This window comes from Bacillus sp. MYb209 (genome assembly GCF_002975175.1).
Classification (GTDB): domain Bacteria; phylum Bacillota; class Bacilli; order Bacillales; family Bacillaceae_G; genus Bacillus_A.
Window position 1 is genome coordinate 57,672 of record NZ_PCNZ01000019.1, and the last position, 43,896, is coordinate 101,567.

Sequence of the window (43,896 nt, forward strand, 5' to 3'; positions counted from 1 at the left end):
TTATTAAGCTCTTCAATTTTATTTTTTGAGCGTCCACACCCTGCTATGTTCCATCCCAATTCATGAAACCTATCAACCATTGTACGTCCTAACCCTTGCGTTACTCCAGTAATAATTACAAGTTTCCCAATGTCGTTTCGCTCCAACTTCATCTCCTCCTTTCCATTAATATTACTCTTTTTATTCTTATTCAACTTCTCACTTAAGTATCAATTCATTTCATACTTTAGAAGTATTTTTGATATTACATATTACAAACAAAAAGAGTAACTATCATAGTTACTCTTTTTGTTTGTATCGTTATTATTTTTAAATTGTATCTTCTCTTCCCTACATTTCTCACATCGATAAATATAGATTACACCTTAATGAAAGTATATTTATGTTTATGGTTCGATTTATCCAAATACTTTTCAATCCACTTTTGCAACTTAACAGAGCCCACCTCTATCAAAGAATTTCCACCTAGTCTTATAGTATACTTTTATTTAGAATCTCAATCTCATTTTGCAACTTTTTAAATTGCTCAAAATGCATCGTTATAGATTGAATACTATTCCTTTCAACATTTTGCTTTACTAATAAAACGCCTGTATCGTGAAAAATCGCTTCAAGTTCTTTCCTTATAGATACTTTCGTAATATATGCTGTTTTAATTGCCGATAAAATTGCTATTTCATTAAACTTTAATTTTATTTCATTAGGACAAAATGCTTTTTCGATCAATGTAACATCATTACTATAAATAAAAGCAACAAGTTTACTTGATTCTGCATCTGTTAAATCCACTGTTTTTATAACATTATCCATTACATTTTGCCTCATTTAATTCCGTATATATTAATTATTCAAATTTGTTCTTTTTAAAATTCAACTCTTCGTTAATTTTAACATACTTTTTGCTCGATTGATTAAACAAAGCTTCAAACATTTTTCTATTCCGGAATATTTGTCAAATGAACCAATTAGACTGTACCTTCATATAGTAATGCAAACAATTACTTATAAAGCAGGTGAAAATTATGCCCTCAGTTGTTGGGAATTTAGTTGTACAAAATAGTAACGGATCTTTTAACTTAGGTGATTTCTACAACGTTTCTCCAAAAGAGAATACGAAAGCTTATAACGGCTCTGGCGCATCTAACGTTGGTTTCGTAGTGAACACTTTTAGTGGGGTTAGCGCGACTAATACATTTGATTCTGATCTAGCAGATCAAAACCAAGTTGGTACGGCCTAACCAGATCTGTAATCCTTTTTGTATAACATTTTAAAATTTGTCTATACTATACTCAGGCTGATACACAGCTATCGTCGATTTTTTGAGTGCCAATCTTTTTCTCCCTTTCCCTGGGACTAAGCAGCTAGCTTGCATCTAGCTGCTTTTTCATTTAGTTCTTCACCTCTTCAAAAAAATTAGGCTTTTACAGGTAGCCTGACTCACAGCCGAATTTTGAGGTGTAAATCTAATTGCCCGCAAATAGCTGGATAAATTAAAGAAGCTAAACTTCAAAATTCAGCTTCTTTTAAGTTACATCAATTATGTCCCTTGTAGAAAATATATATGTTTTATAAAATGCATCTGTACATTTTACAATTTGTTGAATTGGATTTATATGAACCACTGTCATATAACTCGTAAGTATGTATCCTTCTTCAAAATATGTCACTAACATCTCTTCTTCAGACAATAATGAAGTTAATAATTTGTCTGAAATACTTTCTTTCGCTTCATTCGTTATTAGTGGTCTTTGGACTTTTAATTTCTCTCCAATAATTTTTCTCATACTTAATAATTGTTCCGACATTACTGTAAACGGAACCCACTCTCTTCCTTTTTCCTGTATCTTTACATAATTCATTTTCTTTACTCCTCAATTTTCTACATCTATCTATTCATAAAAACAGAAACTTTACTTCTAAATACACTTTATCCATCTCTTATTTATATGTAGCGTAGCTTTCTAATTCAAAACTATTTATGCATTTGTAGAAATCTCCACCCTAAAAGAACATTTGTTCTAATTATACACAAACGAACGTTCTTTCGAAAGTGCAACATGTAAATTTTTCAAACAAAATGCAACTTTAATCTATGAAATTTATTCATACTCATTGATTACTTCCTTTTATTAATCAAATTTCTTTGCACTTCCTATCACATCATAGAATACGTGCAGCAACAATAAAAGCGACTCCACCTAATGTGAAGTCGCTTTTATTGAACTAATTATATTTCTAATTTTACTTTTCTATCCTAACTAACGTTCTTTCTGGAATACAAATTTCAGCTACATCTCATTAACCATCCTTCAACAAAAGCATATACTTTTATTATGAACGAACTCACAAAGCTTTAGAAACTTATGATGTAAAACAATTCATTCCTCATAAGTTTCATACATATCGACAATTACTACCATTCTTTAAATTATGTCCTCTATTCAATTTCTAAGAAAATATATTTAGTTTATATTTAACAAAATTAATTAACTAAAACATTATCATTTCAATATTTTGCGAAGTAATTGCTTATTCCTTTTTATTTACACCAAAATTTTCTATTGTAATTCTTAATATTTAAATGTAATATTGTATTGTCTTACTATCTATTTATAACTCACACACTAACGAGAAAAGGGAACTCTATATGAGTTCCCTTTTCTATTGAAAATTAAAAAACAGAAATATAGCACTATGCTAAATCTCTGTTTTTCTTCTAAACCTTACTTCTCATCTAAGAATTTAAATGTATCTTTAAATTCATTATCTGTTACTTTAATATCCGCTTCTTTCAATAGATCATTGATTACTTGTTGTTTCCATTTACCTGTCGTATCTTGTAGTCTTTGTTGTTCTAAATCTTTTCGAATCGTATCTTTCACTTCATCAAATGGTTTCAATTCTTTTTTACCCGTCACTTTTATTATATGATAACCATATGATGTTTTTATTGGCTCACTTACTTGTCCTGCATCTAATTTATATGCAGCTTCCTCAAATTCTTTCACAGTTTGACCAGGGGCAAAACCAGCTATTTCTCCGCCCTGTTCCTTTGAACCACTATCTTCCGAATATTGTTTCGCTAAAGCAGTAAAATCTTCACCATTATTTATTTTCTCTTTTACTTCTTTCGCAGTTTTTTCATCTTTCACTAAAATGTGACTTACCTTCATTTCTGGTTTATGGTTATCTTTCACATCTTTATCTGTGACAGTCGCTCTAATCGCTTTCCCAAGTGCAATTTCTGGCTTCATTCTCTCTTTTAATTCATCTTCATTTTTTAATCCTACTTGCTCTAAAGCCACTTTAAACTTGTCACCCATTTGTTCCTTCGCTGCTTCTACTTGTTTTTTAGCTTCTTCATCTGAAACTTCATATTTATCTAGCAATGCCTTATTTAACATCATTTGAGATAAAGTACTTTTTCCATATGTTTGCCTTAATTCTTTACTTAACTCTTTCTCTGTCACGTTTCCTACTTTTGATGTTGCAACATTTTCTGAGGAACCACACGCAGACAATGTTAGTGCCACACATGTAATAATAGTTCCCATAAATAGCTTTTTCTTTTTCAATTCAAATACCTCACTTTGATAAATGTATATTAGGAACTATACAGCGCTATTGTGAAATTAATGTGTTTTCCGCAAGTATTTCTCTTCATGCCAGAGACAAGCTTTATTAAATACAAAAGCCGGCATAAAGCCGACTTTTTAACATCATTTAATCTGCACATGTTCTTCTTTGATCCATTTGTTCCCACCTATATCTATATATCCATCTTGACGATTCCAAATACGATAAGGGACCTTCCCATCGACCGCACCTGTATCATTCCCGTTTGGTCCATCGTACGTTCTAATTTCATATCCAGGTGTGTATTTTGAATATGTATAAAACCATTGTACATTAAAATGTTCTAACTTAGCCCACTGCTGTTCACCACCTAAACAAATCATATCTTTTTCGCCACCTCCCCAATAACCTTTAAAGATTAAATATGGGATTTTTTTCGTAAGTCTTCCTGTAAACTGTGGATTCGCAGGATTTTCATATAAATTAATGCCGTATCCATCATCATATTTTGAAACTGCAATACCAATTCCATTTGGTTGCTTACTATCTCCAATACTAGATTGATTTGTTTGATTTGAACCTATAAACCAAGAAAGATTTTTATTCCCAATTAATTGATTTAAATCACATTTTCCAATACCAGGAACATTTCCTGAATCAGTATATTGCCAAATATCACAAGGATATGCTGGTTTATTCCCTCCATAACGAGGAATCCAAATAAAATCAGCATCAATATTGCGAGCTCCAAATGATACATACGTGTGATGTCCTACATATAAACCAATTTTTTTTGCACCTAATCGGCGTAATTCATCAATAAATGCTTGAGTCCCACCTTGCATATCTACCATTGTTTGAACTTCTACATCTGCCACCCAAAATTTGGCGCTTTTATCGCCACGATTCCAAAAATCTTGCGCTTCTTTTTTTGCATCTGAAATAGATATAAAACGGCAAAATGCATAATTCCCAAATGGAATACTACGTTTCTTCATTTCTTTCACATAACCTTGATACATAAAATCGACCGTATTCGAACCATCTTGAACTCTAGCAATAACTAAATCTATCTGAGACGCTGCAATATCCCAATTAATATTTCCATTCCATTTCGAAATATCTACAATATAACCCATTACTAATCAACTCCTTTTTATTATCTTATTCAAAGCTTGTATTATTGCTAGACCCATATGCCTAATAGCAAGCTTCTATAAGACAAATAAATATATTTTCATCATTTTTTAAAACTAAATAATTTCTTTTTATCCATAATAATCGAGTTCTTCTTTTTTGCATTTGTAAACGATAGACTTACGTTTATTTCATACTAAATATTGGGATAAAACTATAAATAATGTGCATACTATATATAAGCAACTTTTGCTTATACTCATGAATGACCTCCAAGATTTTTCAATCTCCCTGTAAAAAGGCAGCAAAAAAAGCTGCCTTTTTACAATTTGTTATATAGAGACAAGTTAATTACTGCTTATTCCCTCGTACTAGTATTTTTTCAAGCTTATTTTTAACATGATATATATTTTTTCACAGCACTATTTTGATACGTATTAGAAAAGACTTTTCCGATTTAGGAAAATGACCTTTCCTTTTCACCGTTTAATAAAACAATTTAGAAACAGTATGCTAAATTTCCCCACCGTACTTTCAAATGATATGGTGAAATAAAACTCCGTATATATAATAATCAAATACAATAAAATTACATATTATATTAATATGTCTTCCTAATTAAAAAGAAATAAACATATAACCCCTATTATATAAGGAGTTGATTTAATGCAAAAAGTCCCTATTGTATTCAAAGTTCCCCCGAATTCAAAGCTAACAGTTACATTCTACGGCCCTTGTAACGAAGTAATTACAAATGTATCTTTAATTAATCAACTACTCATCCCTACCTGCCAAACTGCATCTCAATATCCAGACTTTAAGAAATATATAACTGAAGTCCGATCATTATCAAATTGTTAAACGTATAATTTTATGATTTATCATTTCGAACAGTACGATAACGAAGTAATAAAAAGAGCCGCATCTTTCAAAAGAAACGGCTCTTTTTTCATTTCACAAAAACATGACTTCATTAAAAAACTAAAATAACTCATTAATTGATATTCTATTGATATTTTGTTGATATTTTACACATATTAATGAAATGAGCATATATTATCGTATGGAGATTCTCCACTCATAAAACCTATCTTTTTTTGAGCATACTTTATTTGTATGCTCCTTTTTTATTCTTTACTTAACGGGTTATCCTGTTAGCATTTCCAAATATCCACCTAGACAAACATTGAATATTTCAAAAAAATTTTTCTTATTATGCACTATGAATATAAGTTTAATAATTTATCTGTAGCTACATTTTCAGTATCACTTAAATCGACAAAATAATGAAGTTGCCACAGTTGACTCTTCTTAGCTTGATTACTAACAGGCTTATCCCAAATAGGGTAAACCCTCATAGCCATTTTCCCTTTTTGGTTTTGAGTTTTTAATATTTTTTCTTTTAGAAGAATCTCTTTTGGAAAAATAAATTGTCCTAGTTTATTATCCGCTATACAAGTGATAACTAAAAGGTTAGGAGCCGAATCATAAGAAAATGCCTGATTGCTCATGGAGGCATTCTTCTCCCAAAAAGAAACAAATTGTCCAATCTTATTAGGCGTAATTTTTGATACCCTAAATCGTATGCTTCTATTATTTAGCTGAAATACCCATCCTGCATATTCTGAATTTTGCTTTTCTTCTTTTCGTTTAGTAATTAATAAATTATTAGGTTTGTAAATCATTGCATCTAGTTTTTCAATTATATTACTAAAATTTGTCATGTAAACGCACCTTTTTTATTTTTCAGTATACCAAGAACATTTGTTCTTGTATATCAAACTTAAACAAATGATGGCTTTGAATAGTCTTTCAAAGATTATTTGATCTACTCCATCCATAACTTCAAATTTACTTTTATAGTATTTATTACATTGCTCTTCCAATTTCTTGTATTTTTCATTATTATATTAATATATCAACAAAAAACGAGGTACATATTACATGAATCCATCCAAAATTGACTTCGGCTCCATAGAGCAACCTTTCTTCCTATTAGTTTTATATCTTATCGCAATTCTTTTAACACTCGGCATTACATTTAGTATATGTCATTCCCTTTTACTAAATTTAAATGCACCGAGATGGGTAGCAAAACTGTTAGCTATCGTATTAACTCTAGGTGTTGCTTATCAAGTATTTATAAACTTATTCTAGTATATTACCTTCTAAACAATTTTAACTAAAAGGCCCTACCATAAGGTAGAGCCTTACAAAAAAAGATAGTCCATAAATAGTTATGACATGTCTTTTATTTTATTAGAGATGGGAATCTTGCAGCTTCAAAATGAGAACCATCTTCTGTACTACTAATAACCCCATCTATACTACTTTGTGCAAAAATCTCGACAATATCACCTGCATGTAATTGAAGTATTGTCGAAACACTTACGACATTACCGAAATTTATTGGACCAAAAAAGTCGTTATCTATAGCAATTGCCGCATTTCCATTCACTCGAACTTCTACACGCGCTCTATAATTTAAATTTGTATCGTTCGGAAAGAAACCAATCGTCCCAATTACGGAATAAACTCCTCTAGTCTTCGGAGTAAAATCTGATGTTGCTGGGTTATATTCGTTCGCTAAATCAAATTGTTCATTTTGAAATAATACTTTAACAAAAGTATTAGCTGGAAGGTTTTGATTAACTGTATTTACAGCTCTAAAAGCAGATGCTCTTACAAGGTTGTTCTCCTTATGATCGCAAGAACAGTCATCACATCTTTTACCGCACTTATTATAATAATCACTTCTTTTTTTACAGCAATCATGATTTTTCTTTTGGTAACTCTCACAATTCTTACAGTAGTAATAACAAGACATATATAGTGCTCCTTTCTACTCCATTACTGCATACTATGTATGCTAAACTTGAAAAGTTTGGACAAGTTGTTGCTATTACAAAAAATAAAAATGCCCCACCATAAGGCAAAGCGAAGAGAAAGTATAACTTTTAAAAACAAAGCACTCATGTAATATTTCGGTTATATTAGTAATACAAATTATCTAGTTTCATCAACTCGGATTTTCAGAAAAAATTCCTACATGCGATTTTATTATTATTAAATAGATTATATCGTTCAGTGAGATATGTAATATTTCATATTTCATTATTTCAATATCCCTTTATTACCGGTAAGTTGCTACCAATCTCTTAAATCCCCTTTAAAATCAACAATATCCTCTATACCAAATATTTTTCTCCCTCTAGAATTATTCTTAAACATTATATTCCAATATTATTATTGTAAATTTTTTACCTATACAAACGTAAGATTTTTGTGTATTCTATGGACAAGGAGTAAGGTAAGAGTTACTCTTTGCCATTTTAGGAAAGGCCCTGTTGGAGACAACAGGGCCTTTTTTCATAAACTAAATCGGTAAGATCCCCTTACCAGTAAGCTTTTTTTACCTGAACATCATGACACCGCTACTCTTCTTCGACTGTTTCGTTTACAAACATCAGACACTATTTAACAGTACATCGTTCATTTATCCAGTGCTTTCAAAACAGCTTGTACACCGTTAAAATACTTCATGCACTACAAATAAATTATCCGTTCTTGTACAGGGCAAGTATAAATTTTGGAATTTCCTGATATTAAATTACTTACAAGGTTTTATACCACTTATACTTTTGGAGACGGGAATCTTGCAGCTTCAAAATGCGTACTATCTTCTACATTACTAATAACTCCAGCTACGCTACTTTGTGCAAAAATTTCGACTAAATCCCCTGCACTCAATTGAATTATGGATGAAACAGCTACAACATTAGCAAAGTTTATTGGACCAAAAAAATCATTATCTATTGCAATTGCTGGATTTCCATTAACACGAATTTCTACCCGCGCTCTATAATTTACGTTTAAGTTATCAGGAATGAAAGCAATTGTTCCAATGACAGAATAAACGCCTCTTGTCTTTGGAATAAAAATTGATGTAAAAGGTAATTTACAGCTTTTTTTAAAGAACCTAAAAGCCGTCCAAAATAACAGAGGACGGCTTTTAATCATTTTTCAAACTCTCTTCTACCCTTGTACTTCGTTCACCAAACACAATCATTTGTCTTTCCTTAGGGCTACGATGGTAGGATAGTGTTTTTAAGAGACGGACCTTATCCTCTTAATCGTTTCCTCTCGCATATCATCAAAGAATTTCATGAACCTGAGATTACTCTTCAAGAACATCTTCAGAAAATATATGACGAAAAAGGACGGTATGGCGATGGGTATAATAATTATGATTGGGTCTGCCCAACATATAACGGTAACCCCTGCAATTTCAGAAGTTTGACACAGCTCTGGAAAAAGCTTATAAAGAAAAGTGAGGTTCCTGATATTCGGTTCCATGATCTGAGGCATACTCATGCAACATTAATGTTGAAAACAAGGTATTCACCCGAAGATTGTCAGTGAACGATTAGGACATAAAAGAGTAGGTATCACACTGGACACCTACTCACATCGCTTACCAGGACTTCAGAAAACTGCGGTGGATCAATTTGCAAACGAATTATTCGGAATGAAAAACTTTTGTTAGAAGTTTTCGTTTCTGGGCAAAAACACCGCCTAAATAACCCAAAATATTATAAGTGAAAAAGGAGCAACAAAACATGAGAGAAATCAAGTCTGACAAGGAATTCAAAGACATCATCGCAAGCGAGGAGCCAGTAGTTGTTAAGTTCTTTACTACATGGTGCCCAGATTGTGTACGTATGGACAACTTTATCGGAGATGTAATGGAAGAGTTCAATAAGTTTGAATGGTATTCTATTAATAAAGATGAGTTCCCAAGTATTGCTGAAGAGTATCAAGTAATGGGTATTCCAAGCCTACTTGTATATCAAAATGGCGAAAAACTAGGTCACTTACATAGTGCAAATGCAAAAACGGAAGAGCAAGTTACTGAGTTTTTAGAAGCATACTAAGAAACGAAAAACCTCTGAAAAATCATCAGAGGTTTTTTCGTTTTCAAATTGTTCTTTGCCTTTGTCTCTTTCTGGAAGGTGAACATTTTTATTCTTTTCTCCTCTTCTTATTCAAGAATTTCTTTATCATTTCTTATATATTACTCACACGAGGAATTACAAAGAGTCATTTTGTGAAAAATATATATGGAAGAAATTATGAGAATCATTATTCTCGCCCTCTTTCCTTTTGCCATAATCATCATTAATTATTTAATAAATTTCCACTTTGTACTTTTCAACATATTTTTCCTTAACGAAACTTTGTTATCCCCTTCTTAAAAAGCTATAAAACGTCAACAATGTTTGTATAGACTCACACGAGTTTCGTTTGATACTCTATGTATAGAAAGAAATTCCTTGTAGAAAGGCGAGTGATTAAAATGGATTCTCTTTCTCATAAAGAAGCTGATAAAGGTGCTATTGTCAGCATTATAGCCTACATATTTTTATCCTCTTTGAAAATCATCATCAGTTATATTACCCTCTCTAGCGCATTACGTGCTGACGGTTTGAATAACTTAACGGATATTGGTGCTTCTTTAGCAATATTAATTGGCCTGAAAATTTCTCGTAAGCCTCGTGACCCAGATCATCCATATGGGCATTCGCGTGCAGAACAAATCGCATCACTTGTTGCTTCCTTTATTATGGCAACGGTCGGATTAGAAGTTGTGATTAGTGCAATTCAATCGTTTTTAAATCCGAAACAAGCAGCGCCTAATGTACTCGCTGCGTGGGTTGCTTTATTTTCTGCCATCGTAATGTATTTCGTATATAAATATACGAAAAAGATTGCGATTCAAACAAAGAGTAAGTCGTTAGAAGCCGCTGCAAAAGATAATTTATCAGATGCTCTCGTAAGTATTGGTACAGTAATAGGTATTGTCGGATCACAGTTCAAAATGCCTATTTTAGACCCTATTGCTGCTTTAATTGTTGGTCTTATTATTTGTAAGACTGCATGGGAAATTTTTGTAGAAGCTTCTCATATGTTAACGGATGGAATTGATCCTGAGAAAATGGATGAATACGCTGATGCTATAGGGCATATTTCAGGTGTAGAACATATTGTAGATATTCGTGCTCGTATGTATGGGAATCAAACGTATGTAGATATTACAATTGAAGTAGATGCTCGAATGGATGTTAGCGAAAGCCATTGTATTACTGACAATATTGAAGATATGCTTCGAAAAAAATTCGGAATTTACCATGCTCATATTCATGTGGAGCCCATGCAAAAAGAACCTATTATGACATAGGTTCTTTTTTAATGAACGCCTTATGAAATATAACACATAAAACGAGCCAGCTACCGCCCGCTGCCCATCCGGCTAATATGTCAGATGGATAGTGCACGCCAAGATAAATTCGGCTAACTGAAATAGATAATACAACGAAGCTTGCTATAAAAATAATCAGCAACTTTTTATGCAATGAAATACGATCTTCTGTAATTGTGACGTATGCAATAAATCCTAAAAAAGCAGTAGCATTCATCGTATGACCGCTCGGAAAGCTATATCCAGTTGCTGTAACAAGCTGCGTCACATCAGGTCGTGCTCGTTCATACCATAGTTTGAGCATACTGTTCAAATAACGTGATCCGTAATAATTAATTGTTAGAAGTAATGCACTTAATATTTTTTTTCTAAGAAGAAAATACATTACAAGTATAATGAGTAACGGGAAATATATTCTTTTTGAACCGATAAAGGACACCCAAGTAAAATAGGTTGTCAAATAATCGTTTCGGAAACTTTGAATAAAGTGTGCGACTACATTATCAAATTTTTCAATACAAGCGGTATGATACGAAAGTGATAGTGCGACAAAACAAATGAGTAGTGTACAACTTAACAAGTATAAATGTCGGTATCGTTTCACATACATAACCTCACTATGCAAAAAAATGGAGCGGTTGTTTTAGTTTTCCTCTCCATTTCTTTTTTATGCATAGTTTATTAAAAAATATTATTGTTAATTTTTTGCTGCATCGTTGGAATATCTTCGCTTGTTACTGTAAAGCGAATAACCTTCTCATCAAGATCTAGCGCTTCCGCGAACAAACCAGCTAATCCACGTGATTTTCTATCTACTTCCATAATAATTTCTAATCGATCGTGGGCACTTGACAAAATTAATAATTCTAATTCATCTAATTTCCCATAATACTCTCCGGAAACTGGAATAAACTCAAATTCTTGCGCGAATGGAACTTGCTTACGTAATCGATACGGTAATTCTTCGCATTCTATATGACGCACTTTAAAACCTAATTGATTTACACTATTTAATACACTGTTCAATAGCGCATTCGGCAACACTTGAATATAATCACGGTCACTTGGATCAATACTACGTTTAATATCAAGGCCTGTATGAACCCAAACCGTTTTCATTCCAAGTGTTAGTGGTACTTCAATTGGCATTAAAAACGAAAATGGAATTTCCACTTTTTCATTTGGCTCTACAGAAAATGGATCTGTTAAACGAACTCGCTCCAAATCATACGTTGCCGTTACTTTTTTATCATCCACTTCTCTTACATATGACGTCGACAACGTTAAGTAAATGCTTTCAATTTCTTGGCTAACTGAACCTCCAGTTATATGAACCTTCCCTACTATCTCTTCTCCAACTATATACTCATCTTTTTCAAGAACAGTATCTACTTTTGCAGTACCAATACCAACGCTTGCTAAAAACTTTTGAAACATGGAGTCTCCATCCTTTCTAAAGCGTAAGCTACATCTTTTTTCAAATCTTGTACATTTTCATAGTATGGCGCTTTCATTTGTAACATTCGCAGTAGAATGTCGCGATTATATTCTTCCAGCACTAACTCTTCATACCAAGGTTTTTCCTTTTTTTCAGTCGATTCATAACTAGCATACAATAAAAATAATGCGAAATGACCGAGCGCATAAAAATCGCTACGAAAGTGAATTTCTCGCATCAAAGCTTGTTCACCTTCATAAGTTGTAGCTCGCTCATCACCCTCACCTTTCAATTTAGCCAATCCAAAATCAATAATACTAATCTGATTTTCTTTCATTAATATGTTTGGAATACGTAAATCTCGGTGAATGATACCTTTACTATGAAAATACGAAACAATTCCTAGTACTTCATATAAAATTTCAAAAACTTCACGTTCATCATATACTTGCCCATCTAAGAAAATATAATCTTCGAAATTTTCTCCCGGCATATACTCCATCACAAAAAAGTTCTTTTTCTCCCATATGAAATGATCATGTAGATTAGGAATTGACGCATGATTTAATGTTTGTAAAATCACTTTCTCTTTCTCAAATGATTTTCTACCAGACTCATATCTTTGTTTACTTTGCCTTAATTGTTTTAAGACTTTATATTTATTTATTTGTAAATCATTAACGACATATGTAATCCCATAACTGCCCATTCCAATTACTGATTCAATCTTATAACGCTCTGCAACAATTGTATTTTTTCGCAGTGGTCTATCAAATAAGGCTAGTATACGACGCCATTTCATCAGCTACTTGAAAAGAAGCTACGGCTTTTACGTTTTCTTTTATAATGCTGATGCCCATAACCAGATGAACGTCGTTTATTATCGCTACTTGAATACGAGCGCCCTCTATGACGATAATCACTACTTGAATACGAACGATGTTTTTTCTTTCCTAATAAAGAATCAATAATTTTTTTGAACATCCCTTCACCTCTTGTATAAAATTTCCTTTTAATTATACCAACAATTCTTGTCTATATTTGTGACAAGTTTGTAAAGAGTAAAAAACGACGAGTTAAGCCCGCCGTTACTTTCAATCTTCCTCTTCATCAAAAACTTCATCAATCATGCATTTCTCTAATAAATACTCAAATGTAATATCTGCCAGGTCCTCAATTTCTTCTCTTTTTGGAACGTACCCTCTTTCAATTAGTCGCTCATAAAAAAACTCCGCAATCTCTTCCGTGTCAATTACGACTTCAATTTCCTTCATGAGCATCACTCCTTTATTTCTGTTTTATGAAAAAATCTCAAAATTATGTATATGAGATTAGAAAAATAGTTTTTCTTTTTTTATAAGTCATATCATGTAGGTAAAGGGCATACGATGTTAGTACAAGCTATCCAAAGGGGGAAATAATAATGGAATACCAATACGAAGTAGAGCAAACAAAAGAAGAGTTCATGCATGAAGATCAATGGGCAGACTCTCTTATTAAATGGCTTTTTATTTTTTTAATAATTGTAGGCATACCTTATACTGTATATATTGTTGTTCAATTTATTCTCTCTTTCTAGTTAACTATTTTTTCTCTGTCAATTTAACTAAATAATTTTGAACAACATCCATAACAATTTTATATTCTTCATCTTTAAATGTATCGAATAATAAATGATAATCATTATAAATATCTAATAACCCATCAATAATTTCTTGGCGATTCGTCTTTACACTTACTTTTTTCGAATTGTTAATCGACTTCAATTTTCCTAAATCCAATTTATTCATGCCAGCCTTATCTTGTTTCATTTTCTTCAAAATTGCATTTGCCGTTTGTGCATTGGCAAGTAATGTTAAATCCGATTCATCAGCTTCTAGCCATTCACCATCAGTAATTCGTGACAATTCATATATAGTATCTTCCCATGCATCATTTTTATATCTCCATACTTCTGTACGAAAACCAACAATACGAAAAACATCTTTATCATATCCAGTTACTTGCACGAGATCACCAAACGTAAAGTTATAATTTAATTCAATCCACTCTGTGTCGCCCTTTTTCATTTCTTGCTCTGTAACATGCTGTAAAGTTTGTTCTACATAAAATCCATCGTGATTATTTACTTCGTATACGTAAACTCCATCTAAAATCTTCATATTTGTAATTTTTCCAACGGTTCCATATAGCGTAATCACGACTATGTCCCCTACGTTATATTTAGGTTGTTTTTTCTTTGCCATCTATATCTCTCCTTTTTTAAACGTCGTGATTTTGATAACAGTATATGCAACCTACATAAAAACGCTTATCACAGAAGCTTATATTCATAAATTTTTTCAATAAAAAAGTAGAATTTGTATATAACTCAAAAAAGCTAGTATTTAAACTAGCTTTCACTTTTCATTTATGTTCTAACAGCAAGACGTATTGTAAATAAAAAACATAATGAATACTTCACTTCTTTCAAAGTAATATATTCATTATGCTTTCATTTTCCTAAAACTTCATATCGTTATCTCTCTTGTATATATAAATCCCATGCTTCATCAAATATAGACATACTTTCTAGCATTCCACTTAACTCTAAGTATGAACTAATTACATCATAGTCTTCAGATTGCTTCGGAAAACTTAAATCATCATACATCGCCTCTGCTAAATCTGATATTTCATTTTTAAATAAAGCTGCACGGTGCTTCATCATATAATGGTAAAATGTCTTTTTCAAAAATATTCCCTACCTTTCTAACTTGGGTACATTATACAAGGCGAAAAAGAAAAAAACCAGCATAAAAGCTGGTTAAAAGTCGAAATAATTCCTTTTTAATAAACGTGGTCTTCCCATCAACTCTTCGTATGTTAGTTGTTTTGGCAAATCTTTCGTATAAATTAAAAACAACTGATCTTCAATTTCTTTTACAGTATGGTCTGATTGATAGTCCATTCCACATGAGGAACAAGTAATACATGGTGTCTTTTGGATTTCAATGGCTTTCGTACCATCTGGTAACTCCCAATATACAGTATTCAAGCTTTCTTTCGCTTCTGTACTGTCACACCACATACAATTCATACTGCGTCACCCTCATTTTTTTTGTCATCATCTAACTTTGCCATTTGCGCTTGATATTTTTTATCTTTCAATTGATCACGCTTATCACGTTTATCTTTTAAAGAAGCATGCGTTTCATTGACTTCATAATCTTTGCGGCGATTCATACGTTGTAAATCATCTGGAACAAGATTAAATTTCTTATCACTCATCAATCCTGCAACACCGATATCAGAACGTTTCTCTTCATAAGTCGGATAAATTTCTTTAAAGTAGCCTTCTGCTCTTCCTGGGATATAGTTTTCTGGTTCTGGATACGTTGTAATAACCCCTTCAAAGTTACGAAGAACAACTTTATCCGCACTTTGTGAAATTAAATAGTTTGGCTGAAGCGCAATTTTTCCGCCTCCGCCCGGTGCATCGACAACGAAAGTTGGTACTGCATAACCAGACGTATGTCCACGTAAGCCTTCAATAATTTCTAATCCTTTAGAAACTGGCGCACGGAAATGACCGATACCTTCTGATAAATCACATTGGTAAATATAATATGGACGAACACGAATTTTCACTAAATCATGCATAAGTTTTTTCATAATTGGAACGCTGTCATTAATTCCAGCTAAAATTACAGCTTGGTTTCCAATTGGAACACCTGCATTTGCAAGCATTTCACATGCTAATTTCGATTCTTCTGTAATCTCAATAGAAGTATTAAAATGCGTATTTAACCATACTGGATGGTATTTTTTAATTATGTTACACAGGTTTTCTGTAATACGCTGTGGGAATACAACTGGTGCTCTCGTTCCGATACGAATAATCTCAACATGCGGGATTTCTCGTAAATTCTTTAATACATATTCTAAAATTTTATCATTAATTAGAAGTCCATCACCGCCAGAAATTAAAACGTCACGTACTTGTGGTGTTTCACTAATATAAGCAATCGCATCATCTAATTGCTTTTTCGGTACGCCCATTCCAATTTGTCCACTAAAACGACGACGTGTACAGTAACGACAATACATAGAACATTGATTCGTTACTAAAAATAGTACGCGGTCTGGATAACGATGCGTTAATCCTGGAACTGGTGAATCTTCATCTTCATGAAGAGGATCTTCTAAATCATATTTTGTTTTATATAACTCTTCCGAAATCGGTACTGATTGCATCCGAATCGGACAGCGTGGGTCATCAGGATTCATTAGCCAAGCATAGTACGGTGTAATGTTTAACGGAATCGTTTTCGTTGAAATTTTAACGCCTTCTTCTTCCTCAGGTGTTAAGTTAATTATTTTCTTTAAATCATCTAAAGTTTTGATCGTATTCGTTAATTGCCAAACCCAATCATTCCATTGTTCTTCTGTAACATCTTTCCATAATTCAATATCCTTCCAGTGACGATTTGGTTTGTATACATCATGTAACATTGCTATTCCCCCTTTTTATACGCTCATCCTTTATATAAGCAATAATTATGCCAACTTCATATTCTTGATAAGTAAATGCGAGAAATACCCTATTATATAAGAGAATAAATATTTTTAAGTGCTGTACTAAAACGATATTTACTATCATATTCATTACTTGTTATATATGTAAACGCTCTTTTATTGGTGCAAACAAACAAAAACCGCCGATTATTCGGCGGTTTTGTCGTACTTGCTCAGTTTATATTGAAGCGTTTGACGCGGAATTCCTAACATTTTTGCTGCTTGCAAAATATTCCCTTCCGTTTCAATTAACGCTTGATCTATTAATTCCTTTTCTGTTTGATGAAGAGCTTCCCTAAGCGGTAATATACTTTTCTTCTTAGGAATTTTCTCTTTCCGAAATGTACGCGGTAAACAATTAGCTGTTAATGAATTTCCTTCCGCAATAATGACAGCATGTTCTATCGTATGTTTTAATTCACGAACATTTCCGGGCCATTGATAAGATTGTAATCTTTCCTTTGCCTCTTTATCAATTTCAAGTACTCCTTTTTTATAACTTTTATTATATTCTTTCAAAAAATAAGACGCTAATAACAATACATCTTCAGTTCTTTCGCGAAGCGGCGGAATATATAACGAAAACACATTTAATCGATAGTATAAATCAGTGCGAATTTTATTTTCTCTTAAACATACTTCTGGTGGCTGATTCATCGCCGTAATAACGCGAACATCTACTTTTCTCGTCTTATTATCACCAATGCGGCGAATAACGCCATCTTCTAATACACGTAGCATTTTCGCTTGTAAATCGAGTGGCATTGAATTAAGTTCATCTAAAAACAATGTTCCTCCATCTACAAGTTCAAATAATCCTGCTCGTTCAATTGCCCCTGTATAGCTTCCTTTTGTAGTTCCAAACAATAAACTTTCTAATAGCGACTCTGGCAAAGCTGCGCAGTTTTGTGCAATAAATGGCTTGTTTTTCCGTTTAGAAGCTTCATGAATTGCTTGCACAAATAGCTCTTTCCCTGTTCCTGTTTCACCATATATTAAAACATTTGCATCAGTTGGGGCTACTTTTTGAGCTAACTCTTTCGTCTGTTTAAAGCGGGAATCATTTGTCACAATTGTCTCGAATGCAACATGCTTTTTTACCGTTTTTTTATTAGTCGACCGTTTTATTTTCGATTGTAAATCTACGATAGTGTCAGTAAGCTTTTGAATTGTAGAATAATCTTTCGCGATTTCAACAGCACCAGCAATATTTCCATCTATAAAAATAGGTAGCGTCGTATTTACCGTACAAACATCTTCTCCATTTAAATTTTGATAATGCTGAACTTGATGTACAATCGGTTTTTTCGTATGTAACACTTTCATTAGCGTACTCGTTTCCCTAGATAATGAAGGGAATGCTTCTAATAAATGTTTTCCTAGCACATTCTCAATTTTCGATCCATCATGTTTTGCAGCAACTGTATTATAAAAGATTGTAATACCATTTTCATCCACTGCATGTATTGCCTCATCAATACTGCCCAAAATCGCTTCAATGACTTCTTGTGTCGAAACTGCTAGCAATGTCATCCCCCCTCTTGCCGGAAATCCGGCAAATGCATGCCGGATTTCCGGCATCCCTCTGTGCGATTATAAGTATGACGATTCCGTTCTATTATTTTGATGAAATTTGTATATATTTCTATTGCTTATTTATGGTTAAGTGAAACTTTAATCAGTGGGGCTTTATTCATCCCCACTGATTATTAACCCGACTCCCACCTAACTTCTTTGCTTTACAGCCGAATTTTGAGGCGGGAGTCTTACTGCTTTCGAATAGCTGGATAAATCTTTCACCCATATATTCATATCTTCCAACTTATCAAAAATGTAGCAATTATTCGCAAGCCTTCCCGTATATGTATAGCCTAATTGATGAAAGGCTGCATTCATACCGAAAGATAGCGAGCGAGCAATTGTATAAGAACAAAAAATAGATTTTTCTTGGAGCTCTTCCTCCAATTTAATTAACAGACTTTTCATGAAACCATGTTTTCGATATTCAGGTAATGTAGCACAATTCGTTAATTCTGCATTACCTTCTTTCACGTTCATTTCAGCAGATGCTGTACTAATAATTTTCCCTTCGAATTCATAAACATAGTAAATTGTATCGTCTTCCTCCATCGTCTGCTTTACATAACTCGCTTCATTTAAAGGTGTCGGATAAACTTCAAATACTTTTCCAAAGACAATTGCTAATTCTTCCGCGTCCTCTTCTGTCGCTTTTCTTAACACAAATTCCTCTTGGACTATTTTTTCTTTCACTTCTTTTGCTTTTACACCACTTAAAATGGTATCTTCCTCAGTCCAATGAATACTATTCCGTCTTTCATCATTATGATATTTCACGAAGAAGTGCGCATCGTGTCCTTGAAAATAATGAGGTATCGTTGCTTCCAGTAAGAAACCGAAAGAGAGCCATGTTGAAACATGCTCTCCCTTTCCTTTAATAATACATTTAGTGAAAGAATGTTTCTCTGCTAATTCATCGATTGTTTGTATAATACGTTCAACATTTCCTGTATAGTGATCAACTCTAACACGTTTATTAAAATAATCTAAAACCCCTTCTACTGTGTAATGCTTTGTCTGTTCACTAAAAGATTCATAGTATTTCATTTCTTCACCTCACACCAATCTAGTAATGTACATGCAATTATTTTTGCGGTAGCAATCATTTTATCAACTTCTATATATTCGTTTGGATAATGTGCTACTTTCGTCTCTCCTGGACCAAATACTATCGTTGGTACGTTAGCGATTTGTGTGAACAAACCTCCATCTGTTCCCCATGGCGAAGCTTCTATAATCGGTTCGTTCCCTTCGATTTCAACAAAGTTATGTTGAAGCGTTGTAATAAGTGGATGATTTTCTTCTAGTTCACCAGGAACCCATCTCGCTCCAAACCATTCTACTTCTACAGGATTTTTTACAAACCAACTATCCACATCTTTTAATTCACCAATCCAGCCTTCAAACTCTTCTTTTGCTGCCTCTATAGTCTCATTCGGCGCAATACCACATCTTCCTTCTAAAATTAATGAATCGGGAACAGAACTTGGCCAGCTTCCCCCTTCAATTTTCCCAACGTTAATTGGAATTGGAATCGGAATCCCCTTAAATAACGGATCTGTAATTCGACCATTTCTCTTCTCTTCTAATTTTCTCAAATGATCTACAACAAACATACTTTTTTCAATTGCACTTACTCCTTCATACCGTGTACCACCGTGTGCTGCTTTTCCTTTTATATGTAGACGAAACCACATTGACCCTTGTTGTTTCGGAAAAAACTTCATATTAGTCGGCTCAGGAATAATAACGCCATCTGCCTTATATCCTCGTAAAATAGCAGCTAATGTTCCTGCCCCACCGCTCTCTTCTTCTATTACACTTTGAAAATGTATATCACCTTTTAGTTCAATACCAGATTCAACAATAGCTTCCATCGCAAGCATAAGTGAGACATTGCCGCCTTTCATATCTGTTGTTCCACGTCCATATATGCGGTTTCCTATTTTCTCTCCACTATACGGATAATGGTCCCACTGATTTACATCCCCTTCTGGCACGACGTCAATATGCCCGTTTAAAATCATAGATTTCCCTTCGCCACTTCCTTTTAAAGTCGCTACAATGTTCGGGCTATCTGTAAAGCTTGTACGAGGTGATACGAAATAAGGGTGATCTTTCATTTCATTAAAAGCAGGCTCCCAAATATCAAGGTCTAGACCTAACTCACGCAACTTTTCAATAACAATTGCCTGCGCACCACTTTCATCACCAGATACGCTCTTTTCTTGAATTAATCGTGTTAAAATTTTTACGCTCTCTTCTTCATGACTCTCAATATAATCACAAACTTGTTTTTTTAATTGCTCCATATATTACAACTCCCCTCATTCAATTACTAGTAAATTTGAGCTTATATGAAAATCAGCTGTCGTATGTCGTTTTACATCTTCTACAGTGTACGGACTCATTAATTCTTGTAAGACAAGTCCTCTTGGAGTCACTTCCATGACAGCCATGTCTGTAATAATTAAATCTACACATTTTTTCGAAGTTAATGGCAATGTACATTCCGAAACAATCTTTGCATTTCCGTATTTATCAACATGATTCATCACAACAACGACCCGCTTCGCTTTTTGCGCTAAATCCATCGCTCCTCCAATACCTGGAACGCGTTTTCCTGGTACAATCCAGTTCGCTAAATCACCATTTTCACTTACTTGTAACGAACCAAGTATCGTAACATCAAGTAATCCTTTTCTAATCATGCCAAACGCCATGCAGCTATCGAAATAACTTGCTCCTGTAATAAGAGATGTTGGTAAACCAGCTGCGTTACATAAATTCTCATCTTCATTCCCTTTACTTGGCGTTGGTCCCATACCGACAATACCGTTTTCCGCGTGAAACATAACATTCATATCTTCTGGTAAATGATTCGGTACAAGCGATGGAATTCCAATACCTAAATTTACAATCATGCCATTTTGAATTTCTCTCGCTGCACGTCTTGCAATCTTATCTCTCACTTCTACGCCCATACCCATTTCCAATTCACTCCTTCCGATGGCACGATATAATTTACAAATACACCAGGGACGACAATTTCTTCTGGATCTAAACTTCCAAGTGGAACAATTTCTTCTGCTTCTACAATCGTTATGTCCCCAGCCATAGCTACGTGCGGATTCATATTACGAGCGCTTTTATCAAATACAAGATTGCCAAACGGATCCGCTTTTTTCGCATATACAATTGCGACTTCAGCCGTTAAAGCTGTTTCAACTAAATATGTCTTTCCATTCATTTCAACTGTTCGTTTTCCTTCTTCTACAATCGTATCAACACCAACATCAACTAAAATACCACCAAGCCCTACACCGCCAGCGCGAATACGCTCTGCTAATGTTCCTTGCGGAGAAAATTCAATTTGCAATCTTCCTTCATTTAATTGTCTTCCCGCATTTGGATTTGACCCAATATGAGAAGTAACTACAGATTTAACCCTTTCATTCGTAACAAGACGACCGATTCCTACATCAGGAAATCCAGTATCATTTCCTATTAAATTTAAATTTGTAATGCCTTTATCTAAAACAACTTGAATTAAAGATGGAGGGGATCCGATCCCGCCAAATCCCCCAAACATTAATGTCATATCATCATGGAACAAAGAAATTACTTCCTCTATTTCTTTTAATTTACCGAATGTATTTGAAATAGTTGTCATGCGATACTATGCCCTCCTTTTTGCATCATCTCTTCCACGCTCTTTACAAAAATTGAAAGTAATTCATCTAACTCGGAATATGTAGTTGTCATTGGTGGTGCAACAAGCAGTGCACTATCCTCTTTCCCTGCTTGCCCTGAAACAGCTTGGTATAAGAGAAGTCCATTTTTAGCTGCAACTGAAATGAGCTCCGACGCTTTTGTAAACGGTTGCAATTCTATTCCAATTAGCAACCCTTTTCCACGCACATCGGCAATGATTGTCGATTGTTGCTGAACTTTCTGTAACCCTTTTATTAAATACTCTCCCTTTTCCGCTGTTTTTTCAGGTAAATTATGTTTCTCCATATATTCAATAACAGCTAAAGCCGTCGCTGCAGACAATGGATTTGCACTTAGCGTATGCCCGCTCATAACAGAGCGTGATCCTCGTAAAATCGGCTCCATAACGCGGTCACTTACAACTGTCGCTGCCATCGGTGTATAACCCGCTCCTAATCCCTTACCAAGTGTCATAATATCCGGCTCTACACCCCAGTGTTCCATCGCAAACCATGCACCAGTACGACCAAGCCCAGTCATTACTTCATCCGCAATAAATAAAATATCGTAATGACTACAAATATCTTTAATTACTTTATAGTATTCTTTCGGCGGGACAACCGCGCCTCCAGCAGCTCCGATAATCGGTTCAGCAATAAAAGCTGCAATATGCTCTGCACCAATTCGATCAATCGCTCTTTCTAGTTCAGTCGCACAAGAAAGTTGACATGTTGGATATACCTTTTGTACAGGACATCTGAAACAATATGGAGCTGGAATAGTCGGATAATCTTCCAAAATAGAAACGAAACGTTGTCTGCGCAGTGGATGCCCAGACATAGATAAAGCTCCCATTGTAATCCCGTGATAGCTCATCCACCGTGACAAAATTTTATGTTTCCCTTGAATGCCACGCTCCTGAAAATGCTGAATTGCGATTTTCATAGCTGTTTCATTTGCTTCCGTACCACTATTCACAAAAAAGCTCCAGTTCAAATCTCCTACACATAAATCACTTAACTTCTTCGCTAATTTTTCAGCTGGTTCACTCGTAAACTGTGATCTATAAACGAAAGCGATCTCCTCTGCCTGTTTTTTAATAACTTCTGCTATCTCTGCTACGCCATGTCCAATACCTGCCGTAATCGCTCCGGACGAACCATCAAAATATTTATTTCCGTTTTGATCATACAAATACACACCTTTTCCATGTGAAATCATCGGATACGGCTGACCAACAAGTGGTTTAATTAAGTAATCGCGCATAGCGCTCCCCCATTTCTCCAATTTGTATATGTATATGAAGAAAATTGACGTTTCTTTCATAAAAAAGAATCCTCTGCAAAAGCAGTGAATTTATCAAAAAACTATTATAAAATATACAAATGATTGCTAAATATTATTTAAAAACAGAAAATTCAGAACTTAAATTAAAGACCAACCCTTACCTGTACGCTTAAATACCCCTTCCTGATTTAAGATAACAACAAATTGAATATTTTTTTAACATAATATCAGCTTCCCTCAATTGCTGACATTGTGTAAACTTCGACGGAACTCCCGTTATTCTCCTTCCTATTATCCTACTTTATATTGCATATTTTCAAACAAAATTCGACATATTACTTCGCCTCATTTATCGTAACTATTACTTAACAAATAGTACCACCTGTTTAGAACAATAAAAAAAGAACCGATTAACCACATTAATCAGTTCGGCACGACGCTCTTTTATCGGTATTACCTTATCCAACGCATCACTAAAATTAATAGAAATACTCATAATGCAAATCCATAATTCGTCCCACAGCCTATAGCACCAAATCCTCCATAACTTCATTCCCAATAACTATTGGGATATCCACATCCCAATGGTTCCACTCCTTCCATCAAAGTCAAACTACCTTTCCTTTATAATTTATGTAGGACAATTATCAATTTGTATGTGTGTTTGCCTATAAATAAAAAAATCCCCATTTTAACTTTTCCTTCTAGAAAGGCAAGTTTTTTGCATAACCTCTTTCTAGCTTCGCATATATTTGTAATGATGATAAAGGAGGAATGTTCATGACTCAATCCGAAATTGAAAAATACGGACAAGAAGCTGCACGTTACGAACAGCTCGCTCGTTACTATCAATATAGCAATCCTAAAAGATATGTAGAACTCTATATGAAATACCATGATGCAATTACAAAACTTGTACAAGCATATGAAAAGAGAGATTCACAAGAAGCGACTTTACCGTCACATATGAGAATCTTCCACACAGCTCCCCATACACCAGCAGTTGATATTATAATAAACGGACAAAAGGTTATTAAAAATATTTCTTTTAAACAATTCAGTCCTTATTTATCATTGGTGCAAGGTAAATACCGTATTGATATTGTCCCTGTCGGAAACGAAACTCCAATATTCTCAGCATTAGTACCAATAATGGGGAATCACACTTATACCCTTGCAGCGGTCAATAGCGATAATCATCTCCAATTACAACCTATTCTTGATAATACTCATTTACCATCTGGTCAAGCAAAAATACGCTTTGCACATTTTTCACCAGACACTCCTGTTGTAAATGTAAATTTAAAAGATGGGGATCATTTATTTGAAAATGTACTCTTTAAACAAATAACAGATTTTTCACAAGTTAGCCCTGGTACAGCAGATATTGAAGTTTCACTTGCTGATACAAAAAAAGTACTATTAACCATTCCAAAATTCAACGTTGAACCAAATACAATTTACACAATTTCAATAGTAGGTTATTCAACTGAGGATCCAAAATTAGAGACCGTTATACTTACAAATTAAAACAGTCTACACCATTCGTATGGTGTAGACTGTTTACTTTTGAAACGTAATTTGAAATTCTGTCCAATCGTTATTCGAACGACACAATATGGATCCGTTATGTTTTTCTACAATTTGTTTACATACAAATAGTCCAATACCAGTTCCTAGCTTTTTAGTAGTTACAAATGGCTCAAAAATGGTCTCTACATTTTCTGCTGGAATCATAGGCCCATTATTTTTTATAACAATGCGAACAGCCTGATCCTCTTCAAATACATCAATGATAATTTTCCGCTCTTCTTTCACCGATTCAAGAGCATCAATCGAATTCATTAAAATATTTAAAACTACTTGCTTCACTTCACTCCGGTAACCAACGAGTGGAATAGGATACGGCAAATTCTTTTCAATCAAAACATTTGCATTAACTAAACTTGGATATAAGAATTGTATAATATCTTGAAATAAGTCATTTAGCCAAAAACGTTCAGATTCATTCCACATTTCTTTTTTCGATACAAGTAAAAATTGCGAAATCCTAAAATTTAATTGATCTAATTCATGTGAAATAATATCTAAATACGATAGATTAGGATGGTCTGTCTTCAATAACTTTACAAATCCCATAATCGAAGTTAGCGGATTACGAAATTCATGCACAAAACTAGCCGACATTTGCCCTAGAATCGTAAGCCTTTCTTTATGTGTTTCATTTATATATTGCTGTTTTTCTTCTAAATTTCTCGATATAATTTCTGAGTATTTTAAAACGGTATAATAAATTAATTTGTCAAAACAAGTATGTATTTTGGCCATAATCGGTTTCAGTTCACGAGCGCTTACATCCAATTCGCACATTGCTTCAAAAAGTTCATTTCTTCCCACATTTGCATTGTAGACAAAATCTCCAATATTCGCATCTGCCCCTGCACGCTCAATGGCAATTTTCTCACATAATGGCTGAAGATAATTAATGTCTTTATCTTCCATAATGAGTTCGATAATTAACTCTAATAAATTTTCTCCATTTTGAACTACCTCTTGTTTAAATGGATCTTTTTCGGAAATTATCATTTTGTTTTTCCAGTTCTCTACGAATTGGTGCCTGTTGTTTTTCAAGTGCGAACAAAATACTTCTTTAATATCCTTATCGATTGGAAAAACCTCCATTCCCTCATTTCCATACGACGAATACCCTTTATATTTTGAATATTAACACAAAAAATACATTTCGTTAATAGATTTTTGTCACATTTTGTTAATTTCTGTTGATAAAATTTATTTTTCCTTTCTTATTTAAATAAGTTGTATTCATATATCCCTTTTCCCTTCTCATTTTTTTAATTATTTTCCTGTTCAAAACTACTTTTTTTTTGCATCCTTTTTAATTCTTGCGTACAATAAGAAGTGAAAGGTGTGAAAAATATGGTAAATAAAAATGTGGAAGACTATCTCCAAGAAGGCATATATGGCCAAAAGCAAAACAAACCAGAAGAACGTAATATGTACTTAACTACATTACGTGAGCGTGTAGAAATCGCTTTAACAATCGGTCAAGTAATGCAAAGTAATGTGTATACAGAAGTAACAAGTAGCATGCGTTCTTCTCAATCATTACAACTATTCCTAAATGGTAGCATTGCTTACCCACATTTATCAAAATACATTAAATTAGCAAATGAAAAAAATGTACCTTTTACAATTGTTCAAAATAAAGGCACAGAAACACCAATCGGTTTAGTACTATCTCACAGCACTGCTGTAGATAAAGAACATATTTATGTCGAAGATGATATTTTCAAACAAGAAATGAAGTAAAATAAAAGGTACACTTGATTAAAAAAGTGTACCTTTTATTTTTTAATACATATTAATTTCATTTCTGTCATTTCTTCTATTGCATATTTAATCCCTTCACGGCCTGTGCCACTCTCTTTCACACCGCCATAAGGCATATGATCTACTCTGAACGTTGGAATATCATTAATCATGACACCACCGACTTCTAATTCATCAATTGCACGCATTGCTTTACATAGATTGTTTGTAAATACACCTGCTTGTAATCCATAACGTGAATTATTTACTTGTTCTAAAGCCTCATCAAATTCTTTAAATGTATTTACAGTCATAAGTGGACCGAATACTTCTTGGCACTGAACAGATACATACTCTGGAACATTTGTTAATACAGTTGGTTCAAAAATCCTTGCATCACGTTTGTTACCACCGTATACAACATTAGCTCCTTCCTTAACTGCCTCTTCCACCCATGAATTTATACGTTCTACATCGTTTTTTGAAATAAGTGCTGATACATCTGTTTCTTCATGAAGCGGGTCTCCTACTACAACGTTTTCCATTGCTTTCATTAATTTTGTAATAAACTCATCCATTTTGCGTTCATGCACAAAAACACGTTGTACTGAAATACAAACTTGTCCATTATTCACAAACGCGCCCCATTTTACACGTCCAATTATTTCGTCTGTCAATTCAACATCTTCATCAATAATTACTGCAGCATTCGATCCTAATTCTAACGTCACTCGTTTCAACCCAGCTTTTTCCTTAATTCCAATACCTACTTTCGGACTTCCTGTAAAAGTAATACTAGCAACGTTCTCATCTTTTACTAATGCCTCACCTACAACAGATCCAGGTCCAGAAATTATATTGAAAGCTCCCTTTGGTAAACCAGCTTCTTCAAATAATTCTACCAATGCATACGACGAAAGTGGTGTTTGGTCGGCAGGCTTTAGCACAATAGTATTTCCAGCCGCAATTGCTGGGCCTACTTTATGTGCTACTAAATTAAGTGGAAAATTAAACGGTGTAATAGCACCAATAACCCCGATTGGTTGTCGAATTGTATACGCTATACGGCCGTCTGCTCCTGGCGCAGCATCCAATGGTAACGTCTCACCATATATTCGCTTCGCTTCTTCAGCTGCAAACTTATATGTTTGAACAGTGCGATCTACTTCTCCCCGTGCAGCACGAATTGGTTTTGCAGCTTCTTTTGCGATAATCTCTGCAAACTCTTCTCTTCTCTCATCCATTCTTTGTGCAACCTTTTCTAAAATAGTTGCACGGTCGTACGCAGATAATTTTTTCATTTCTTTCATTGCATTTTTAGCCGAAACTATTGCTTCCTTAACGTCATCTTCTGTACCTTGCGCAATCTCCGCTAATGTTTCTTCAGAATATGGTGCATACAATGGTTTATACGTCTCTACTGATTTCCATACCCCATTTATATATAAATGCTTTTTCATAGTGGTTCTCCTTCCAAATATATGTATACAATAATATATTGCATTTATTTCACCTGGTGAAAGGTCTGACCTATGTAATTGTATCATAGCCCTAATACAGCAAAAAACATTTTGCTCAAAAAAAACCCTGCTACAAAGCAGAGTTTACGAACTAATTTGTTCTTGGAGCAAAATCTTTTTTTCATCTCCTACAATAACAATCGATTCTGAAGGTTTCGTTACTTCTAATCTCTTAATATAGTGTCCATCTAATTCTTTCACACAAAATTTATAATTTTCAATTTCAATGGTATCGCCTTCGGAAATCTCAATATTTTTTGTTAGAATCCAACCGCCAATCGTATCGACATCATCGTCGTCAATAGTCAAACCTAATAATGCGTTCACTTCACTAACAAGTACTTTTCCCTCTAAAATCGTTTTCGTCTCACTAACTTGTTGGATTTCCGGTTGTTCATCAGTATCGAACTCATCTTGAATATCCCCTACAATTTCTTCTAAAATATCTTCAACGGTTACAAGACCTGATGTACCACCATATTCATCAATTAATATAGCGATATGTGTCCTTTCTCTTTGCATTTTTAAAAATAGATCATGAATTGGGATGGATTCAATAACTAAAATAATTGGCCTAATATATTGCTCCACTATCTTTTCACTAACAACTCGATGCTTCACAAAATCTGTAAATATATCTTTAAAATTCACAAAGCCTATTACATGGTCCTTATCACCATCAACAACCGGATACCTCGTATATTTTTCATGAGACATTTTTTGTAAAGCCTCTTCAGCAGGCATTTCTTTATTTAAAATATTCATCTCTGTTCGTGGTACCATTATTTCTTTCGCAATACGATCATCAAATTCAAATATTTTATTCACATACTTATATTCAGATTGATTAATCTCACCATTTTTATAACTTTCTGAAACTAACAACCGCAATTCTTCTTCTGAATGCACTTCATCATGCCCTTTTGGTGGTTTCAACCCAAAAAACTTTGTAATTAACCGAGCTGATCCATTTAAAATCCAAATGAATGGGAATGCAATACGATAAAACAAAATGAGTGGCTTAGCAACAAAGAAACTCACTTGTTCTGCTTTTTGAATCGCAAATGTTTTTGGAGCTAACTCTCCTACTACCACATGGAAAAATGTGATAAACAAAAACACTAAAATTATAGCGAAAATGTCTGCGAGTTGAGTAGGGACGTTCCAATTTGCAAACAACACATCAAACATATGCTTTAGCGCAGGTTTACCAGACCACCCAATCCCAAGAGCTGTAACAGTTATTCCTAATTGACAAGCTGATAAATATTCGTCTAAGTTTGTAATGACTGTTTTGACAGATATTGCACGATTATTTCCTTCTGCAATTAAATAGTCAATTCGTGAACTCCTCACTTTAACAATTGCAAATTCTGCTGCAACGAAAAATGCCGTTAAGGCAATTAAAACAATCACTATACTTATACTATATATGTCCAAATACTTTTCCTTACTTACAGTGTAAGCAAGGAAGCCACCTCCTACTTAAATTTATTCAAGTGAAGTAAGCATTCTTATACTCTAATAAAATTCTACATTATTAACCACCTTTTTATATATTATATGCATACATAAAAAAGATATTTATAATTATGATAATCTAATTAGCTTATTATCGTCAAACTGTAATAAACACAATTTTCTAATAACTTAAAATATTTTATATAAATCGTATGTGCTAAACAGCGGAACTTCGTGAAAAAACACTTTCTTTGCCGATTCCACACTTCTTTTGTCACACCTGAAGGGAACTTGCTACATAACTAGAAATCATTCAACAGGATATATATAGGAGGGATTATTTTGGAATATAAAACACCATTTATCGCAAAGAAATTAGGTGTTAGCCCAAAGGCTGTTGTCCGGATTGCACAACAATTAAATCTTACAATAAAAAAAAATAAATATGGTCATTTCATTTTCACACAAGGTGATTTAGATATAATGTTAGAATACCATCGTTCTCAAATGGACCAGCCTCAAAACTCTCAAACTACTCAAAAAACATCTTCAAATGATGTAGAAAAATTAAAAACTCAAGTAAACACAATTGTTCAAAACACATCATCGAATGATTTTGAGCAATTAACAGCTCAATTAACCACAATCATGAGAAGACTAGATCGAATGGAAGAACAAATGCAAAATAAAGCAAATGATGTCGTTACATACCAACTTTTACAACATCGCCGCGAAATGGAGGAAATGTTAGAACGAATTCAAAAACTAGAAGCTACCCTAAAAAAAGAAGAACCAATATACATTACTCCTGATGCAAAACCAACATATGAAAGAGAAAAGAAACCGAAGCGTCGTAAAATGATTTTTAGTATATTTGGACTATAACATTTTAGACCCTTATTACAAAAATAAGGGTCTACTTTTTCGTATGAAGAAAGATGACTGTAATATGACACCCTTCTTCATACTATACATATTCATATATTTTCATTTTGTTAACATAATATTTTTACTGTATTCTGCAATAAGTACCTGCGCATGAGCATTCCCTTGAATAATATCACGGAATTCTTTCAAGGAATACAGATGTGTAGCCCCTTTTCGAGCATGAATTCGCACTGGTACACCTTGTAAAGTATCATGAAACTGGAATGGACTATCTATCGGTTCAATTGGAAAACCGAGTGTAAGTAAATACATATACATTCTTTTTGTAACTGCTGCAATATACCATTCCGCTTTCGTCTCTAACGCATGCATAAATAAAATAGCTGCCAGCCTTTTGAAATGTCCTCTCCCCCGAGACGTTTTCGCAATACTTAACTTTCCTATTTCATACACATTTTTCAAATCTTTCACTAAATCATTTTCAGAAAACGGATAGAAAAACTCAGAATTTGATTGTTCAGGTACTGTAAACTTAATACATTCTACTGTACCAATATGATGTTCATCTTCTATTAATAAAAATCGTGATGGATTTAAATTACGTTCTATAAACATTAAGTTTCTTTCTTCACAAAAATCTCCCCACAGTTGCTCGAACCAAAAATGTTCTTCCTTTGTTTGAACACGCTGGAACATATTTACCCGCCTTTCCCATCGCCGTTCTTTTTTTGATAACGCTTTCACTTACTATCATATAAGAACAAATCTTCGTATGCAACTAAAAATATTTATGTCTTATTATATTCTGCAAATTGAATTAAATTCCTATTTCACACTCTTTTCCCCCGCATGTACCATTTCTTACTTTCTTATACAATCATACATACAAAGAAAGTTAATTGCTCTAATAAACGATGTTTATCATTTCAAGTTCGCCCCATGTTATGCTTATTTCCTTATGGCATATAATTCTTCTTAACCTAAAGAAATCCTTCATTAAAAAGGATTTCTTTTACATTTTATTACTTTTTAACCATTTCTCAAAAATTTGAATCATCCCATGCTTCCCAGCCAACTTCTCTTCTCCTTGTTTCGTTTTATATGGATATAGTTGTAAAAATACTCCACAACCGGATTCAATTTTTTTACTATGCATATGGCTACCTGGATATACACAAATCACTTCATAAATCGCTCTTCGCTTAAAAATTCGTTTACCATTCTGTTCTTCTACATACTTAATAGACCAGTATTTATACATTTGCTCAGTTGCTTTCGTATTACCGACAGGCTGAAAAATATTGTACATAGGGCTGTATTTCACTTCGATAATAATAGAAGATTTATATACATACTTCTCTTCTTCCTTTACATAACAATCTAAACGAATATCCGGTTTCTTTGTGTCCTCTCCATTATAAAAATTACTTCCTTTGCTTAGTGCAATAAGAGGGTGTGTTTCAATTAAATCATTAAACGCGACGTGCACTTTTATATCATCTCGATGTAAAATCACTGTCGTTCCATCTTGTAATCCGTCTAAATAAAAATGTTCTTGTATTTGTTCACGGATAGGATTCTTATCTTCAAATCCGATTTGTTCTAATATAGAAATAACGATAAAAAAAGCGTAATACTCATACACTAAAAACGTTGGTTTATATACGAATAATAAAGATGGGGGTTGTTCCGTATGTTGCGGTAACAATTCTAAATGGTGGATTAATTGTTGATGTGGTATAGATAAAGTGTTCGAATTAATGGTAGCTGTTTCAGAAACTTCCCGCCAAAATGGAGAATACAATACATTTCGAAAGTATTGCACGCTTTCATATACGATATGAGCTAATATTTTATATTCTTGTATTTTCACAGAACTTTTCCGTAAATCTGCTTCTTTCAATAAATGTAGATTTCTATATTTTTGTTTTTCCCTATCCGTCACGGATCCATTTCGTTCAATCGTTTTCATAATTGTTTTAACAGCTTGAAATTCGTCTGACTTTTTCTTCTTTTCTCCTTCTAGTATTTCAATAGTTTTACGTACAAAACTTTCTGCTTCAAGTAAATAATAATAGAATTGCATCGTTTTAAATTTAAGAAATGCATTTTCAATACTATTTTTTTGCTCCTTAAATTTACGGTTGTAATATTTCGCATAAAGCTTTCTTTCTGTCATAATGGCAGTTTTTCTCGTTGTCTTCCGCTCTTTCCTTTCCCATTCATATTCGTGTACAAATTCCGCATTCGATTCTACTTTCTTAAAAATTTGTTTTATTCTTTTCATTTTTTGTGGCAACTTTCTTAACAATACCAAATAAGAAGAATCTTCAATATCGCTAAGTGCTGAGAAAGTTTTCTTGTAATAACCTCTATCTAAAATTAACTCGTTTAAAATTGACTTCACATAATCTTGAATCATTTCAAATTGGTCATCAAAAAAGTTTTTAGGAACAACTTGAAACGCACCATAATAAGTTTTATCTTCTATACGCACTTCAAAATGATATAATCCACAGCGCCACGGATAAAAAAATTCAGTTTTTCCATGTTCATACACTAATACTCTTTGTTTTTTTTCATTTAATTCATATTGTGACTCTTTTATATTCTTTTGTCCCTCATATACTTTATTCCATATGAATGTAATATCCATTGGATTTTGATAATGGAAATGCAATTTCAGTGGTTTTAATTCCTGTACTTTATAAATACATTGAACTAATGCTGTAGTAGACGTACAAAGCCGGTTTAAAAGGATAAAATCGCCTTTCCCCTCAGTACCAATAATTAGCTTCAATACAAACGGGAGCGTTTCTTTCGTATCGACGATTGCTGTTTCATAACGCTCCTCATTTTGCATAGCCATACAGCTCCAGTTCTCTACGCTTTTGTCTTATATAAGCTAAAGAATGTTCAAATGTAGATACACGATTTGCAAGCGGAGACTGTAAAAGTGGTATCAATGTCGCTCCCCTTTTTGCTTCTTCAGAAAGTAGAGAGCCCACTGTCATTTCTGTCCCCCTTAATTTCGTTAATACACGCTGCTTTATTTGCAAATCAAAACCTTCTTCCCTGCTAATCATATAGGACTGATTATTTTGGAACGGTATATTTTGCAAATACGTAGCGATTGCGCTTGCACATCGGAAAGAAATTCCTTTTGAAATATCGTGTGATGATAATACATCATGTAACTTATCCAATAACTCTAATTCCTCTTCAGTAAACACTTCGATCATCTCTTTATTCCTAAACCAATTGAGTCGAAATTCTCCCGTTGTTACTTTCAGTGGGGGCTGCTGAACAACTTTCTCATGTTCTATATTCATCTCGCAAAACGGAATTTTTTGTAATGTAATCAAATTTGTTCGATCTAATAATCGATCGGAAAGCTCTTTCGTCGTTTCATCAAAATTTACAGTGCCTACGAAAATAATATTCTCACCAATTTCCACTGAAGGTGGAATTTGATTTTCTATTTCTTGTACTTTCTCATACAAACTCAAAATACGATTTTTCTTTTCAAGTTGAAGAACAGATAGAAACGGAGTAAACCAATGCTCAATATGTGACATGTTCATTTCATCGAACACAATTATATACAATTGATTTGGGTTTTCTTTAGCCTCTAACAATGTCCGAACTAACTTCGTTTCACTTTCAATAAAATTACCATTCGGATGAAGGTAACCGAGAATATCATGTGGTTCTTGATACGATGGTGAAATCGGAATCCAAATTAATTCTTCACCATAACGTAATCCAAGTGCTTCTGCATAAGCTTGCACAAAGCGTGATTTCCCAACACCTGGTATACCACTAACAATTGTTAACATATTGGTTTTAACACTAATGTGAAAATTATATATATCTGTATCATCCAAATATAGCCCTTTATTACGAACCATACTTTGTACATACTGTAAAAAAGAGGATTCACGCTCATCCCATTCCCAGTCCTCCTTTTGCATTTTAATATCTTCTACTTCAACTAACTTACCTTCTTCAACAATTCGTTTATTTAGTTGGTCATACACATTTTCACTTACAAAATATAAATGATCATCTACTGCTATTTCTACATGTTTCATCCAATCGTCTATTTCAATATATTTGCATTCTTTTCTTTGCTCAAAATATGAAATTGAACTTATTGATGATTTTAACGATAAATTTCCATATAGCCTTCCTTCATGCCACAATAATTCTGGAGGCTCAAAGTCTTTTGGTAATTTAGGCATAAGAAATGATAAGTAACCATTGCTTAACTTCCGTTCCAAAGACGCTCTCTTTTTATAATTTGAGACCTTTGGTGAAGGAATCAATTTATATGAAGATGCTATTTCCCGAGGCTCTTCTGTGCATATTAATTCCAGAAATAAATTTCCACGATCATAATAAAGACGAAACATAACCAGTTGCTTTTCTACTTTACGCTTCTTTAAATCAGTAAAGATTTTTTCATTCTTTTTATTACTGCATAATCCTTCAAACAAATATTTTCCAGTCGGAAATAACTCTTGTAAAGTTAAAGGTATTGGAGAAAGACATTGTACAAAGAAATTTTTCCCATTCTTCTCTCCCTCAGCTTTTGCAAACCTCCCAATAAACCTCATATAATACATTCGCTTTATAAAACTTGGATGAAGAGCTTTATGTAATTTCAACGTAGTCACCTTCTTTTTTTCATACTATTCTTATTGTATGAACTACAATCTAAAACTAGAAATAAAAAACCTGACGTCATCCGTCAGGTTCAAAATTAAAACATATATTAATGAGATGGAAATGCTTTTTTTTCTTGTAAAATGGCATTATGAGCGATTTTCATTTTAGCAAGTACGTACCGTAATCGATCTTCGGCATTTTCATCTTTATTTTGCTGCAAACTCGCCAAATTCTCTACAGAACTCGCTAAATTTTCAATCACGCCTCGAAGTTCAGGATGATGATTAAAAAAAGATTCTTGTACTAATACTTTCCTTAAATCACTAGCTAAATCCATAATTCTAGACAACTGTTCTTTTTCTTCCATTTTCATCCCTCCTGAATATCTTATGTATTAAATATTCTCTAGACAAGGAAAAAAGCCCTTTAAATTAAAAGGACTTTTACATTTTTATAGTTCCTGTCAGTAACATATAAAGTGATGTGATAGCTGCAATAACAATTGCCCACATCACATATCTCTCTATACCTACAAAACAACGATTCCCTTTTTCTTTTCTTGCAAACATGTACACGATAATCCCGATTCCATATACAATCGAAACAAGTAATAAATTCTTTAAACCAGCTGCATAAATTAACCATACAGAGTATAGGGAAGCAATTAATGCTAACAATCCATTTTTTACTCTCGCAACTTTCAGCTCTTTCGTGATGACTAATTTCAATTGAAATAGCGCTGATAATAAATACGGTAATAAAATTGATGTTGACGCAATAAAATACATAATTTGATATGTCGATTCTGAAAACAGAACGATTATAAATATAATTTGGGCAACGATATTTGAAATCCATAATGCCATATGCGGCGTTTGCTTCTTATTTGTTTTCGTAAAGACTTTCGGAAATACTCCATCTTTCCCTGCTACGTGAGAAATTTCAGAAACAAGTAAAAACCAGCCAATTAATGTACCTACAAGTGACGCAACTAATCCAATATTAATTGCCATTGCACCCCATGGCCCAACAACATGTTCTAATACATGTCCCATTGAAGGAGTCTCTAATACTGAAAGTTCTTTTCTTGTCATAGCTCCCATTGACAGAACAGAAATTAAAATATAAATAGACATTACTAAAATAAGTCCAAGTACTGTCGCTTTTCCAACGTCTCTGCTATTTTTTGCTCTTCCAGATAATACAACTGCTCCCTCAACCCCAATGAACACCCAAAGCGTTACGAGCATTGTATTTTTCACTTGACCAAGTACAGAGGAAACTGAGATTGTTCCTTCGCCCCAAAAGTCATGTGTAAATGTATCCCAGCGAAATGCCGTTACCATCACGACAATAAATAATACGATCGGAACTAACTTTCCAATCGTTGCGATAACATTCATAATGGACGCTTCACGAATTCCAAATAAAATAAGAAAATGAAGTGACCATAATAAAAGAGAAGCACCAACGATAGACGCAGCGTTATTTCCTCCTTTAAAAATCGGGAAGAAATAACCTAATGTACTAAACAGTAACATAATTGTTGCGACATTTCCTAAAATCCCTGCCAACCAGTATCCCCACGCACTGTTAAAACCAATATACTCACCGAATCCAGCTCGTGCATAACTATAAATCCCGCCCTCAAGCTCCGGTTTTTGTCTTGCTAATGTTTGATATACGAGCGCAAGTGGAATCATTCCCATCGCTGTAATACACCAACCAATTATTGTTGCACCACTATTTGCTCCTACTGCTAAATCATGCGGTAAACTAAAAACACCGCCACCAACCATCGTTCCAACTACTAATGCGATTAATGGAAAAAATCCTAACTTCTTTTCTATCTGTACCACCCCATCTGTCATTCTAGGTGCTATGTTCGTTCAACTATTAAAGTCACCTTTTTCTCTAATAGACGTTTCTCTTATATTCTTTCAGGAAAACATTACTTATTCTAAAAGAAAATGAAGAAAAATGGAATACTTTTTTGAAAAAATGTATAAGTATGCACGAAAAAACCGTTCATTTTGTTATGAACGGTCATTTCACACATATAAAATTGTATATTTTTTGTAAAATTAACGAAGTAACTTCTCTTTTTGTAAAAATTGTTTCGCTACTTCTTCACTACTTTTACCATTTACATTTACTTCATAATTCATTTTTCGCATTTCTTCATCTGTAATCTTTCCAGATAATTTATTCAGTACTTTTTCAAGTTCAGGATATTTCTGTAACGTCTCTTTTCTTAATAATGGTGCTCCTTGATAAGGCGGGAATAACCCTTTATCATCTTTTAGTACTTTAAGTCCATATTGCTCCAATTCGCTATCAGTTGAATATGCATCAATTACGTTAACATCACTCGATTGAATTGCACTATAACGTAGTTTCGGTTCCATCGTTTTAACATTTGAAAACTTATAATTATATAATTTTTGCATACCTTTATAACCATCTTCGCGATCAGCAAATTCTAATGTAAATCCAGCCTTAGCCTCCTGTGCAATATTTCTCAAATCAGAAATTGTATTTATATTATATTGATTTGCTATATTTTTCGGCATGGCTAGTGCATATGTATTGTTATACTCCATTGGTTGTAACATTATCATATTATATTTCTTTTCCATTCCGATGCGGGCCTGCTCGTATACTTCATCACGATTTGTACTCTTCGGTTCTTCTTTCACGAAAGTAGATAAAGCTGTTCCCGAAAATTCTGGGTATATATCTATTTCTCCTGATTTTAATGCTTCAAATACAAATGCTGTTTTCCCAAGACCTGGTTTTAATTCTACGTGTAAATCTGTATCCTGTTCAATAAGCTGCTTATACATTTGAATTAAAATTTCTGGTTCAGATCCTAGTTTGCCAGCAATAACAATATCTTTCTTTTGTGTATTCCAAAGAAATGGTGAAACGACAACTACGATGACAATACATACCGTCAATATAACGCGCTTAGGAGCGCGTTTTGGACGTTCAAGCATGCGAAGTACTATATCAAAGAATAAAGCGAGTAACGCGGCTGGTACGGCTCCTAAAATGATAAGTGCATGATCATTCCGGTCGATACCGAGTAATATGAGCTTACCAAGTCCGCCAGCACCTATTAAAGCTGCTAATGTTGCCGTTCCAACAATTAATACCATCGCAGTGCGAATACCAGCCATTATAATTGGCAATGCAAGTGGAAGTTCTACCTTCCACAATCTTCTCCAGCTATTCATCCCCATAGCTTTTGCTGCTTCTATAAGAGATTCATCTAATTCCCGAATTCCTGTATACGTATTTCGTAAAATAGGTAATAGTGCATAAACAACTAATGCGATAATAGCCGGAAGCTTTCCGATTCCTACTAATGGAATTAAAAGTCCAAGTAAAGCAAGTGATGGCACTGTCTGCATAACAGCAGAAGTCCCTATTATAAATTCAGCCATTCGTTCTTTTCTCGTTAATAAAATGCCAAGCGGCACCGCAATGATTACTGCAAAAAATAATGAAATAAGCGATATTTGTAAATGCTCACTTAATGCACTCAGCAATTCTACTTTTCGTTCTTGGAACGTTTGAATAAAATCAGTCACTGTTTAGCCTCTCTCCTTCATTTGTTCAACAATGTAATTTACTATATGACGACTTGTTAACGCTCCAACATATCGACCATTTTCTTCAACCGGTACAGAACCTTCAGCTTGTACGCGGACTAGGGCTTCTTGTAAAGGAGAATTTAAAGATAAAACATTCCCTTCTAATCGTATACTATCGTCTAGCGGCAATACATCTTCTACAATCTTCCCTTCATACCAAGGTCGTCCACGATTTCCAATGAACTCCTCTACAAACTCATTTTTCGGATTATGTATAATGCCCTCAGGTGTATCTAATTGAACTACTTTTCCTTCTTTCATTATACAAATGCGATCACCAAGTGATAATGCCTCTTGCATATCATGCGTTACAAACACTATCGTTTTTTGGATTTTTTTTTGCAATTGTACAATGTCCTTCTGGAGCTGTTCCCTGCTTAATGGATCTAAAGCACTAAATGGTTCATCCATAAGAACAATTTTCGGATTAGCAGCTAACGCCCTCACTACACCTACACGCTGCTTCTGCCCTCCCGACAATTCATCGGGCATGCGATCACGATATACATCTGGTTCTAAGCCAACCATATGTAGCAGTTCATCAACACGCGCTTTTATTTTATTCTTACTCCACTTTCTCATTTCAGGGACAACTGCAATATTTTCAGCAATTGTCATATGTGGAAACAGCGCAATTTGCTGCAGTACATACCCGATATTCCAACGCAGTTCGTTTATATTATAATCTTGAATATCTTTTCCATCGATCAAAATTGATCCTTCCGTCGTTTCAATTAAACGATTAATCATCTTCATTGTCGTTGTTTTCCCGCAACCACTCGGACCAATGAGAACAAAGAATTCTCCTTTTTTAATTTCTAAATGTAATGAATCAACTGCTTTTGTGCCATCTTCATACGCTTTTGACACATAATTAAACTGAATCACAAACACAACTCCTTTATTGCTGTTTCCTTTATTTTGATGGAATACGGACTTCATTTCAAATGATACGCTTTATTATATAAAAAAAGAGCCCTCATTTGAGCTCTAGCGATCGAATAATATCGTCTTCATAATAGCAACATATTCACGTACATACGCTTTTTTCTTGGAACGACTCGGTGTTTCAGCAGCCAAAGCTTCCATCTTTATTCCTAAACGCTTTGCAATTATTTTCGTTCGATATAAATGATACGTATTACTTACAACTACCGCATGCTTTACATCATATAAATCCATACTAAACTTTAAATTTTCATACGTATTTGTAGAGCGGTCTTCAATTAAAATACGACTCTCATCTATACCGTGTACCATTAAATAGTTTCTCATACTATGAGCTTCCGGTATATCTTCATCTTCCCCTTGACCACCTGAAACAATTACTTTCACCTCAGAGTGAGAGTATAAATATTCCAACGCCACATCCAAACGGTTTTGAAGAGATAAAGACGGTCTATCTCCAAATAACTTTGCACCTAATATAAGAACGTATGGAGAGTGATTACTCAATTTTTCACGAGCAACTTTATTCATTCGAAACGTCATATAAATGATGTATAGCGGAGGTAGTAATAAGATTATAAGCAATATCCATTTGTTCATAAAAAAGTTAACACTCCCTTTCTTTTTATTATATAGAAAAAGAAAAGGAGGCAGAATTATTTTTTAAACAATTGATTTCTTAGACACATTCGCTTCCATTTTACGTTTTGAAATTACATAATAAAAAGCAATCCCTAATGATAGGATCAATATACAGCTTAGTACGTAAAACGGGACCATTACCCCTGCTTTAGATACGCCTGCCGTAAACAACATTAATAATACAATTCGAATTCCTGTACCAATTAATCGAAATAAGCTGTCCACACGTCCCATTACTTCATTTGGGATTTCTTCCATCATCAATACATTTCTCGCCACTCTTGTTCCAGCATTTCCAATCGCATGAAAAATCGCAAGTCCATATAATAACATAATGGAAGGCTCAATAATCATTGCGGTAATTGAAATTACATAAATGAACATCGTCATAACGATTGAAACTTCTATTTTGACATATTTCATCATGATTGGAATACTTATTCCCGCAATAACAGCCCCAACACCGTACATCATGCCTTCTATCGCGTATACAGAGGCACTAGCTTTGAGTATATCTGAAATATAAACTGGTATTAAATAATTTGCCATCATGACACCGATAAACGGCATATAAGTCGCAAGTAAAATACTTGCAGAAACAAATGTACTAAAAATCAACTAAAAAGCTGATAAATCAACGTTTTTTATAACTATAAAAATCACAAATAGTCGTTTGATTTTACACATTTGTTACCAAAACGTTACCACAAAACAAAAAAGCACAGCGTGTATAAGTAGTGTTGGTAGCACTCTTATACCGTCCGCCTACTCTCGATAGGCAAACACTTGCTGTACTCTTACGAACTATTTTACAGTACGTAAGGGCTCCTTAGCAACAGTTTGCTTACACTTGGCATTCTGTTGCTTTTTTGTTTATACAAAGGGGCCTATATAATGAAGAAACGTATCGATGTTATCGCAAATGAAGTATCCTTCCACAACTTATCATCATTCACAGATGTGGAAGAATTAAACAAAACTGTACGTACATACCGTGACACTATCCGTATGTCTATTAAGCGTACCGATGTACAATCTAAACTAATTGCATTACTTGAAATTTTAAAACGCCACAGTTGTAAATATGTAGGTGTTAGTTTCCTATGCAAAAATAGAATTGCTGCAAAGATGGAAGTTTCATATAAAACTGTACAACGTTTAATGAAGAGACTTGTGGATTTAGAGATGATTAAGCAAGTTGCTATGAAGAGAACAAAAGATATGCTTCAAACTTCTAACGCTATTATCATTCAACCAATTGTGGAAGAAATGTCCGACAAGGTAGATACAAAAAGTCCTACAAAGTGTCCTACCATTAAAACAACCCCTATTTCCTTAAAACAAAATATAAAAGATATAAACAAACGTAATAGTAATAAGAATAGCAATACTCCAGAAGAGAATATTGAACAAGCTGATTTTGTCGCTCACTGGGTACCAGAACGTTTTGTTTCTTTAACTAGCTCTTTTTACAGTGAATCTAAAACAATTCAAGAACTGTGGAAGGTCGTAAGACAATGCAATAAAGTTACAAACTTCTCTACAGGTGATAAAGCATTTGATAAGGACCAAGAGCTTACAATCGGCTTAAAAGCTATTAAAGAGTTTGTTATGAAAATTAAATCTGGTACAAAAATGAATAGGGGTAAATTTGCTTATTTCAATGGAATTGTAAATACCTTAATGGACAAGTTCTACTTTGATAGCGAGTTTATGGGAAATAAGTAATAATTTCCATATAAAAAGTGTTATAATATTCATTATTATATTTTTAGTTAGTTTAAATTTCAGAGGGAGAATTTCTATTTTATGAGGATTTATGAAGCGATTATTTTATGTATGAAAACTTTCGCAAGATATTTGATTACAAAAATAAGAGAATATAAAGTGCATATGTTTGTGATTTTAGTAGTGCTAGCAATCTTTATTTGTGCATTTAGTTTAGAAATAAGTAATAACAAAGCTAATAGTTTTTTAGATAAGAGTTTCTGGTTGGATAGTCTGTTGCCAAATATAATAGCTGACATGATAGGAATAATTTTCACTTCTTTTATTATAGCGGGCTTATTTTCTCGAAATAACAAACGAGCAGAGGAAAAAAGAATTTATGGTATATTAGGGAAAGACTATCAAAAGCTAATTAATATTTTAAATAGAAACTATTTATATTTATTAAAAAAAGATGAAATATATTTATCTTCTTTCATTACAGATTACCCTATCAATTTCGAATTAAAATCAATAGCAAGGAAAAAAGATTCAACTATTGATTTTTCTTTATTAATTAAAACTTATAAGGCATGGGATGTCTCAACAGGTAGCCTAGTATATGATAATTTTATTACGATGGTTCCTAAAATTGAAGAATGGGATAATCTCGTTTGGGATCACTTAAAGGATGTCGAGGAGTTATTTCGCAGAAAAAGAAAAATGGAATTCAAATTAAAACAATTGGATGAAAACTCAGATGAATACAAAATGAAAATGCTTGAATATGATAAACTTAAAATAGAACTTCAGGACGCAGTATTTATAGATACATCAATAGATAATAATTTATTAGATGTAGATGTTTCTGACGCTTTCACTGCTTGTTCCAAACTTTATAAAAGTAAAATTCAAGAGTTTTATGACAAATACAACTTTATAATCCCAATTGATATAAGAGTGTCATTTGCAGAATTAGAAAAAAATTTGCTACATGCTTCGGGTACAATTCATTCCTATACCCGCCCTTTGCCTTCTAGCATTGCTGAAAACGTTAATACTGATGAACTTAAGAAAGAAATTTTACGCACTCTTGTAATTATCTCTCAAGAACTTGTACATCTATCAGGATATTTCAAAAATGTTAAATGATTATAAGATAATTATTGTGTAAAAAAGAACTTGCGGACAGTAATTGTAAATGAAATTTTAAAAGAAGCATTTATATAAATAAAACCGTCTCTTATTCAGAGTCGGTTTTTCTTTCTTTAACATTACATTTAGATTCTGCCTTGAACACCCCTATATCTCCAAAGCTTTTGAAGTATTTATAATCTCATTGGAGATGACGAACATAGATGTACAAACAAAAATAATTGTATGTACTGATGCTTTTCGATTAAATATGAAATTTAAAGTCGATGAATTTGTTGATGTGAAATAATACAATATTTACAGTTGTTGCATCAAATTGGTATGATTTAGGTATCACTTCAAGGAGGTCATTACATGAGTTACGATAC

The 43,896-nt window shown here is 33.6% G+C and carries 44 protein-coding genes and 3 pseudogenes (1 of these 47 cut by a window edge); 12 read left to right on the forward strand and 35 right to left on the reverse strand.

Annotated features, from left to right (window positions below; genetic code table 11):
- On the reverse strand, window positions 1–146 hold the 5' end (the start) of the coding sequence (locus tag CQZ94_RS22085) for an SDR family oxidoreductase (protein WP_105587094.1). The gene continues 562 nt to the left of window position 1, outside the view; only the first 146 of its 708 coding nucleotides appear in the window; its start codon is at window positions 144–146; the stop codon falls past the left edge of the window.
- Between the two features lie 325 nt (window positions 147–471).
- Complete coding sequence (locus tag CQZ94_RS22090) at window positions 472–810, reverse strand: hypothetical protein (RefSeq protein WP_105587095.1); 339 nt, start codon at window positions 808–810, stop codon at window positions 472–474.
- A 212-nt stretch (window positions 811–1,022) separates the two neighbouring features.
- Here CQZ94_RS22090 and gerPF point away from each other — a divergent pair, with 212 nt between their 5' ends.
- Window positions 1,023–1,238 (forward strand): spore germination protein GerPF, encoded by a 216-nt coding sequence (gene gerPF / locus CQZ94_RS22095; protein WP_001141569.1) that lies wholly within the window; start codon window positions 1,023–1,025, stop codon window positions 1,236–1,238.
- A 286-nt stretch (window positions 1,239–1,524) separates the two neighbouring features.
- Here gerPF and CQZ94_RS22100 read toward each other — a convergent pair whose 3' ends face one another.
- The 3 genes from CQZ94_RS22100 to CQZ94_RS22110 all read right to left on the reverse strand — a co-directional run bounded on the left by CQZ94_RS22100 (window position 1,525) and on the right by CQZ94_RS22110 (window position 4,716).
- Window positions 1,525–1,860, reverse strand: coding sequence for a YolD-like family protein (locus tag CQZ94_RS22100; RefSeq protein ID WP_105587096.1), 336 nt, complete (start codon window positions 1,858–1,860; stop codon window positions 1,525–1,527).
- Between the two features lie 864 nt (window positions 1,861–2,724).
- The gene (locus CQZ94_RS22105; protein ID WP_105587097.1) at window positions 2,725–3,576 is read right to left on the reverse strand and encodes a peptidylprolyl isomerase PrsA; all 852 of its coding nucleotides are present in this window, start codon (window positions 3,574–3,576) and stop codon (window positions 2,725–2,727) included.
- Window positions 3,577–3,720: 144 nt separating this feature from the next.
- Window positions 3,721–4,716 carry a glycoside hydrolase family 25 protein gene (locus tag CQZ94_RS22110; protein ID WP_105587098.1) on the reverse strand — a complete coding sequence of 332 codons (996 nt, stop codon included), beginning with the start codon at window positions 4,714–4,716 and terminating at the stop codon, window positions 3,721–3,723.
- 664 nt (window positions 4,717–5,380) lie between these two features.
- Between CQZ94_RS22110 and CQZ94_RS22115 the strand changes: the two genes are divergently transcribed.
- Window positions 5,381–5,575, forward strand: coding sequence for a hypothetical protein (locus tag CQZ94_RS22115; RefSeq protein ID WP_105587099.1), 195 nt, complete (start codon window positions 5,381–5,383; stop codon window positions 5,573–5,575).
- 359 nt (window positions 5,576–5,934) lie between these two features.
- On the opposite strand, the gene CQZ94_RS22120 is transcribed toward CQZ94_RS22115, so the two are convergent.
- Window positions 5,935–6,438, reverse strand: coding sequence for a MepB family protein (locus CQZ94_RS22120; RefSeq protein WP_105587100.1), 504 nt, complete (start codon window positions 6,436–6,438; stop codon window positions 5,935–5,937).
- Between the two features lie 220 nt (window positions 6,439–6,658).
- On the opposite strand from CQZ94_RS22120, the gene CQZ94_RS22125 reads away from it, so the two are divergent.
- Entirely contained in the window at window positions 6,659–6,871 is a 213-nt protein-coding gene (locus tag CQZ94_RS22125) for a hypothetical protein (RefSeq protein WP_105587101.1), read from the forward strand.
- Window positions 6,872–6,965: 94 nt separating this feature from the next.
- Here CQZ94_RS22125 and CQZ94_RS22130 read toward each other — a convergent pair whose 3' ends face one another.
- Together CQZ94_RS22130 and CQZ94_RS22135 are read right to left on the reverse strand one after the other, a co-directional pair.
- A complete protein-coding gene (locus tag CQZ94_RS22130; RefSeq protein ID WP_105587102.1) occupies window positions 6,966–7,541 on the reverse strand; it encodes a C1q-like domain-containing protein in 576 nt (191 codons plus the stop codon).
- 806 nt (window positions 7,542–8,347) lie between these two features.
- Window positions 8,348–8,668 (reverse strand): annotated as a pseudogene (locus CQZ94_RS22135) (ABC transporter permease); the annotation flags it as partial.
- 222 nt (window positions 8,669–8,890) lie between these two features.
- On the opposite strand from CQZ94_RS22135, the pseudogene CQZ94_RS22140 reads away from it, so the two are divergent.
- The 3 genes and pseudogenes from CQZ94_RS22140 to CQZ94_RS22150 all read left to right on the forward strand — a co-directional run bounded on the left by CQZ94_RS22140 (window position 8,891) and on the right by CQZ94_RS22150 (window position 10,952).
- A pseudogene (locus tag CQZ94_RS22140) lies at window positions 8,891–9,260 on the forward strand (tyrosine-type recombinase/integrase).
- Between the two features lie 73 nt (window positions 9,261–9,333).
- On the forward strand, window positions 9,334–9,648 hold the full coding sequence (locus CQZ94_RS22145; protein WP_001206934.1) for a thioredoxin family protein: 315 nt from the start codon (window positions 9,334–9,336) through the stop codon (window positions 9,646–9,648).
- Between the two features lie 422 nt (window positions 9,649–10,070).
- Window positions 10,071–10,952, forward strand: coding sequence for a cation diffusion facilitator family transporter (locus CQZ94_RS22150; RefSeq protein WP_142395904.1), 882 nt, complete (start codon window positions 10,071–10,073; stop codon window positions 10,950–10,952).
- On the opposite strand, the gene CQZ94_RS22155 is transcribed toward CQZ94_RS22150, so the two are convergent.
- From CQZ94_RS22155 to CQZ94_RS22175, 5 genes are all read right to left on the reverse strand, one after another.
- Window positions 10,942–11,577, reverse strand: coding sequence for a phosphatase PAP2 family protein (locus CQZ94_RS22155; protein ID WP_002148169.1), 636 nt, complete (start codon window positions 11,575–11,577; stop codon window positions 10,942–10,944). The genes CQZ94_RS22150 and CQZ94_RS22155 overlap by 11 nt on opposite strands.
- Before the next feature lie 77 nt (window positions 11,578–11,654).
- Window positions 11,655–12,410, reverse strand: a complete 756-nt coding sequence (locus tag CQZ94_RS22160) for a sporulation protein (protein ID WP_105587104.1) — start codon at window positions 12,408–12,410, stop codon at window positions 11,655–11,657.
- Window positions 12,392–13,213, reverse strand: a complete 822-nt coding sequence (locus CQZ94_RS22165) for a serine/threonine protein kinase (RefSeq protein WP_105587105.1) — start codon at window positions 13,211–13,213, stop codon at window positions 12,392–12,394. The genes CQZ94_RS22160 and CQZ94_RS22165 overlap by 19 nt, the downstream gene beginning before the upstream one ends.
- Window positions 13,213–13,395 carry a hypothetical protein gene (locus tag CQZ94_RS22170; RefSeq protein WP_002141661.1) on the reverse strand — a complete coding sequence of 61 codons (183 nt, stop codon included), beginning with the start codon at window positions 13,393–13,395 and terminating at the stop codon, window positions 13,213–13,215. The genes CQZ94_RS22165 and CQZ94_RS22170 overlap by 1 nt, the downstream gene beginning before the upstream one ends.
- 110 nt (window positions 13,396–13,505) lie before the next feature.
- Window positions 13,506–13,685, reverse strand: a complete 180-nt coding sequence (locus tag CQZ94_RS22175; protein ID WP_002012644.1) for a YozD family protein — start codon at window positions 13,683–13,685, stop codon at window positions 13,506–13,508.
- Window positions 13,686–13,834: 149 nt separating this feature from the next.
- Here CQZ94_RS22175 and CQZ94_RS22180 point away from each other — a divergent pair, with 149 nt between their 5' ends.
- Entirely contained in the window at window positions 13,835–13,990 is a 156-nt protein-coding gene (locus CQZ94_RS22180) for a DUF3930 family protein (protein ID WP_105587106.1), read from the forward strand.
- Between the two features lie 4 nt (window positions 13,991–13,994).
- On the opposite strand, the gene CQZ94_RS22185 is transcribed toward CQZ94_RS22180, so the two are convergent.
- The 10 genes from CQZ94_RS22185 to CQZ94_RS22230 form a co-directional block, all read right to left on the reverse strand.
- Window positions 13,995–14,657: a hypothetical protein gene (locus tag CQZ94_RS22185; protein ID WP_002065242.1), complete on the reverse strand. Its 663-nt coding sequence runs from the start codon at window positions 14,655–14,657 to the stop codon at window positions 13,995–13,997.
- 272 nt (window positions 14,658–14,929) lie between these two features.
- The gene (locus CQZ94_RS22190; protein ID WP_002119089.1) at window positions 14,930–15,145 is read right to left on the reverse strand and encodes a YozE family protein; all 216 of its coding nucleotides are present in this window, start codon (window positions 15,143–15,145) and stop codon (window positions 14,930–14,932) included.
- 72 nt (window positions 15,146–15,217) lie between these two features.
- Window positions 15,218–15,490, reverse strand: a complete 273-nt coding sequence (locus tag CQZ94_RS22195) for a YokU family protein (RefSeq protein WP_000995768.1) — start codon at window positions 15,488–15,490, stop codon at window positions 15,218–15,220.
- Complete coding sequence (kamA, locus tag CQZ94_RS22200; protein WP_105587107.1) at window positions 15,487–16,905, reverse strand: lysine 2,3-aminomutase; 1,419 nt, start codon at window positions 16,903–16,905, stop codon at window positions 15,487–15,489. Before kamA ends, CQZ94_RS22195 begins: the two co-directional genes overlap by 4 nt.
- A 210-nt stretch (window positions 16,906–17,115) precedes the next feature.
- Complete coding sequence (gene rocR, locus CQZ94_RS22205) at window positions 17,116–18,501, reverse strand: arginine utilization transcriptional regulator RocR (protein ID WP_105587108.1); 1,386 nt, start codon at window positions 18,499–18,501, stop codon at window positions 17,116–17,118.
- A gap of 192 nt (window positions 18,502–18,693) precedes the next feature.
- Window positions 18,694–19,593 (reverse strand): putative beta-lysine N-acetyltransferase, encoded by a 900-nt coding sequence (ablB, locus tag CQZ94_RS22210; protein WP_105587109.1) that lies wholly within the window; start codon window positions 19,591–19,593, stop codon window positions 18,694–18,696.
- Complete coding sequence (locus CQZ94_RS22215; protein ID WP_105587110.1) at window positions 19,590–20,858, reverse strand: peptidase; 1,269 nt, start codon at window positions 20,856–20,858, stop codon at window positions 19,590–19,592. Before CQZ94_RS22215 ends, ablB begins: the two co-directional genes overlap by 4 nt.
- 15 nt (window positions 20,859–20,873) lie before the next feature.
- Entirely contained in the window at window positions 20,874–21,536 is a 663-nt protein-coding gene (locus CQZ94_RS22220) for a CoA transferase subunit B (protein ID WP_105587111.1), read from the reverse strand.
- Window positions 21,521–22,219 carry an acetate CoA-transferase subunit alpha gene (gene atoD / locus CQZ94_RS22225; protein ID WP_105587112.1) on the reverse strand — a complete coding sequence of 233 codons (699 nt, stop codon included), beginning with the start codon at window positions 22,217–22,219 and terminating at the stop codon, window positions 21,521–21,523. The genes CQZ94_RS22220 and atoD overlap by 16 nt, the downstream gene beginning before the upstream one ends.
- Window positions 22,216–23,526: an aspartate aminotransferase family protein gene (locus CQZ94_RS22230; RefSeq protein ID WP_105587113.1), complete on the reverse strand. Its 1,311-nt coding sequence runs from the start codon at window positions 23,524–23,526 to the stop codon at window positions 22,216–22,218. The genes atoD and CQZ94_RS22230 overlap by 4 nt, the downstream gene beginning before the upstream one ends.
- Window positions 23,527–24,327: 801 nt before the next feature.
- On the opposite strand from CQZ94_RS22230, the gene CQZ94_RS22235 reads away from it, so the two are divergent.
- Complete coding sequence (locus tag CQZ94_RS22235; protein WP_105587114.1) at window positions 24,328–25,077, forward strand: DUF4397 domain-containing protein; 750 nt, start codon at window positions 24,328–24,330, stop codon at window positions 25,075–25,077.
- A 33-nt stretch (window positions 25,078–25,110) separates the two neighbouring features.
- On the opposite strand, the gene CQZ94_RS22240 is transcribed toward CQZ94_RS22235, so the two are convergent.
- Entirely contained in the window at window positions 25,111–26,229 is a 1,119-nt protein-coding gene (locus tag CQZ94_RS22240; RefSeq protein ID WP_105587115.1) for a BA2291 family sporulation histidine kinase, read from the reverse strand.
- Between the two features lie 255 nt (window positions 26,230–26,484).
- Between CQZ94_RS22240 and CQZ94_RS22245 the strand changes: the two genes are divergently transcribed.
- Window positions 26,485–26,877, forward strand: a complete 393-nt coding sequence (locus CQZ94_RS22245; RefSeq protein ID WP_105587116.1) for a YueI family protein — start codon at window positions 26,485–26,487, stop codon at window positions 26,875–26,877.
- Between the two features lie 35 nt (window positions 26,878–26,912).
- Here the strand turns inward: CQZ94_RS22245 and CQZ94_RS22250 are convergent, their stop codons facing one another.
- Window positions 26,913–28,337 carry an aldehyde dehydrogenase family protein gene (locus tag CQZ94_RS22250; protein ID WP_105587117.1) on the reverse strand — a complete coding sequence of 475 codons (1,425 nt, stop codon included), beginning with the start codon at window positions 28,335–28,337 and terminating at the stop codon, window positions 26,913–26,915.
- A 144-nt stretch (window positions 28,338–28,481) separates the two neighbouring features.
- The gene (locus CQZ94_RS22255) at window positions 28,482–29,837 is read right to left on the reverse strand and encodes a hemolysin family protein (protein ID WP_105587118.1); all 1,356 of its coding nucleotides are present in this window, start codon (window positions 29,835–29,837) and stop codon (window positions 28,482–28,484) included.
- 363 nt (window positions 29,838–30,200) lie between these two features.
- On the opposite strand from CQZ94_RS22255, the gene racA reads away from it, so the two are divergent.
- Window positions 30,201–30,743 (forward strand): chromosome-anchoring protein RacA, encoded by a 543-nt coding sequence (racA, locus tag CQZ94_RS22260; RefSeq protein WP_105587119.1) that lies wholly within the window; start codon window positions 30,201–30,203, stop codon window positions 30,741–30,743.
- A gap of 102 nt (window positions 30,744–30,845) precedes the next feature.
- Here racA and CQZ94_RS22265 read toward each other — a convergent pair whose 3' ends face one another.
- The 9 genes and pseudogenes from CQZ94_RS22265 to CQZ94_RS22305 all read right to left on the reverse strand — a co-directional run.
- Window positions 30,846–31,442: a hypothetical protein gene (locus tag CQZ94_RS22265; protein ID WP_105587120.1), complete on the reverse strand. Its 597-nt coding sequence runs from the start codon at window positions 31,440–31,442 to the stop codon at window positions 30,846–30,848.
- A gap of 316 nt (window positions 31,443–31,758) precedes the next feature.
- Window positions 31,759–33,609 carry a hypothetical protein gene (locus CQZ94_RS22270; RefSeq protein WP_105587121.1) on the reverse strand — a complete coding sequence of 617 codons (1,851 nt, stop codon included), beginning with the start codon at window positions 33,607–33,609 and terminating at the stop codon, window positions 31,759–31,761.
- The gene (locus CQZ94_RS22275; RefSeq protein WP_142395905.1) at window positions 33,599–35,416 is read right to left on the reverse strand and encodes an AAA family ATPase; all 1,818 of its coding nucleotides are present in this window, start codon (window positions 35,414–35,416) and stop codon (window positions 33,599–33,601) included. The genes CQZ94_RS22270 and CQZ94_RS22275 overlap by 11 nt, the downstream gene beginning before the upstream one ends.
- A 107-nt stretch (window positions 35,417–35,523) precedes the next feature.
- On the reverse strand, window positions 35,524–35,784 hold the full coding sequence (locus CQZ94_RS22280) for a hypothetical protein (RefSeq protein ID WP_002085825.1): 261 nt from the start codon (window positions 35,782–35,784) through the stop codon (window positions 35,524–35,526).
- A 76-nt stretch (window positions 35,785–35,860) separates the two neighbouring features.
- Window positions 35,861–37,288 (reverse strand): basic amino acid/polyamine antiporter, encoded by a 1,428-nt coding sequence (locus CQZ94_RS22285; protein WP_105587123.1) that lies wholly within the window; start codon window positions 37,286–37,288, stop codon window positions 35,861–35,863.
- A 213-nt stretch (window positions 37,289–37,501) separates the two neighbouring features.
- Window positions 37,502–39,013 carry an ABC transporter permease/substrate-binding protein gene (locus CQZ94_RS22290; protein WP_105587124.1) on the reverse strand — a complete coding sequence of 504 codons (1,512 nt, stop codon included), beginning with the start codon at window positions 39,011–39,013 and terminating at the stop codon, window positions 37,502–37,504.
- A gap of 3 nt (window positions 39,014–39,016) precedes the next feature.
- Window positions 39,017–39,964 carry an ABC transporter ATP-binding protein gene (locus CQZ94_RS22295; RefSeq protein ID WP_105587125.1) on the reverse strand — a complete coding sequence of 316 codons (948 nt, stop codon included), beginning with the start codon at window positions 39,962–39,964 and terminating at the stop codon, window positions 39,017–39,019.
- Between the two features lie 102 nt (window positions 39,965–40,066).
- On the reverse strand, window positions 40,067–40,624 hold the full coding sequence (locus CQZ94_RS22300) for a YdcF family protein (protein WP_105587126.1): 558 nt from the start codon (window positions 40,622–40,624) through the stop codon (window positions 40,067–40,069).
- Between the two features lie 63 nt (window positions 40,625–40,687).
- Window positions 40,688–41,251 (reverse strand): annotated as a pseudogene (locus CQZ94_RS22305) (MFS transporter); the annotation flags it as partial.
- Between the two features lie 309 nt (window positions 41,252–41,560).
- Here CQZ94_RS22305 and CQZ94_RS22310 point away from each other — a divergent pair.
- On the forward strand, window positions 41,561–42,394 hold the full coding sequence (locus CQZ94_RS22310) for a cytosolic protein (protein ID WP_105587128.1): 834 nt from the start codon (window positions 41,561–41,563) through the stop codon (window positions 42,392–42,394).
- 81 nt (window positions 42,395–42,475) lie between these two features.
- Window positions 42,476–43,525 (forward strand): hypothetical protein, encoded by a 1,050-nt coding sequence (locus tag CQZ94_RS22315; protein ID WP_105587129.1) that lies wholly within the window; start codon window positions 42,476–42,478, stop codon window positions 43,523–43,525.
- Window positions 43,526–43,896 lie beyond the last annotated feature (371 nt).

Bases quoted from the DNA above. Each gene is read 5' to 3' on its own strand.
- CQZ94_RS22090 (WP_105587095.1), bottom strand. From the start codon at position 810: ATGGATAATGTTATAAAAACAGTGGATTTAACAGATGCAGAATCAAGT.
- gerPF (WP_001141569.1), top strand. From the start codon at position 1,023: ATGCCCTCAGTTGTTGGGAATTTAGTTGTACAAAATAGTAACGGATCT.
- CQZ94_RS22100 (WP_105587096.1), bottom strand. From the start codon at position 1,860: ATGAATTATGTAAAGATACAGGAAAAAGGAAGAGAGTGGGTTCCGTTT.
- CQZ94_RS22110 (WP_105587098.1), bottom strand. From the start codon at position 4,716: ATGGGTTATATTGTAGATATTTCGAAATGGAATGGAAATATTAATTGG.
- CQZ94_RS22115 (WP_105587099.1), top strand. From the start codon at position 5,381: ATGCAAAAAGTCCCTATTGTATTCAAAGTTCCCCCGAATTCAAAGCTA.
- CQZ94_RS22120 (WP_105587100.1), bottom strand. From the start codon at position 6,438: ATGACAAATTTTAGTAATATAATTGAAAAACTAGATGCAATGATTTAC.
- CQZ94_RS22125 (WP_105587101.1), top strand. From the start codon at position 6,659: ATGAATCCATCCAAAATTGACTTCGGCTCCATAGAGCAACCTTTCTTC.
- CQZ94_RS22130 (WP_105587102.1), bottom strand. From the start codon at position 7,541: ATGTCTTGTTATTACTACTGTAAGAATTGTGAGAGTTACCAAAAGAAA.
- CQZ94_RS22145 (WP_001206934.1), top strand. From the start codon at position 9,334: ATGAGAGAAATCAAGTCTGACAAGGAATTCAAAGACATCATCGCAAGC.
- CQZ94_RS22150 (WP_142395904.1), top strand. From the start codon at position 10,071: ATGGATTCTCTTTCTCATAAAGAAGCTGATAAAGGTGCTATTGTCAGC.
- CQZ94_RS22160 (WP_105587104.1), bottom strand. From the start codon at position 12,410: ATGTTTCAAAAGTTTTTAGCAAGCGTTGGTATTGGTACTGCAAAAGTA.
- CQZ94_RS22165 (WP_105587105.1), bottom strand. From the start codon at position 13,213: ATGAAATGGCGTCGTATACTAGCCTTATTTGATAGACCACTGCGAAAA.
- CQZ94_RS22170 (WP_002141661.1), bottom strand. From the start codon at position 13,395: ATGTTCAAAAAAATTATTGATTCTTTATTAGGAAAGAAAAAACATCGT.
- CQZ94_RS22175 (WP_002012644.1), bottom strand. From the start codon at position 13,685: ATGAAGGAAATTGAAGTCGTAATTGACACGGAAGAGATTGCGGAGTTT.
- CQZ94_RS22180 (WP_105587106.1), top strand. From the start codon at position 13,835: ATGGAATACCAATACGAAGTAGAGCAAACAAAAGAAGAGTTCATGCAT.
- CQZ94_RS22185 (WP_002065242.1), bottom strand. From the start codon at position 14,657: ATGGCAAAGAAAAAACAACCTAAATATAACGTAGGGGACATAGTCGTG.
- CQZ94_RS22195 (WP_000995768.1), bottom strand. From the start codon at position 15,490: ATGAATTGTATGTGGTGTGACAGTACAGAAGCGAAAGAAAGCTTGAAT.
- kamA (WP_105587107.1), bottom strand. From the start codon at position 16,905: ATGTTACATGATGTATACAAACCAAATCGTCACTGGAAGGATATTGAA.
- rocR (WP_105587108.1), bottom strand. From the start codon at position 18,501: ATGACATTGCTAGCAGTTTCGACACAAGAAGTCATTGAAGCGATTTTG.
- ablB (WP_105587109.1), bottom strand. From the start codon at position 19,593: ATGAAATACTATGAATCTTTTAGTGAACAGACAAAGCATTACACAGTA.
- CQZ94_RS22215 (WP_105587110.1), bottom strand. From the start codon at position 20,858: ATGGAGCAATTAAAAAAACAAGTTTGTGATTATATTGAGAGTCATGAA.
- CQZ94_RS22220 (WP_105587111.1), bottom strand. From the start codon at position 21,536: ATGGGTATGGGCGTAGAAGTGAGAGATAAGATTGCAAGACGTGCAGCG.
- atoD (WP_105587112.1), bottom strand. From the start codon at position 22,219: ATGACAACTATTTCAAATACATTCGGTAAATTAAAAGAAATAGAGGAA.
- CQZ94_RS22230 (WP_105587113.1), bottom strand. From the start codon at position 23,526: ATGCGCGATTACTTAATTAAACCACTTGTTGGTCAGCCGTATCCGATG.
- CQZ94_RS22235 (WP_105587114.1), top strand. From the start codon at position 24,328: ATGACTCAATCCGAAATTGAAAAATACGGACAAGAAGCTGCACGTTAC.
- CQZ94_RS22240 (WP_105587115.1), bottom strand. From the start codon at position 26,229: ATGGAGGTTTTTCCAATCGATAAGGATATTAAAGAAGTATTTTGTTCG.
- CQZ94_RS22245 (WP_105587116.1), top strand. From the start codon at position 26,485: ATGGTAAATAAAAATGTGGAAGACTATCTCCAAGAAGGCATATATGGC.
- CQZ94_RS22250 (WP_105587117.1), bottom strand. From the start codon at position 28,337: ATGAAAAAGCATTTATATATAAATGGGGTATGGAAATCAGTAGAGACG.
- CQZ94_RS22265 (WP_105587120.1), bottom strand. From the start codon at position 31,442: ATGTTCCAGCGTGTTCAAACAAAGGAAGAACATTTTTGGTTCGAGCAA.
- CQZ94_RS22270 (WP_105587121.1), bottom strand. From the start codon at position 33,609: ATGCAAAATGAGGAGCGTTATGAAACAGCAATCGTCGATACGAAAGAA.
- CQZ94_RS22280 (WP_002085825.1), bottom strand. From the start codon at position 35,784: ATGGAAGAAAAAGAACAGTTGTCTAGAATTATGGATTTAGCTAGTGAT.
- CQZ94_RS22285 (WP_105587123.1), bottom strand. From the start codon at position 37,288: ATGACAGATGGGGTGGTACAGATAGAAAAGAAGTTAGGATTTTTTCCA.
- CQZ94_RS22300 (WP_105587126.1), bottom strand. From the start codon at position 40,624: ATGAACAAATGGATATTGCTTATAATCTTATTACTACCTCCGCTATAC.
- CQZ94_RS22310 (WP_105587128.1), top strand. From the start codon at position 41,561: ATGAAGAAACGTATCGATGTTATCGCAAATGAAGTATCCTTCCACAAC.
- CQZ94_RS22315 (WP_105587129.1), top strand. From the start codon at position 42,476: ATGAGGATTTATGAAGCGATTATTTTATGTATGAAAACTTTCGCAAGA.